General features: G+C 69.2%; 50 protein-coding genes and 8 pseudogenes (1 of these 58 cut by a window edge). 25 read left to right on the top strand and 33 right to left on the bottom strand.

Annotated elements, in window-relative coordinates; all coding sequences use genetic code 11:
• Positions 1-223: 223 nt before the first annotated feature.
• Positions 224-599, top strand: a pseudogene (locus ACRAS8_RS36210) (aldo/keto reductase); the annotation flags it as partial.
• A gap of 302 nt (positions 600-901) precedes the next feature.
• Here the strand turns inward: ACRAS8_RS36210 and xylA are convergent.
• From xylA to ACRAS8_RS36175, 7 genes are all read right to left on the bottom strand, one after another.
• Positions 902-2,056, bottom strand: a complete 1,155-nt coding sequence (gene xylA, locus ACRAS8_RS36205; protein ID WP_438490264.1) for a xylose isomerase — start codon at positions 2,054-2,056, stop codon at positions 902-904.
• 323 nt (positions 2,057-2,379) lie between these two features.
• Positions 2,380-3,261, bottom strand: coding sequence for a GH12 family glycosyl hydrolase domain-containing protein (locus ACRAS8_RS36200; RefSeq protein ID WP_438490263.1), 882 nt, complete (start codon positions 3,259-3,261; stop codon positions 2,380-2,382).
• Between the two features lie 48 nt (positions 3,262-3,309).
• Complete coding sequence (locus ACRAS8_RS36195; RefSeq protein WP_438490262.1) at positions 3,310-5,706, bottom strand: beta-glucosidase; 2,397 nt, start codon at positions 5,704-5,706, stop codon at positions 3,310-3,312.
• Positions 5,707-5,871: 165 nt separating this feature from the next.
• Positions 5,872-7,299, bottom strand: coding sequence for a glycoside hydrolase family 1 protein (locus ACRAS8_RS36190; RefSeq protein WP_438490261.1), 1,428 nt, complete (start codon positions 7,297-7,299; stop codon positions 5,872-5,874).
• A gap of 46 nt (positions 7,300-7,345) precedes the next feature.
• Positions 7,346-8,299, bottom strand: coding sequence for a carbohydrate ABC transporter permease (locus tag ACRAS8_RS36185; protein ID WP_438490260.1), 954 nt, complete (start codon positions 8,297-8,299; stop codon positions 7,346-7,348).
• A 4-nt stretch (positions 8,300-8,303) separates the two neighbouring features.
• The gene (locus tag ACRAS8_RS36180; RefSeq protein WP_438490259.1) at positions 8,304-9,272 is read right to left on the bottom strand and encodes a carbohydrate ABC transporter permease; all 969 of its coding nucleotides are present in this window, start codon (positions 9,270-9,272) and stop codon (positions 8,304-8,306) included.
• A gap of 10 nt (positions 9,273-9,282) precedes the next feature.
• Complete coding sequence (locus ACRAS8_RS36175; protein WP_438490258.1) at positions 9,283-10,590, bottom strand: ABC transporter substrate-binding protein; 1,308 nt, start codon at positions 10,588-10,590, stop codon at positions 9,283-9,285.
• A gap of 241 nt (positions 10,591-10,831) precedes the next feature.
• Here ACRAS8_RS36175 and ACRAS8_RS36170 point away from each other — a divergent pair, with 241 nt between their 5' ends.
• Entirely contained in the window at positions 10,832-11,908 is a 1,077-nt protein-coding gene (locus ACRAS8_RS36170; RefSeq protein ID WP_438490257.1) for a LacI family DNA-binding transcriptional regulator, read from the top strand.
• Between the two features lie 299 nt (positions 11,909-12,207).
• A pseudogene (locus ACRAS8_RS36165) lies at positions 12,208-13,442 on the top strand (endo-1,4-beta-xylanase).
• Positions 13,443-13,712: 270 nt separating this feature from the next.
• On the opposite strand, the gene ACRAS8_RS36160 reads toward ACRAS8_RS36165, so the two are convergent.
• The 5 genes from ACRAS8_RS36160 to ACRAS8_RS36140 all read right to left on the bottom strand — a co-directional run bounded on the left by ACRAS8_RS36160 (position 13,713) and on the right by ACRAS8_RS36140 (position 16,703).
• A complete protein-coding gene (locus ACRAS8_RS36160; protein WP_438490256.1) occupies positions 13,713-14,240 on the bottom strand; it encodes an NUDIX domain-containing protein in 528 nt (175 codons plus the stop codon).
• 77 nt (positions 14,241-14,317) lie between these two features.
• Entirely contained in the window at positions 14,318-14,575 is a 258-nt protein-coding gene (locus tag ACRAS8_RS36155; protein WP_438490702.1) for a hypothetical protein, read from the bottom strand.
• Positions 14,515-14,976: a WbqC family protein gene (locus ACRAS8_RS36150; RefSeq protein WP_438490255.1), complete on the bottom strand. Its 462-nt coding sequence runs from the start codon at positions 14,974-14,976 to the stop codon at positions 14,515-14,517. Before ACRAS8_RS36150 ends, ACRAS8_RS36155 begins: the two co-directional genes overlap by 61 nt.
• A complete protein-coding gene (locus ACRAS8_RS36145; RefSeq protein ID WP_438490254.1) occupies positions 14,918-15,586 on the bottom strand; it encodes a YdcF family protein in 669 nt (222 codons plus the stop codon). Before ACRAS8_RS36145 ends, ACRAS8_RS36150 begins: the two co-directional genes overlap by 59 nt.
• Positions 15,587-15,602: 16 nt before the next feature.
• Entirely contained in the window at positions 15,603-16,703 is a 1,101-nt protein-coding gene (locus ACRAS8_RS36140) for a helix-turn-helix domain-containing protein (RefSeq protein ID WP_438490253.1), read from the bottom strand.
• 188 nt (positions 16,704-16,891) lie between these two features.
• On the opposite strand from ACRAS8_RS36140, the gene ACRAS8_RS36135 reads away from it, so the two are divergent.
• From ACRAS8_RS36135 to ACRAS8_RS36125, 3 genes are read left to right on the top strand one after another with little or no spacing between them, the layout of a single operon-like run.
• A complete protein-coding gene (locus tag ACRAS8_RS36135) occupies positions 16,892-17,308 on the top strand; it encodes a hypothetical protein (RefSeq protein ID WP_438490252.1) in 417 nt (138 codons plus the stop codon).
• Positions 17,309-17,316: 8 nt separating this feature from the next.
• Positions 17,317-17,727: an ATP-binding protein gene (locus ACRAS8_RS36130; RefSeq protein ID WP_438490251.1), complete on the top strand. Its 411-nt coding sequence runs from the start codon at positions 17,317-17,319 to the stop codon at positions 17,725-17,727.
• Positions 17,721-18,413 (top strand): hypothetical protein, encoded by a 693-nt coding sequence (locus ACRAS8_RS36125; protein ID WP_438490250.1) that lies wholly within the window; start codon positions 17,721-17,723, stop codon positions 18,411-18,413. Before ACRAS8_RS36130 ends, ACRAS8_RS36125 begins: the two co-directional genes overlap by 7 nt.
• Positions 18,414-18,670: 257 nt before the next feature.
• Here the strand turns inward: ACRAS8_RS36125 and ACRAS8_RS36120 are convergent, their stop codons facing one another.
• From ACRAS8_RS36120 to ACRAS8_RS36110, 3 genes and pseudogenes are all read right to left on the bottom strand, one after another.
• Positions 18,671-19,081 carry a RidA family protein gene (locus ACRAS8_RS36120; protein WP_438490249.1) on the bottom strand — a complete coding sequence of 137 codons (411 nt, stop codon included), beginning with the start codon at positions 19,079-19,081 and terminating at the stop codon, positions 18,671-18,673.
• Between the two features lie 809 nt (positions 19,082-19,890).
• Positions 19,891-20,369, bottom strand: a pseudogene (locus ACRAS8_RS36115) (GNAT family N-acetyltransferase); the annotation flags it as partial.
• A gap of 125 nt (positions 20,370-20,494) precedes the next feature.
• Positions 20,495-20,770 (bottom strand): hypothetical protein, encoded by a 276-nt coding sequence (locus ACRAS8_RS36110; RefSeq protein ID WP_438490248.1) that lies wholly within the window; start codon positions 20,768-20,770, stop codon positions 20,495-20,497.
• A gap of 212 nt (positions 20,771-20,982) precedes the next feature.
• On the opposite strand from ACRAS8_RS36110, the gene ACRAS8_RS36105 reads away from it, so the two are divergent.
• The 3 genes from ACRAS8_RS36105 to ACRAS8_RS36095 are packed head-to-tail and all read left to right on the top strand — an operon-like array spanning position 20,983 to position 22,389.
• Positions 20,983-21,162: a CopG family transcriptional regulator gene (locus ACRAS8_RS36105; RefSeq protein WP_438490247.1), complete on the top strand. Its 180-nt coding sequence runs from the start codon at positions 20,983-20,985 to the stop codon at positions 21,160-21,162.
• 1 nt (position 21,163) lies between these two features.
• Complete coding sequence (locus ACRAS8_RS36100) at positions 21,164-21,508, top strand: VOC family protein (protein WP_438490246.1); 345 nt, start codon at positions 21,164-21,166, stop codon at positions 21,506-21,508.
• 23 nt (positions 21,509-21,531) lie between these two features.
• A complete protein-coding gene (locus ACRAS8_RS36095; RefSeq protein ID WP_438490245.1) occupies positions 21,532-22,389 on the top strand; it encodes a class I SAM-dependent methyltransferase in 858 nt (285 codons plus the stop codon).
• A gap of 268 nt (positions 22,390-22,657) precedes the next feature.
• Here ACRAS8_RS36095 and ACRAS8_RS36090 read toward each other — a convergent pair.
• Positions 22,658-23,451, bottom strand: a protein-coding gene (locus tag ACRAS8_RS36090; protein WP_438490691.1) for an IS5 family transposase whose coding sequence is annotated in 2 segments (ribosomal slippage) — positions 22,658-23,116 and positions 23,119-23,451 — 792 coding nt in all. Because the reading frame shifts where the segments join, the coding sequence is not laid out codon by codon here.
• A gap of 315 nt (positions 23,452-23,766) precedes the next feature.
• Between ACRAS8_RS36090 and ACRAS8_RS36085 the strand changes: the two genes are divergently transcribed.
• The gene (locus ACRAS8_RS36085) at positions 23,767-24,198 is read left to right on the top strand and encodes a hypothetical protein (protein WP_438490244.1); all 432 of its coding nucleotides are present in this window, start codon (positions 23,767-23,769) and stop codon (positions 24,196-24,198) included.
• 365 nt (positions 24,199-24,563) lie between these two features.
• Positions 24,564-25,082 (top strand): RICIN domain-containing protein, encoded by a 519-nt coding sequence (locus ACRAS8_RS36080; RefSeq protein WP_438490243.1) that lies wholly within the window; start codon positions 24,564-24,566, stop codon positions 25,080-25,082.
• Positions 25,083-25,114: 32 nt separating this feature from the next.
• Here ACRAS8_RS36080 and ACRAS8_RS36075 read toward each other — a convergent pair whose 3' ends face one another.
• Together ACRAS8_RS36075 and ACRAS8_RS36070 are read right to left on the bottom strand one after the other, a co-directional pair.
• Entirely contained in the window at positions 25,115-25,324 is a 210-nt protein-coding gene (locus tag ACRAS8_RS36075) for a hypothetical protein (RefSeq protein ID WP_438490701.1), read from the bottom strand.
• 37 nt (positions 25,325-25,361) lie between these two features.
• Positions 25,362-25,634, bottom strand: a pseudogene (locus ACRAS8_RS36070) (hypothetical protein); the annotation flags it as partial.
• Between the two features lie 182 nt (positions 25,635-25,816).
• Between ACRAS8_RS36070 and ACRAS8_RS36065 the strand changes: the two are divergent.
• The 4 genes from ACRAS8_RS36065 to ACRAS8_RS36050 are packed head-to-tail and all read left to right on the top strand — an operon-like array spanning position 25,817 to position 31,562.
• Positions 25,817-26,542, top strand: coding sequence for a WXG100 family type VII secretion target (locus ACRAS8_RS36065; RefSeq protein WP_438490242.1), 726 nt, complete (start codon positions 25,817-25,819; stop codon positions 26,540-26,542).
• Positions 26,539-30,447: a DUF6531 domain-containing protein gene (locus ACRAS8_RS36060; RefSeq protein WP_438490241.1), complete on the top strand. Its 3,909-nt coding sequence runs from the start codon at positions 26,539-26,541 to the stop codon at positions 30,445-30,447. Before ACRAS8_RS36065 ends, ACRAS8_RS36060 begins: the two co-directional genes overlap by 4 nt.
• Positions 30,448-30,480: 33 nt before the next feature.
• Positions 30,481-31,218 carry a hypothetical protein gene (locus ACRAS8_RS36055; protein WP_438490240.1) on the top strand — a complete coding sequence of 246 codons (738 nt, stop codon included), beginning with the start codon at positions 30,481-30,483 and terminating at the stop codon, positions 31,216-31,218.
• Positions 31,215-31,562: a hypothetical protein gene (locus tag ACRAS8_RS36050; RefSeq protein ID WP_438490239.1), complete on the top strand. Its 348-nt coding sequence runs from the start codon at positions 31,215-31,217 to the stop codon at positions 31,560-31,562. The genes ACRAS8_RS36055 and ACRAS8_RS36050 overlap by 4 nt, the downstream gene beginning before the upstream one ends.
• Positions 31,563-31,836: 274 nt before the next feature.
• On the opposite strand, the gene ACRAS8_RS36045 is transcribed toward ACRAS8_RS36050, so the two are convergent.
• A complete protein-coding gene (locus tag ACRAS8_RS36045; RefSeq protein WP_438490238.1) occupies positions 31,837-32,703 on the bottom strand; it encodes an alpha/beta fold hydrolase in 867 nt (288 codons plus the stop codon).
• A 65-nt stretch (positions 32,704-32,768) separates the two neighbouring features.
• Between ACRAS8_RS36045 and ACRAS8_RS36040 the strand changes: the two genes are divergently transcribed.
• From ACRAS8_RS36040 to ACRAS8_RS36030, 3 genes and pseudogenes are all read left to right on the top strand, one after another.
• Entirely contained in the window at positions 32,769-33,323 is a 555-nt protein-coding gene (locus tag ACRAS8_RS36040; RefSeq protein WP_438490237.1) for a helix-turn-helix domain-containing protein, read from the top strand.
• Between the two features lie 281 nt (positions 33,324-33,604).
• The gene (locus ACRAS8_RS36035; protein WP_438490236.1) at positions 33,605-34,804 is read left to right on the top strand and encodes a hypothetical protein; all 1,200 of its coding nucleotides are present in this window, start codon (positions 33,605-33,607) and stop codon (positions 34,802-34,804) included.
• A 228-nt stretch (positions 34,805-35,032) separates the two neighbouring features.
• Positions 35,033-35,532, top strand: a pseudogene (locus ACRAS8_RS36030) (transposase); the annotation flags it as partial.
• A 34-nt stretch (positions 35,533-35,566) separates the two neighbouring features.
• Here ACRAS8_RS36030 and ACRAS8_RS36025 read toward each other — a convergent pair.
• The 3 genes and pseudogenes from ACRAS8_RS36025 to ACRAS8_RS36015 form a co-directional block, all read right to left on the bottom strand.
• Positions 35,567-35,945 (bottom strand): annotated as a pseudogene (locus ACRAS8_RS36025) (helix-turn-helix domain-containing protein); the annotation flags it as partial.
• Positions 35,946-36,296: 351 nt separating this feature from the next.
• A complete protein-coding gene (locus ACRAS8_RS36020) occupies positions 36,297-36,689 on the bottom strand; it encodes a hypothetical protein (protein WP_438490235.1) in 393 nt (130 codons plus the stop codon).
• Positions 36,690-37,116: 427 nt separating this feature from the next.
• Entirely contained in the window at positions 37,117-37,743 is a 627-nt protein-coding gene (locus ACRAS8_RS36015) for a hypothetical protein (protein WP_438490234.1), read from the bottom strand.
• Positions 37,744-38,466: 723 nt separating this feature from the next.
• Between ACRAS8_RS36015 and ACRAS8_RS36010 the strand changes: the two genes are divergently transcribed.
• Entirely contained in the window at positions 38,467-39,723 is a 1,257-nt protein-coding gene (locus ACRAS8_RS36010; RefSeq protein WP_438490233.1) for an erythromycin esterase family protein, read from the top strand.
• A gap of 108 nt (positions 39,724-39,831) precedes the next feature.
• Here the strand turns inward: ACRAS8_RS36010 and ACRAS8_RS36005 are convergent, their stop codons facing one another.
• From ACRAS8_RS36005 to ACRAS8_RS35990, 4 genes and pseudogenes are all read right to left on the bottom strand, one after another.
• A complete protein-coding gene (locus tag ACRAS8_RS36005) occupies positions 39,832-40,188 on the bottom strand; it encodes a hypothetical protein (RefSeq protein ID WP_438490232.1) in 357 nt (118 codons plus the stop codon).
• Positions 40,189-40,212: 24 nt separating this feature from the next.
• A complete protein-coding gene (locus ACRAS8_RS36000) occupies positions 40,213-40,656 on the bottom strand; it encodes a transposase (protein WP_438490231.1) in 444 nt (147 codons plus the stop codon).
• A gap of 109 nt (positions 40,657-40,765) precedes the next feature.
• Positions 40,766-40,957, bottom strand: a pseudogene (locus ACRAS8_RS35995) (transposase); the annotation flags it as partial.
• Positions 40,958-41,345: 388 nt separating this feature from the next.
• Entirely contained in the window at positions 41,346-41,654 is a 309-nt protein-coding gene (locus ACRAS8_RS35990) for a hypothetical protein (protein ID WP_438490230.1), read from the bottom strand.
• 671 nt (positions 41,655-42,325) lie between these two features.
• On the opposite strand from ACRAS8_RS35990, the gene ACRAS8_RS35985 reads away from it, so the two are divergent.
• From ACRAS8_RS35985 to ACRAS8_RS35970, 4 genes are all read left to right on the top strand, one after another.
• Positions 42,326-42,997 carry a DedA family protein gene (locus ACRAS8_RS35985; RefSeq protein WP_438490229.1) on the top strand — a complete coding sequence of 224 codons (672 nt, stop codon included), beginning with the start codon at positions 42,326-42,328 and terminating at the stop codon, positions 42,995-42,997.
• Positions 42,994-44,079, top strand: a complete 1,086-nt coding sequence (locus tag ACRAS8_RS35980) for a sensor histidine kinase (RefSeq protein ID WP_438490228.1) — start codon at positions 42,994-42,996, stop codon at positions 44,077-44,079. Before ACRAS8_RS35985 ends, ACRAS8_RS35980 begins: the two co-directional genes overlap by 4 nt.
• Positions 44,079-44,714, top strand: coding sequence for a response regulator (locus ACRAS8_RS35975; RefSeq protein WP_438490227.1), 636 nt, complete (start codon positions 44,079-44,081; stop codon positions 44,712-44,714). The genes ACRAS8_RS35980 and ACRAS8_RS35975 overlap by 1 nt, the downstream gene beginning before the upstream one ends.
• A 303-nt stretch (positions 44,715-45,017) precedes the next feature.
• Complete coding sequence (locus ACRAS8_RS35970; protein ID WP_438490226.1) at positions 45,018-45,542, top strand: hypothetical protein; 525 nt, start codon at positions 45,018-45,020, stop codon at positions 45,540-45,542.
• Between the two features lie 365 nt (positions 45,543-45,907).
• Here the strand turns inward: ACRAS8_RS35970 and ACRAS8_RS35965 are convergent, their stop codons facing one another.
• On the bottom strand, positions 45,908-47,293 hold the full coding sequence (locus ACRAS8_RS35965; RefSeq protein ID WP_438490225.1) for an MFS transporter: 1,386 nt from the start codon (positions 47,291-47,293) through the stop codon (positions 45,908-45,910).
• Between the two features lie 119 nt (positions 47,294-47,412).
• On the opposite strand from ACRAS8_RS35965, the gene ACRAS8_RS35960 reads away from it, so the two are divergent.
• Together ACRAS8_RS35960 and ACRAS8_RS35955 are read left to right on the top strand one after the other, a co-directional pair.
• On the top strand, positions 47,413-48,048 hold the full coding sequence (locus ACRAS8_RS35960) for a TetR/AcrR family transcriptional regulator (protein WP_438490224.1): 636 nt from the start codon (positions 47,413-47,415) through the stop codon (positions 48,046-48,048).
• Between the two features lie 335 nt (positions 48,049-48,383).
• A pseudogene (locus ACRAS8_RS35955) lies at positions 48,384-48,574 on the top strand (alpha/beta hydrolase); the annotation flags it as partial.
• 394 nt (positions 48,575-48,968) lie between these two features.
• On the opposite strand, the gene ACRAS8_RS35950 reads toward ACRAS8_RS35955, so the two are convergent.
• From ACRAS8_RS35950 to ACRAS8_RS35925, 6 genes are all read right to left on the bottom strand, one after another.
• Positions 48,969-49,544 carry a hypothetical protein gene (locus tag ACRAS8_RS35950; protein ID WP_438490223.1) on the bottom strand — a complete coding sequence of 192 codons (576 nt, stop codon included), beginning with the start codon at positions 49,542-49,544 and terminating at the stop codon, positions 48,969-48,971.
• A 1,037-nt stretch (positions 49,545-50,581) separates the two neighbouring features.
• The gene (locus tag ACRAS8_RS35945; protein ID WP_438490222.1) at positions 50,582-51,250 is read right to left on the bottom strand and encodes a hypothetical protein; all 669 of its coding nucleotides are present in this window, start codon (positions 51,248-51,250) and stop codon (positions 50,582-50,584) included.
• 223 nt (positions 51,251-51,473) lie between these two features.
• Positions 51,474-51,617 (bottom strand): hypothetical protein, encoded by a 144-nt coding sequence (locus tag ACRAS8_RS35940; RefSeq protein WP_438490221.1) that lies wholly within the window; start codon positions 51,615-51,617, stop codon positions 51,474-51,476.
• A gap of 70 nt (positions 51,618-51,687) precedes the next feature.
• Positions 51,688-52,134, bottom strand: coding sequence for a hypothetical protein (locus ACRAS8_RS35935; protein WP_438490220.1), 447 nt, complete (start codon positions 52,132-52,134; stop codon positions 51,688-51,690).
• Positions 52,135-52,217: 83 nt separating this feature from the next.
• Positions 52,218-55,157: a hypothetical protein gene (locus ACRAS8_RS35930; RefSeq protein WP_438490219.1), complete on the bottom strand. Its 2,940-nt coding sequence runs from the start codon at positions 55,155-55,157 to the stop codon at positions 52,218-52,220.
• 2 nt (positions 55,158-55,159) lie between these two features.
• Positions 55,160-56,182: the 3' portion of an HSP90 family protein gene (locus ACRAS8_RS35925; RefSeq protein WP_438490218.1), read on the bottom strand. It continues 834 nt past the right edge of the window; 1,023 of the gene's 1,857 nt are visible here — the last part of the coding sequence; the start codon falls outside the window, past its right edge; it ends in the stop codon at positions 55,160-55,162.

Genomic DNA, 56,182 nt, shown 5'->3' with positions numbered 1-56,182 from the left:
CCGTTCGGCCGTAAACTCACTGGGCTATTCTGGTGAATTTGACTTTCCCTTATGCACTTTCGAAGCCTGACGTTCAGGTGGCGCAGACTCGCCTCGGTGGTCCTTTTGACGTAGGTGGGATCGTTGCGGATAGCTCGGTGGCTCGGGTCATCGACCTGTACTTCATGAACCGCCGCGACCCCGCGCCCCCGCGTTCCCGCTCGCCGAGCCCGTCGGCGCCCACAGCTCGGTGGGCTCGGCCGCCGCGCCCAAGGTCGCCTTCGTGCCGTACTCGCCGCTCGGACGGGGCTGTCTAGCCGGTGCCTTCACCGACGCGAGCGCAGCCCTCTCCAGCGGCTTCCGGCAGTCGCAGCCGCGTTTCACCGGCGACAACGTCAAGGCCAACGCCGCTCTTCTGGCGCCCTTGCGCAAGATCGCAGCGGGCCCAGGTGCACGGCTTGACCGTGGTGCCGATTCCCGGGACCCGCAAACGCAGCCGCCTCCTCGAAAACGCCGCGGCCAGCCGGGGCACGCTGACCGCCGAAGCGCTGGCGCTGCTGGAGCCGATCGCCGGCCAGGTAGCCGGCGACCCTTCCTCGGACAGGGACCTCATGCCGTAGCCAGGAAAGCGTCTCTGATCAGCTAAGCGATCCCCGGCCAGACGTAGGGCCTGGCTCGGGGAAGTGTTCCCACCGTGGAGCGGTGGTGTGAGCGTGGGTGGGCTGCGCGGGGCAGCTGCTGCCGGGTCGTGTGAGTGTGTCCCTCCGGACGCCGGCCCGCCGACCACTTCCAGCCCGTTGCGGCGGCCCTTGTACGGCGGCCAACTTTCCCTGTCAGGCGCACTCGGCCCGCCGCCGCACGTTCAGCCTGGAGGGCGTTGTCGCTGTAGGCGGGGCCTACGCGGACGTTCCCGTGACGCGGGTCACCGGTGCGCCCCGAGCAGATGCTCGAAGGCCAGCTGGGACAGTTCGATGAAGCGGTAGCCCTTACGTCCGGCGGCATCCATGTCGGATGTCTCGGCCATCAGGTCCTCGATGCTTTCCCCCGGGTGCATGGTCGGTGTCGCCAGGTCGGACTCGGCCAGCAGTTCCTTGACCCGGGGGTCGGCGCGGAAGGCCGCTGCTCGCTCCCGCAACAGCAGATAGCTGCGCATGTTCGCGGCGGCGGAGGCCCACACGCCGTCCATGTCCTCGGTACGCAGCGGTTTGTAGTCGAAGTGGCGTGGCCCGTCATAGCCCGCGGACTCCAGCAGGTCGACGAGGAAGAACGCGGCCAGTACATCCCCGTGGCCGAACACGAAGTCCTGGTCGTAGCGCGGGCCGCGCTGGGCGTTGAGGTCGATGTGGAACAGCTTGCCCTGCCACAGTGCCTGTGCGACCCCGTGCGTCGTATTGAGGCCGGCCATCTGCTCGTGGCCGACCTCGGGGTTGAGGCCCACCATCTCGTGGTGCTGAAGGGTGGAGATGAACGCCAGTGCGTGCCCGATCGTCGGGAGCAGGATGTCGCCGCGCGGCTCGTTGGGCTTGGGCTCCAGCGCGAACCGGATGGGGTAGCCCTGATCCTTGACGTACTGGGCGAGTGTGTCCAAAGCCTCGCGATAGCGGTCCAGCGCGGCCCGTACATCCTTGGCCGCATCGGTTTCGGACCCTTCCCTGCCGCCCCAGAACACGTAGACGCTCGCGCCGAGTTCCGCTGCCAGGTCGAGGTTGCGGATCACCTTGCGCATCGCATACCGGCGCACATCGCGGTCATTGCTGGTGAACGCGCCGTCCTTGAAGACCGGTTGGCTGAACAGGTTCGTGGTGACCATCGGCACGACGAGTCCGGTGTCGGCCAGAGCCTGCCGGAACCGGGCGATGTGTCGGCGGCGTTCGGCGTCCGGGCTGCCGAACGGGACCAGATCGTCATCATGGAAACTCACGCCGTATGCGCCGAGTTCGGCCAGCTGGTGTACCGCGACCACCGGATCGAGCGGCGGCCTGGTCGGCTCGCCGAAGGGGTCGCGGCCGGGCCAGCCGACGGTCCACAGACCGAAGCTGAACTTGTCCGCTGGAGCTGGAACAGGGTGATCAACCATGATTCCTCGCTTCCTTTTGGGTGGTGGAAAGTGGCTGGAGTGGGCGGTTGGTCAGGGTCAGCCGATCAGGGGTGGAGTGGCTGTCTGTGGTGCTGAAGACCGGTGCCCCGTGGCCCGCTGCGGCCGCGGGGCACCGGTCTTCACCGTAGGCTGGGGAACCGTGCGGCCGGAACGGGCAGCGCGCGGTCGGCCCCTGGCCGAGGTCGGCCTTCAAGGCTTCGTGAGGGCGTCCACGATTTTGAAGTGGGCTGGCTTGGGGGGCGGTTGGTCACGCGGGGGCGAGCTGGGCGGGCGCACTGCCCGGCGGGCTGCCCCACGTCGTACTAGTTCCGTGACCGGCCCTGGCTGGGCCCGGTTCCGCCGCCATGGATCGCACCGCCCGTCGAGGCGCTGCCGTCAGGGGTGTAGGAGAAGGAGTTCACCGCCAGGCCAGGGCCGCCGACCCACGGCTCGAAGCCGAACTGCACGCTGGTCAGGTACCAGGAGGGTTGCAGGTAGCGGCGCTTGGCCGAGTCGTCGGTGAAGTCCTTGATGTTCACCGTGAGGGCGTTGGTGGTCTGCTGGCGGACGTAGGAGACGGTGTTCCACGTCGTGGTGACGCCGTTGGAGGTGCTGCTCTGGGGGCCGTACCACACGTCCCAGTCGGCGCCGTCCAGCTGCACGGTGTCGACCTTCTTGCCGAATGGCACCGGGGGCCCGGAGTGGTTGGCCCAGATCATCATCTCCTCGCCGTTGTTCTGGCCGGAGGGATGGGGGTTGGTGTCGAACCAGATGTCGTAGGAGGCGTCCCACTGGCCGTCGGACGTGGTGGTGAAGTCCACATGGGACTGCGGGGTGGTGAACGAGGACACCTGTTGCGGCAGGCCGTTGCCACTGGAGCAGTTGCCCCAGTGGCAGCCCGCGTAGATCGACGGATAGGCCGCCGGTGAGGGGTTGCCGGGCAGGTTGTGGCTGCCCTTGGTGACCTTGAAGCCGCCGTCGAAGGCGTCGACGCACTGGGGGATGTCGTCGCCCCACTCGTTGTTCTGGACGATGTACTTCCCGCCCGACACGGGCGCGCTGCCAGTCTTGTCGCAGAGGGTGCTGTTCACCGACGCCGACGCCGACGGTGCCGGCACCAGGGACAGTGCGCCCAGCAACGCGGCGGCCAACAGGCCCGCTATCGCCATGGCCGAGCGCCGTGGCCGCTTGGGTGTGTCTTTCACGGTCTTTTCCTCTCTGTCACCCGGGTGCGTTCCACTGCACCCGGTTGGTCACTGTTGGTTGCTCTTCTCGGGGCCGGGCTCGATCCGTACGGGGCAGCGCAGCATCCGCACCCCGTCGAGTCGCCGCTCTTCCCCGACCACCCGCACCTGCCATCTGTGCCGCACCGCTTCGCTGGATGACGCCAGGCGCAGTTCCAGCTCTCCGGGTTCGACGATCCGGTGCCCCGCGATCCCGGAGAAGCCGGCCAGCGTGGCGTCGAAGCGGAACGCCACCCGGGCGGCTTCGCCTGCGGCCAGCGGAACGCGGGCGTACCCCACCAGCCGCATGTCCGGTCGCGTCACTTGGGCCACCGGGTCGTGCAGGTAAAGCTGCACCACCTCCGTCCCGGTGCGCGCGCCGGTGTTGCGGACCACGACGCGTACCTCCACCGCCCCGTGCGCCGTCATCTCCTCCGCACCGGGGGCGATCGGTTCCGGTTCCCAGTCGAAGGACGTGTACGACAGGCCGTGCCCGAACGGGTACAGGGGTGTCGGGTCCAGGCTGCTGGCCTCGCCCCCGAGGCCGAGCGGCGGCTGAAGGTACGTCCACGGCTGGCCGCCCGGCCCGTGCGGGACGCTGACGGGCAGCCGGCCGGAAGGGCACACCCGCCCCGACAGCACCCCGGCCACCGCCCGTCCGCCCTCCTCGCCGGGAAAGAACGCCAGGACCGCTGCGGCGAGGCGGTCGGCGTAGTCGCCGAGCGCGTACGGCCGTCCGGCGAGAAGCACGAGGACCACGGGCGTCCCGGTGTCCAGGAGGGCGTCGAGCAGCTCGCCCTGGCGCCCCGGCAGCCGCAGGTCGGCCGCGTCGCAGCCTTCTCCGGACGTACCGTGCCCGAACAGCCCGGCACGGTCGCCGAGCACCGCCACGCAGACGTCCGCGTCCTGTGCCGCGCGCCGGGCAGCCGCGAAGCCGTCGCCGCTCTCGGCCCCCTCTCGGCTCTCGTCCCGCTCCGCCACTGCGCACCCCGACGCGTGCGTCACCGTGCTGTCTGCGAACTCCGTGCGCAGCGCCTCCAGGAGCGTCGGCACCTTGATGCCCATCGGCACATCGGGATGCTGCGGCCCCACGTGCATCGGGAACGAGTAGCAGCCGAGCATGGCCGCCGGGTCGTCGGCGAGCGGGCCGACGACGGCGATCCGCCGCGGCACTTGTGCCAGGGGAAGCAGCCCGCGCGGATTGGTCAGCAGTACCACGGACTCCTCCGCGAGGAGCGCCGCCAGCTCCCTGTTGCCGACCGGATCGAGGTCCACCGGGCCAGGGGGTGGTTCCGGGTCCCAGTCCGCATCCAGCAGGCCGAGTGCGCACTTCTGCCGCAGCACCCGTCGCGCCGCCCGGTCCACCAGCTCCTCGTCGACCAGCCCGCGTTCGACCGCGGTGACCAGCTCGGCGCCGTAGGCATGCACGGTCGGCAGTTCGACGTCCACCCCGGCGGCCAGCGCGAGCGCGGCCGCCTCCGGGGTGTCCGCGGCGACGCGGTGCAGCGTCCGCAGGAAGGCAATGCCGAAGTAGTCGGCGACGACGGTTCCCGTGAACCCCCAGTCCCGTCGCAGCAGTCCGGTCAACAACTCCGGGTCGGCCGCCGCCGGTACACCGTCGATTTCGGCGTAGGAGTGCATGACGGAGCGGGCCCCGCCCTCCCGCAGCGCCAGTTCGAACGGCGGCAGCAGCACGTCCGCCATCTCGCGCCGCCCGATCCGGGCCGGTGCCAGGTTGCGGCCCCCGGTCGAGGCCGAATAGCCCGCGAAGTGCTTGAGCGTGGCCACCACCCCTGCGGTCTCCAGGCCGCGCACGTACGCGGCGCCGACGGTGCCGACCAGGCACGGGTCCTCGCCGATGGTCTCCTCCACGCGCCCCCAGCGCGGATCGCGCACCACGTCGAGGACGGGCGCGAGCCCTTGGTGGACACCGACCGCGCGCAGGTCACGCCCGATGGCGGCTGCCATCTCGGCCACCAGATCCGGGTCGAACGACGCGCCCCAGGCCAGTGGGACCGGGTAGCAGGTGGCTCCCCAGGCGGCGAACCCGGCCAGGCACTCCTCGTGGGCCATCGCCGGGATGCCGAACCGGTTCGCGGCGGTGATCTGCCGCTGCGCGCGGGCCAGTGCCTGCGCGCCGAGCGCCGGGGCGACGGGGGCGGTGCCGAAGGGGCGTGTCAACTGGCCGATCCCGAGCGGGATCAGGGCTTGCCAGTCGACCTCGGCCGGAAGGTTGTCGTGCATGTGCGGGGCGACCCCGCCGCCCTCCGGGTCCGCGCCGACCCAGACGCCGTACAGCTGAGCGGCCTTCTCCGGCAGTGTCATCCGCTCAAGGAGTGCGGCGACCCGCCGCTCGACGGGCAGTGAGATGTCGTTCCAGGGGGGCAACGCGGGAAGGGGGGCGTCGACCGGCAGGTGTGCCGACATGGTGGCGGCCATCCTCACGTTTGGGGACCTGGGCGAGCGGCCTGCCCGCAGGTCCGACGGGGGGTTCGAAAGTCTTCTGTCGTCAGCAGGTCTTCTGTCGTCCAGCAGATGCGTGTCGCAGGAGCCGGGGCGCGGCAGGATGTCGCGGTGCTGCGCGGCCGGGGGTCAGGCAGGCGTGAGTGGGGGCAGGGTCCCGGTGCGGGCGACCCGGGCGTACCAGCGGCCGCTGTCCTTGACGGTGCGGCGCTGGGTGTCGTGGTCGACCCGCACCAGGCCGAAGCGCTTCTCGTAGCCGTACGCCCACTCGAAGTTGTCCAGCAGCGACCAGACCATATAGCCGCGCACATCCGCGCCCTCGGCAACGGCCTGCTCCACGGCCCGGAGGTGGGAGTGCAGATAGGCGGTACGGCGCGGGTCGCGGACGCCGCCGTACGGCTCCAGGACGTCGTCGAAGGCCGCACCGTTCTCCGTCACCAGCAGCGGCAGCCCCGGATGGTGGCGGGCCGTGCGCAGCAGCAGGTCGCGCAGCCCGCTCGCATCGACCGTCCAGCCCATGGCGGTGCGCTCACCGGGCGGCTGGTGGAAGCGGACCAGACCGTCGGTGCCCGGCCAGGGGGAGGCTCTGCCTGCGCCGTGGCCGTCCGCGCCGGACACGTCGCCGTCGCCGGGCCGGGGACGGGAGACCAGGGTGGGGGTGTAGTAGTTGATGCCCAGCACGTCGACCGCGGGTTCGCCGGGGATGTCCTCGGGTTTGACGAAGGACCAGTCGGTCAGCTCCACGGTGTCGGCGAGCAGGTCCTCGGGATAGCCGCCATCCAGCAGCGGCCCGGTGAAGATGCGGTTGGCGAGGTTGTCGATGCGCCGCGCGGCGTCGCGGTCCGCACCCGAGCCGGTCAGCGGGCGGACCTCGTGGAGGTTCAGGGCGATCGCCACCCGCACTCCGGGGTGTGTGCGCAGTGCCTCGGCGGCCCGCAGATGGCCGAGGTTGAGGTGGTGGGCGGCGCGCAGCGCGGCGGCCGGTTCGGTGCGTCCGGGGGCGTGCACCCCGGAGGCGTAGCCCAGGAAGGCGCTGCACCAGGGTTCGTTGAGGGTGGTGAAGGTGGTGACGCGGTCTGCTAAGGCATCGCCGACCAGGGCGGCGTACTCGCCGAAGCGCTCGGCGGTGTCCCGTTCCGGCCAGCCCCCGCCCGCGGCGGAGCCGCTGAGGGATGGAGTCTCCAGCTCCTGGGGCAGGTCCCAGTGGTAGAGGGTGGGCAGCGGGGTGATGCCGCGCTCCAGGAGCTCGTCGACGAGCCTGCGGTAGAAGTCCATGCCCTTGTGGTGCAACGGGCCGCGCCCGCCTGGCTGCACCCGGGGCCAGGAGAGGGAGAACCGGTAGGCGTTCAGACCGAGTTCGGCCATCAGCGCGACGTCTTCGCGGTAGCGGTGGAGATGGTCGCAGGCCGTCTTGCCACTGCTGCCGTCGGCGATGGCCCCGGGGCGGGTGCAGAAGGTGTCCCAGATGGACGGGGTGCGGCCGTTCTCGGCGGCGGCACCCTCCACTTGGTAGGCGGCGGTGGCGCTCCCGAAGAGGAATCCGCGGGGAAAAGGCATGGGGGTATTCCTTGTCTGTTTCAACTCGAGCCTGTCGCGGGCGTGTTCAGCCCTTCAGGGCGCCCTGCATCAGGCCGCCGACGATGCGCCGGCCGAACACCAGGAACAGGAGCAGCAGGGGCAGGGTGCCCAGGAGCGCACCCGCCATGATCACCGACTGGTCGGGGACGTATCCCTGGGCCAGCTTGACCATCGCCACCTGCACCGTCGGGTTCTCGGAGGTGAGGACGACGAACGGCCAGAGGAAGTCGTTCCAGGACTGTACGAACGTGATCAGGAACAGCACCAGCATCGCGGGCCGGGCCACCGGCAGGACCACGTGCCAGAAGATCCGGTGGGAGCCCGCGCCGTCCACGCGCGCGGCCTCGATGAGTTCGTCGGGCAGCGCCTCGGCGAGGTACTGGCGCATGAAGAACACCCCGACCGCGCTGACCAGCGTCGGGACGATCACCGCCGGCATGTGGTCGTACCAGTCCAGCGAGGTCATGATCTGGAACAGCGGGATCACACTGAGCTGGGGCGGCACCGCGGTGGTGGCGATGACGACCAGTAACAGGGCGGTGCGGAACCTGAACCGCAGCTTGGCGAAGGCGAATCCGGCGAGGGTGGAGAACAGCACGGTGGACAGCGCCACCGATCCGGACACGACGAAGGAGTTGAGCACCGCCTTGCCCAGGTCGGCCTCCCGCCAGGCAGTGCCCAGGTGGCTGATCAGGTTGCCGCCCGGCAGCAGCGGCGGGTCCGCCTGGTTGACGGCCTGGCTGGAGGTCGAGGCTGCGACGATCGACCAGTACAGGGGGAACAGCGACAGCACGGCCATCAGACCGAGCAGCAGGTAGGCGACCGGACCGGCGTGCGCCTGCCGCCCGGCACCGGGCCTGAACAGCGGCTGCGAGCGGCGCTGGGGACGGGGGTGACGGTCATCGGGGCGGCGTGCCGTCAGGGACCCACTGGTGCCGATGGTCTCCACGGGGGCGGTCACGGCGTCAACCCTTGTCATGGCGTCATCCCTTCCGTGCGCGGCGCGAGACCACCGCCTGGATCAGTGCGATCACGACGATCAGCAGGAACATCAGCCAGGCCAGCGCCGAGGCCCGCCCGGCGTTCCCGTTCGCCCAACCCGTCTGATACAGCAGCAGGCCGAGCGTCTGGTACTGGCCGTTGGCGCCGCCCTGCACCGCCTGCGAGCCGCCCCCGAAGATCAGCGGCTCGCCGAACAGCTGGATGCTGCCGATGGTGGAGATCACGACCGTGAAGACGATGGTGGGGCGGATGCCGGGGATCGTCACGTTCAGGAACTGCTGCCGGCGGGAGGCGCCGTCCAGCGCCGCCGCCTCGTAGCGCTCCTGCGGGATGGCCTGCATGGCGGCCAGGTACAGCAGCGCGTTGTAGCCGGTCCAGCGCCAGATGACGATGGCCGAGACGGCCAGCTGGGCGGACCAGGTGCCGCTCTCCCAGTCCACCCGGCCCAGGCCCAGGCCGTGCAGCGCCCAGTTCACCAGGCCGAAGTCCCGGCTGAAGACGAACTGGAAGAACAGCGCGGCGGCGCCGATCGAGGTGGCGTACGGCACCAGCGACGCGACCCGCCACACCAGTGCGCCGCGCAGCCGGTAGTTCAGGAGGTGCGCCAGGCCGAGCGCCATCAGCAGCTGCGGAACCGCCGAGATGACGCCGAGGGAGAAGGTGTTGCGCAGCGCCTTCCAGAACTGCGGGCTGGTCAGCAGTTCGCCGTAGTGCGCGAACCCGGCCCAGGACAGCGCATTCAGGTCGTACAGCTGCACGTCGTGCAGCGACAGCCAGGCGGTGTAGACCAGGGGGTAGAGGCCGAACGCGCCGAACAGCACGAAGAACGGCGCCGCATACGCGTACGGGGTGGCCTTGAGGTCCCAGCGGTAGAGCCGGCTGCGCCAGGCCGAGCGCCGCGCATCGGATGCGGGTGAAGGCGAGGGGGTGGCCGTGTGGGCGGATACCATGCGGATCGCCTCAGCCCTTCTCGATGGCGGACTTGATCTCGCTCATGGTCTGCCGCCAGGACGTGTCCGGGTCCATGCCCTGCTGCTCGACCCGTGTCAGGCCCTCGGAGAGGGTGGTGGTGATGGTCATCTGGTCGGGGCCGATGTTCAGGGTCGGCATCTTCCGGGCCGCCGCCCCGAAGATCTTCCCGACGGGAGCGTTGTTGAAGTACGGGTTGCGTGTGTCGGAGACCGCGCTCTCCCCGGCGGCGGTCTTCGAGGAGGGGAAGTTGCCCGCGGTGGCGCTGGCGAAGACCTTGGCCTGCTGGGCCGGCGCGGTCAGCCAGGCGGCGAGCTTCTCGGCCTCGTCCCTGACCTTGCTGTTCTTGGGAACGGTCAGGAAAGAGCCGCCCCAGTTGGCGGGGACGGGGGCCTTGGCGATGTCCCACTTGCCTTTGCCCGAGGGGCCGGAGTTCTGGGAGATCTGGCCGAGCATCCAGGACGGGCAGACCACGGTGGCGAACTTGGCAGCCGAGAACGACTTGCGCCAATTGGCCTGGAACTGCTGCAACTTGGCGGTCTGGCCCGAGGTGTTGGCCCGGGCGGCCAGGTCATAGGCCCGCCTGACGCCGGGGTTGCGGTCGTAGACCAACCTGCCGGAGGCGTCGTAGTAGGACGTGACCTGCCCGAAGATCATGGCGTTGTAGAGGCCGTTGCCGGTGTCCATGAAGCGCAGGCCCTTGTCCTTGGTCTGCTTCTGGAACCGCTCGCCGACATCCACGTACTTCGCCCAGTCACCCGCCCACAGCTTGCCGACGGCGGTGCGGTCGGTGGGCAGCCCGGCCTGCTGGAACAGGTCCTTGCGGTAACACACGGCCATCGGGCCGATGTCGGTCCCCAGGCCGAGCACCTGGCCGTCCGTGGTCTTGGCCTGGGCCCACTTCCACGGGTAGAAGGAGTCGGGCCGCACGCCGGGGGCGTGCGAGAGGTCGGCGAACATGCCGGCCTTCCTCCCGGCGATGGTGCGGATGCGGCCCACCTCGACACCGACGATGTCGCCCAGGCCCTGACCGCTGCTCAGCTTGGGCTGAAGGGCCTGCCAGTAGGTGGCCTCGTCGGCGGCGTTGTCCTCCTTGATGGTGATGTCGGGGTGGAGCTTCTCGTACTCCTGGAACAGCCCCGACCTGTTGAAGCCCATGTTGGAGAAGGTGGAGATCCGGATGGTGACCTTTCCGGACACCGAGCCGCCGGAGCCGCCGCAGCCCGTGGCGGCGAGGGCCAGCACCAGCGCCGAGGCCGCGGCCGCCGTTGTGGCTCTCAGGACCCTGCCAGATTTCATCGGCTGCCTTCCGTCGCTCTACGAAAGTTTCGGAATGTTTCTGTTTGGTTCCGGGAAACGTAGGGCACTCGCACAGCAGCGTCAACGGACATTTCGGACGGGCTGTAGAAGGACGAGCCCCAGAAGGAATTCGGCACTCGCATGACGGGCCGTTGCCGAAAATTTACCGAAACGATCGGAGTCGGTTCCGCGTATGCTGGCCACAACAAGCCGACATAGAGACATAGAGATGAGGTCGCCCATGCCCGGCCGACGGAGCAGCGGCGGAACGACGGGCACGTCCGGCGCTACTGTTCCCCCCGCCCGGATCACCATCGCCGAGATCGCCCGTGAGGCCGGGGTGTCGGCACCGACGGTCTCCAAGGTCCTCAACGGCCGGGACGAAGTGGCGCCGGAGACCCGGGCGCGCGTCGAGGAGTTGCTGAAGCGGCACAACTACCTGCGCCGCCGCGCCCGTCCGAAGAAGACGGTCGGCCTGGTCGACCTGGTCATCCGTGAGGTGGACGGCCTGTGGGCGGGCGAGGTGATGCAGGGGGTGCAGGGCGAAGTGGCCGGCCTCGATGCCGAGGTGGTCGTGACCGTGACGCACGCAACCACCGCCGGCCCCCTGCGCTGGCTGGACAATCTGGCCAAGCGTGGCTCGGATGGCATCATCCTGGCGGTCACCGACCTCACCCCGGCGCAGCGCAAGCGCGTCGACTCCCTGGGCATCCCGCTGGCCGTGGTCGACCCGGTCGGCAGCCCCGACGCCGCAGTGCCGTCGGTCGGCGCGACCAACTGGCAAGGCGGCATGGCCGCGACCCAGCACCTGATCGACCTGGGGCACCGCAGGATCGGCATCCTCCAGGGCCATGAGGACGTCCTGTGCGCGCGGGCACGCCTGGACGGGTACCGCGCGGCGCTTGAGGGAGCCGGCATCGAGGTCGACCCTGCGCTCCAACAGCCCGGCGACTTCTACTACACGACCGGATTCTCCGGAATGCGCGACCTGCTCGCGCTCGCCGACCCGCCCACCGCGGTCTTCGCGAGCAGCGACCTGATGGCCCTGGGCGCATACGAGGCGATTCGACAGGCCGGACTGCGGGTCGCGACCGACGTGAGCATCGTCGGCTTCGACGACGTTCCGAACGCCGCCTGGGCATCCCCGCCGCTGACCACGGTGCGCCAGCCGTTGCGCGAGATGGCAGCCCTCGCAGCCCGCATCGTGCTGCAGGGCGCGGACACGGTGCTCCCCGGCGGCATGCTGCGGATGGAGCTGGCCACGCACCTGATCGTCCGGGAGAGCACCGGGCCCGCGCCCGGCATGTCCACCACCTGAGCCGGGCGCCCGACCTTGTCGCGTTGCCGGTGCGGCCGGCGAGTCAGGGTGCGCAGGGGGCGCAGAACGGCCACAGGGCAGATGCCGAGCGCTTCGAAACTTTCGAGCCGACGGGTAGTCGAGAGGTCTTCTCGAGCCGACTGAGGTTGTGGGTGCGCAGGTCTGTTGACGCCAGGGGGAGCGGGCTTCTAGGGTCCCTCACACAAATTCGGAAATTCTTCCGAAAGTTTCGGACAGCGGAGTGCCCGCCTGACCGCGTACGCCGGCAGACCCTGTCCACCACCGAAGAAGGGGACAAGATGGCCGCCCGCACAACCATCGACCCGCCTCCTGAGCGCAGGCCCCGACGCTCGCGCACCCGCACCGCACTCGCCCTCGGCACGGCGGGGCTGCTCGCCGCCGCCGGCGTCACCGTCCTCGCGGGCACCGCCCTCGGGGGCACCGCCCAGGGCGCCAGTACCCTCGGCGCCGCGGCCACCGAGAAGGGCCGCTACTTCGGCACCGCCGTCGCCGCGAACCACCTGGGCGAAGCCCCGTACGTCTCGACGCTCGACACCGAGTTCAGCTCCGTGACGCCGGAGAACGAGATGAAGTGGGACGCCACCGAGCCCACCCGTGGCACCTTCACCTTCGGCTCCGCCGACCAGATCGTGGACCACGCCCAGAGCAAGGGCATGAAGGTCCGCGGGCACACCCTGGTGTGGTACTCCCAGCTGCCCGGCTGGGTCGGCGGCCTCAGCACTGCCGACGACGTCAGGTCGGCGATGAACAACCACATCACTCAGGTCATGCAGCACTACAAGGGCAAGATCCACTCCTGGGACGTCGTCAACGAGGCTTTCCAGGACGGCGACAGCGGCGCCCGGCGCAGCTCGCCCTTCCAGGACAAGCTCGGCGACGGCTACATCGAGGAGGCGTTCCGCACCGCCCGTGCCGCCGACCCGGCCGCCAAACTCTGCTACAACGACTACAACATCGAGGGCATCAACGCGAAGAGCAATGCCGTCTACAACATGGTCAAGGACTTCAAGGCACGCGGCGTACCGATCGACTGCGTCGGCTTCCAGTCCCACTTCAACAGCGCTTCCCCGGTCCCGTCCGACTACAAGGAGAACTTGCAGCGCTTCGCCGACCTCGGCGTCGACGTGCAGATCACCGAGCTCGACATCGAGGGCTCGGGCACGGCACAGGCCGACAGCTACGGCAACGTCGTGCGCCCCTGCCTGGCGGTCTCGCGCTGCACCGGCATCACTGTCTGGGGCGTCACCGACAAGTACTCGTGGCGGGCGGGCGGAACGCCGCTGCTCCTCGACGACAACTACAACAAGAAGCCCGCGTACAACACGGTGCTGACCACGCTCGGTGGCACCCCCGGCTGAACAGCTGCCTACAGCAAGGCTGCGGCAACGTCATGACGATGAGGCCGAACAGCAACGGCAGCCTGGCCGCCGGAACATCGACGATCTTCGGCTTCACCGGTCATGAAGAACGGCACCGGCACGGCACAGTGATCGGCTCCTCCACCGCATGCTGACCGACCCCCGGTACGTGTCCGGTGCGGCATCCACGCCGCCCTTGCCCCATGGGCCCTCGTTCTCATGCCCAGAAACACCAAAACGGACGACATCGGCATCACGATGCCGCCCGTTCGGTCGGTGCAGTCGGACACCTTCCGTCGGTGTCCCCGATCGGACACCGTGGTGAGAAGTCCCCGGTCAGCCTCTCCGCTCCGGCCGACTCACCCCGGAGCCAGCCGAAAACTGGACGCAGCCGTGAGAAATCCGCCTTCGACAGGCAGTCACGGTCACACCCAGGTGTAGTTCTCGTCTGTAACCGCGTCGAGGGCGGCGTCGGCGACGGCGGCTCGGGGGTTGGGCAGGACCGCCAGTGCAGGCCCGATGGGTGGGAAGATCGACAGTTCGGCGGTCTTCCGGTAGTCGACCCACTCGATGACACCGACCTCGTGGCTGCCATCGGGCAGTTCGTCCAGCTCCTGCTCTGCGAGGGTTGCGCGGAGTTCGGAGGTGATGTGGAGGCGGTAGAGCAGGTGGAGCTTGCGCGGCGGCAGGGTGGGGCCGGGACGGCTGACGCGCTGGTCTACGACCCACATCAGGTCGCCGCCGTCGGCCTGGTCGATGTCCAGGTCGAGTTCTTCAGCGAGCTCCCGGCGCAGGGCCTGGTGGAGATCCTCGCCGTCCTCGACGTTGCCGCCGGGCGGGGTGTAGTGGGTGGAGTCGGCGCGGTCGCGGCGGATGAGGGCGACGTCGTCGCCGCAGAAAACGAGGGCCCCGGTGCGGATCTTGATTCGGGAGAACGGTGTCGTGCTTGTCATGGCGGCCAGTATCACGGCCGCGCACGCGGCCCTTGCCCTCAGCCATGCTTGTGTGCTGATCCAGGCGTCCGGCAGCGCTAGCACGTGGCGCCGTAGGCGGCAGCCGGTTGTGCGCATGGGCTGCGGCTGGAGGTATTCATGCCGCCGGTCCCGCACAGATACGCGCGGGCGCCGGTCGCGGCGGCCAGATCGGTGAGCCGCTGAGAGCGGCCGGGCCGGGCGGGCAGTCGGCTGCCGGACAGGATCTGCCCCGGCCAGCCGAACAGGTCCAGCATTACGCGGGTAGAGGTCTCGGCGACGGCGGCGGTCCGGCCGGTGTCGAACGCGGCCAGCATCTGCTGAAGGGCCTCCTCGAAAGCGGGCCGGTGGGGCTGGAGCGATAGGTCTGCCGCAGTACCCCCGCGGTCCTTCGCCGGGCCAGGTCGGCATCGACGATCAGAGCATCACAGATGGCCGTCTGGCGGCCGTGGGGCAGACGGGTGGGGATGGTCAGCCACCGGCGCCCCTCCGGCTCGCCAGGGGCCGTCAGGAGGGCCCGGTGCTGGTAGTCGCGGCGGGCGAACTGCACGTCGTCCAGGACGATCCAGTAGTCCGCCGCGAACAGCTTCGCCAGCGTGGTCAGCCAGGGCAGGAAGTTGGGCTGGTGGATGGCACACAGCCCGCCCGGGGCCAGCAGATCAGGAGTCGAGGAGTCGGCTGGTGAAACCGTCGCGGATGAGGGATTCGTACGCGCCATGCACGTCCTCCGGGACGTCCTGCTCGATGGCGAATCCGAGCTTCGGATACTCGATCACCCGCTGGAGGTCGCCCACGAGCTGGTCGACGACGTGCTTGTCGTCGCCGATCGTCTTGAGGTAGTCGTCGAATTCCAGTGGCGCCGAGGCACAGACCACCTCCACCTCCGGCCAGACCTTGCGGGCGGCGGCGAAGGCGCGTCGCTCCATATAGGGCATGGAGGCCAGCAGCACGGTCTTGGGGACAATCCCGGCGGCGGCCAGGACGTCGCGGGAGAGGGTGAGGTTCTGGCCTGTGTTGCGGGCCTTGGGCTCCAGCAGGATCGCTTCGGCGGGGACGCCGAGCTCGATGACGTGCTCGCGGAAGTGCACCGCCTCGCCGCGGGGGAACCGTTCCGGGGCGGTGGGGTTGGGGCCGCCGGTGAAGACCAGCGTTGGGAACAGCCCGGCCCGATAGAGCTCGGCGCAGAAGGCGGGGACGCCCAGGTCGTGGCTGCCCAGGCCGATCGCGGCGTCTACCGGCCGCACCTCATGCTGCATCTGGTGGTAGTCCCAGATCAGCTTGGCCTGCTGACGCTGGTCGTCGGTGATGGCCCGCTGGTTGTCCGTCACTCGCGTCTCTCCCTGGTCACCGTCGCCGGGGACGCGGTGTCCCCTGGATCGCGGTCCGGATGCCCTCGATGTTGCGGAGTTGGTGGCTCATGCCGTATTGCGCGGCCATCTTCGCGGCTTGGTCGAGGACGTGCAGTCCATCATCCCGGGTGGCCGGGTCGGAGAGCAGGATGTGACCGTGGGCGGTGTCCAGACGCACGCGTTGCATCGGCGAGTCGGTCGTGCCGGTGCTGCGGGCGATGTCGATGAAGTGCAGGGCTTGGGTGAGGTCGCCGGCGCCGCGGTGGGCGAGGGCGAGTTTCTGGTGGGCGACGGACCAGTCTTCGGGCTCGGCCAGGTCCTCGAAGTCGCAGGTCGCGGCGAGCATGACGCGGGCGGCATAGTCGTGGTTGCCGTCCTTGCTCAGCGCGGTTCCCACCCACAGCCGGGCCCTGGCCCGGTCGCGGCGGGAGAGCCAGTCATCCACCGCCAGGGTTTCGTAGTGGCGGCCGGCGATCTCCAGCTTGCCGGACATCTCTGCGACCACCGCTGGCGACAGGTCGAGCTGGGCGATGCGGCGGGGGATGTCGAGCTGGGTGAACGCCGAGCGGGCGCCCACATACGCGTGCTGGGCTGACAGCGGCCCCAGCACGGCCCCCTGATCGCGCTGCAGATCGCCGAGCAGGGCTGTTGAGCGGGCGAACAGATACAGGCCCTTGTCGTCCAGCTCGGCCGGCTTGAACCTGCCGGGCCAGCGGCCGAGCAGGTTGTCGGCGAACGCGAAGCTCTGGCGGGACAGCGCGACCACGACCCGGTCCAGGTCATCGGTCCAGGACTCGTACTCCCAAGCCCTCGGGCCGGACGCCGTTACCCGCCGTCCCGGCCCGGCCGCCGGGCGGCCGGCCTCGGACAGCAGTGTCTCGCACCGCAGATGCACCGCGGTGTCCGCGCGTGCCAGTGCGGTGTCCAAGATCGCTTGAGTGTCGGGCCTGGGCTCGGTGGACTCACGGAGCCGGTCCCACTTGGCGACAGTGCGGTGAGCGACGCCGAGGTGCTGGGCGAAGGCCCTGACGCTCATCCGCAGCGCGAGCCGCAGGGCATGGGCCTCCGGGCCGCTCCAGTGGTGCACGGTCGCCACGTGTTGCTCCTTTCCGCTCAGCATCGAAGCACGACGCAGGCAGGTGGGGGCACGCAAGTGCAACGGAAGTACAACAGCGGGTCATTTCACGGGGGTTGGAGCAGGGCCACTCTCGAAACAGCTTGTCCGGATCCTGTCGGACCGGCTGCCTCTTCCACCCCTTTTTGATCCTTTGGACGGACACATATATGGAACCCCTCACGGAGCATCGCCCGATCAACGGCCCGGTCGTTTACGGCTTCCTTCGGCTCCTCAAAAGCTCCGCTGCCCGGCAGACGGCCCTGACCGGGACCCTGGCGGAGTACTGCCGCAGCCATGAACTGGTGCTGGGAGCGATCTTCATCGACCGCGGCGGCAACAGCGCTCACGGCGCGGCGTTCACCGGGCTGCTGGACGTGCTCGATCTGCCGGACGTCTACGGAGTGGTCCTGCCTGCCGCCTCCCACCTGGGGCCCAAGTCGATAGCCGCCGAGCGGCAGCGGGAGATCCCCCGATCCGGAGTCCGGCTGATGGTCGTCCGCGACAGCAAGCCGTCGCGCCGGACGCCGCCCCGCTCTCGCCGCCGCACCCCCAGCTCAGCCCCAGCCCTGGACGCCGAGACATGAGGCTCGCCATGCCCGATGCCATCAAACGCTTCTTCGCCCCTGTCCCCGAATCCGTGGGTCAGGCCCGGGACTTCGTCGTTCGCACCCTTGCCACCTGGAACCTGGAGGGGCGGGCCGATGATGTCCGCCTCTGCGTCTCCGAGCCGGCCACCAACGCCCTCGCGCACGGCACACGCCGCGGCCGTGGCTTCCACGTCGCTCTGAGCGCCGAGGACGGCATCGTCCGCGTCGAGGTCCACGACTCCAGCCCCCGCCGGCCCCGGCTGAGTCGCCCCACCAGCGACGACGTCTCCGGCCGCGGCCTGCACATCCTCGCCATACTCTCCGACGATTGGGGCGTCGAGGATCGCGGACTGGCGGGCAAGGCCGTCTGGTCACGCTTCAAGACCGCCCCGGCTCCCCAGGGGGCACCATGCTGACCACCCACCCCCTGCCGGCCGCCGCGGGCTCGGGGCCTGGCCTGCTGGCCGCCCTGGGCGCCTGGACCTGGCTCGGCGTCGACCCGGCCGACACCGACCTCGCGCATCTCCCCCTGGCCCACCCGCCCGGCCGCACCGAACACGACACCGCCGCTGCCATAGAGGCCCGCATGCGGCACCTCTCCGCATCCCTGGGCGGCCTTGCCGAACCGCAAGATCAGGTCCCTGACCTTGGGGAATGTCTGCTGATCGTGGACACCACCACGGTGCTGCTGCGGTTTAACGGCTCCCGCTTCGGCACCCGGCTGCCGGTCCGGCCCGGCTGGACCCGGCACGTCCGCGACCACGGTCAGGCCGTCATGAGCGGATCGCCTTTCCCCGCCGCCACCTCCCCGAGGGAAGCATGGACATGCTCTGCCCCAGGACAAAGAGCAGATCGATCCGGCTACACCGCTACAGGAGACATGCCCCCCAGACATCACCGCCGCCGAATCCACGCCCTGCCCGCGCTCTACAAGGCTGCCGCCGAGAGCCTGCCGACCCTCGCGGACAAGGGCTACATCGGCGCGGGCATCGGTATTCGCGTCCCGGTCCGTCGCCCGAAGGGCCAGTCCGAGCAAGCCCTCCATGTCGACACCCGAACGGCAAATGGCCTGATCAGGTGCGTCCGATCGCTCGGCGAGTGAGCCGCCGCCGAGCTCAAGGAACGCTGGCGCGCGCTCATGCATGTCACGCTCAGCCCGTGCCGCATCGGCGACATCGCCCGCGCGGCCCTCGTCCTCAACGGGCAATGGAAGTGATCCTCGTGTCTTGAAGACCGTCGCGGCGGCGATGTCTCCGTGGGTTCGAATCGCGCAGGCTCGACGCGAGAACGGTCTCAGAGCAGCAACACCGTTCGGGCGCCGCGTGGTTGTCGGGTGGCCGTGTCGGTCGTCCGTCGAACTCAGGAATCGAGGATGGCAGCGACGGCCTCGATCTCGACGAGCTGGTTCTCGTAGCCGAGTACAGTGACGCCCAGCAACGTGCTGGGGACATCGTGGTCACCGAACGCGTCCCGGACCACCTCCCAAGCGGTCACCAGGTCCTTGCGCCGGTCCGAGGCGACGAGGACGCGCGTGCTGATGACGTCCTGGAGTGTTGCACCGGCGGCGGCCAGAGCCGTCTCCATGTTCTTGACTGCTTTGGCAGCCTGGCCCGTGTAGTCCCCGATCGCTGCCGTGGAGCCGTCGTTGTTCAGCGGGCAGGCACCGGCGAGGAAGATCAGGCGGGAGTTGGCGGGTGCCGTGGCCGCGTAGGCATACTCGGCGACGTCGGAGAGGGCGGCGGAGCGGATCAGAGTGATGTTACGAGGCATGTCGGCCAGTCCTTTCGCGTTGAAGGTTGAGCGTGGGCATTTTGCCAACGCTCTGGCGGGTCCCGCCTCTCCATTCCTCTCCGCCCCCACGCGATGAGCGGCTGCGTCACGGGTTCCAGCCGCAGCTGCCGACGCTGCCAGGGGACCGGTTCGGACGGGCCGATCCACCCGACTCACACCACTCCTTCGCGAAGATCATTTCCCTGAGAAAACGTCACTTGGCAACGGAAAGCGGTGAAGCGGAATCAGAAGAGGACGAAGAGGGCCCAGAAGGGAGCGAGGATTAAGTACATCTGGCAGTCCGAATAATGCTGAGCCCTGGGGTGTTCAGAGACAGGTCCGTGGTTTTCCTCTAATGGGTCGAGCAGAGCGTTAAAGGGAAGGCGGCCACTTCACTGTCCCAGGCGACCCGGGCGCGGAGACTGAGCCTCCAGAGGTCACCGCCGCGAGACCCTCCGATCTCAACACGCAGAACTTGACAGGGGACAGGTCCGCAGGCCGAGGCCCACCTCGCCCTCGGTGACATGGACGCCGCCCTCGACATCGGCCACCAGGTCATCGACACATGGGCGGCGTCGACTCCGCCCGCACCACCAGCGCCCTCACTGAGCTCCGCGGACAGCTCACCGGCCACCAGCACGTCCCCGCCGTGGCCAACTTCCTGGATTTCGCGGCCTGAAGGCACCGCTCGCTCCGGAGCCGGCGAGCACGGTAAGCCCGTGCCAGGGGGCTGCATGCGATCGCCATGCGGACGGTGCCGTGTCGCAGTTCCGCGCGCCTGCGGCGACCATCACGCTGGCGCGCGCCGGTCAGGCAGCGATGTGCAGGTCCCGGAGCATAACTGTGAAGTTCGGGGAGTCCGGGAATGGCTGACGATTCCCGGCCTTGCGGTACCCCCACGCCTCGTAGAGCGCTTGCACCTTGAGGTGGTCGGGGTCGACAAGGAGCACGGCCAGGGCCTCTGGCCGGCTGGCGAGCAGGGCTGCATGGAGCCGCCGCTCCGCGGTTCCTGTCTTCCGCCACGCCGGCCGGACCATCAGCTCAGAGACCGACAATGTCGAGGCGTCTGCCGGTGGTTCGCTCACGTGCTCGCGCCACCATTCGCGCCCCTCCGTCGCCGGGGCCCCATAGACGAAACCAACCGGCTCGGCGTTCTGGTAGCCGATCACGCAGGAGAAGCCAGGGTTGCCTCCCAGTGGTCGACGAACCAGGGAAACCGCTGGGTGAACTCGTCGTCCTCCAACTCGTCGGCGTACGCGTCAGCATGTACGGCGAGGAGTGTTTGACGGCCAGCGAGTTTCGTGCCGCCTCGTACGGCTACCCGTGCGGGCGATCGCGGGCCGGTTTCCCTGGAGTTGGCGGTTGTCTCAGGACGAACGCCGTTTCCCCGAGCGCGCCTCAGCGCGATGTGGGTCAGCCAGGCCATCCCGAAGGTGAAGGGCACGGCAGTGTTGTCGGCAGGGACGGGAACGGTGGAGCGATCGCCATGACGGCCAGCGGTGTCCAGACCCGCAGCAACGTGTGGTGAACGGCCGTCGAACCCGGAGCGAGCCTGCCCAGGAAGGGTACGGGAAAGCCGATCACGCCGAACGGGATGGTGAGGCCCGTATGCTTCACCGCCTCGAACACCGTCCAGGCGAGCAGGAAGAGCCCGAGCACACCCCAGGCCAAACGTGCCGCCCAGAACACCGGACTCGTCGTGGCACTGGCGGTCTCACGCGTCGTCCTGTCTCTCTTCCCGTGTCACGTGCTCAAGTGTCGGGACAGCACCTGCTCTTCGGGGACTGGCGCGGTGGTGAGCACCGGGTTGACGAGGAGCACCAGCCACAGCATCTCGGGATCGCACTCGGTCTTGGTCGGGCTATCTTGCTAGCATGCTAGCAACGAGTTAGCCTGGACTCGTGGGCGATGAGGAAGTCAAGCAGTTCAACGTGTACCTGCCGATCGGGCTGATCAAGCAGGTGAAGTACCGCGCCATCGAGACGGGCATGTCGCTGTCGGCACTGGTCGCCGAGGCGCTGCGTGCCTACCTCGACGACACCCATGGGCAAGAGCGCCAATCGACCGAGAAGGAGGCATGACATGGCAACCGAGGGAATCGAAGCCCTGTTCCTGGAGACCCACAACTGGGGCAAGGCGGCACGTTTCTTCCAAGCGCTGGGCTACGAGCTGGAGTTCGAGACGGGCCACAGCTCCGGCCAACTCCGCAATGGCGACGGTCCCTACGTCTTCATCGCGGAGGTGCCCGAGGACCGGGAGCCTCAGATGCAGGTCGTGCTGAAGGTGCCGGACGCGGACGCGTTCCGTGCCGATACGGCCGTCGAGGTGGTGACGCCGTTCGAGGACACCCACTTCGGGACCAGGTTGATGACGGTCCGCGACCCCGACGGGCGGCTGTGGAGCCTCCAGGCTCCGGTCAAGAACTGACTGCGACGGAGAAAGGGAACACCATGGCAGACGAACCGACCGCGGCGCCGGACGGCACCGCGGTGCGGACCGCCCTCTGGCGGGCGATGCACGTCCAGGTCGACCGGCCGCCCCACGTTTTCGAGGACGAGATCGGCCTGAAGCTGGCGGCCCCCGACGACGACTGGCGCCGCCGCCCCGACATGGACCCGCACCTCACCAGCGGGTTCCGGGCGGCCATGGCGGCCCGCGCCCGGTTCATCGAGGACCTGATCACCGAGCAGGCCGACCGCGGCGTCACCCAGTACGTCATCCTGGGAGCCGGGCTGGACACCTTCGCCCAACGCAGGCCGGAGACCGCCTCCCGCCTGCGGATCTTCGAGGTCGACCAGCCCGGCCCGCAGGCGTGGAAGCGCCGTCGGTTGGTCGAACTGGGCTACGGCATCCCCGACTGGCTGCAGCTGGTGCCGGTCGACTTCGAGACGAGCGAGGACTGGCTGAAGAAACTGATTGCCGTCGGCTTCGACCCCGGCCAGCCGGCGTTCATCGCGTCCACCGGCGTCACGATGTACCTCACCGAGGACGCCACTGCGGCCACCCTGCGCCAGGTCGCCGGGCTCGCCCCCGGTTCCACACTCGTGATGACCTTCCTCCTGCCGCCCGAACTGCTCGACGAGGCCGATCGCCCCGGCCTTCGGGCGAGCAGGGAAGGTGCGCGCGCGTCCGGAACGCCGTTCATCAGCTTCTACACCCCGGAGGAGATGCTGGCCCTCGCCCGCGAATCCGGTTTCGCGGACGCCCGACACGTGTCGGGGGCTTCGTACGCCGGGCGCTACTTCGCCGATCGCACCGACGGCCTTCGCCCGTCGACCGGAGAGGACGTGCTGCTCGCCGCCACCTGACCCTCGTCGACCCGGCGAATCGGGCAAGGATGCTCCAGCCGGTCACCGCTGCGTCGTAGCCGCGACCGAGACGTTGGTCAGGGCGCCCCTGCTTTCCATCGGCAGAGTCCGCCTCCGTCAATGACGGACCAGCCCACCCATGATCGGACGCGCATAGGTCCCGCCAGTGGACACAGAACGTCACAGCTCCGTGATTCGTCCAGTAGCTACGCCTGTTCTGCTGGCATGGGCCTATGGCGCCTACCTGCGCAAGCTCTAAGACGTCGTCTCAGTTGGTGAGTCTGCGATAGCAGATCAGGCTGCAGGCGATTGCGGTGAAGGCCAGGAAGTGCTCGGCTTTGCGTTCGTAGCGGCGGTGGAGGCGGCAGCAGCCGGCGAGCCATGACATGGTGCGCTCGATGGTCCAGCGGTGCCGGCCCAGTCGAGTGGAGGACTCGATGCCCTTGCGGGCGATTCGGTGCCGGATGCCGCGTTTGCGGAGCCATCGACGCAGGTCGTCGTAGTCATAGCCCTTGTCCGCGTGCAGCTTGGCGGGGCGTCGTCTGCGCGGGCCGCGGCGGGAGCGGATGGGTGGGATCCCGCGTACGAGGGGCTTGAGGGCCTGACTGTCGTGGAGGTTGGCGCCGGAGATGCCGATGGACAGGGGCAAACCGGTCCGCTCGATGATCAAATGGATCTTTGAGCCTTTCTTGCCCCGGTCGACCGGATTCGGACCTGTCAGTTCCCCCCTTTGAGGGCTCGCATGTTCACCGAGTCGATCGCGCAGCGCGACCAGTCGAGATCGCCGCGCGAGCCCAGTTCATCAAGGATCAGCCGGTGCAGCTTCGCCCAGACGCGGGCGGTGGACCACTCGGTGAAGCGTCGGTGCGCGGTCGGCCCCGACGGCCCGAAGGCGGGTGGCAACTGTCGCCAAGTGCAGCCCGTTGTGGCCACAAAGATGATCGCCGCGAGCACCTCGCGGTCACCGTATCGACGCCGTCCCCCACCCTGCGGCCGTGACGGAGCGGGCGGCACCACCCGCTGGAACAGGTCGTACAACTCGTCCGGCACCAAACGCTCCACGATCAGCACGAGTCAAGGCTACCGACAAGGCCAAATGAGACGATGTCTTAGTGGTCGGCTCTGGAAGTCCCACAGGTGTTGACTCCAGAGTCGGTGTCGTGTGTGGCGTTCGGCCAGATGCCCGGGGCAAGGTAGAGGCCGCAGGCGCAGTCGGCCGACGGCGTATCCTCGTGCCGGCTTGTGAACCTACTTGTGAACTTAACGGGCCTGGATGCCGTCCTAATAATTCCTAGGAGAGTAGGGGGAGTTGAGATGACGGGTGTTGAGGTAGCTGTCGGGGTCTTATTCGCCTGGGCGGTGCAGAAGGCCAGGCGCGTGGCCGGGCGGGCCGATGCAGAGGTCGACCGGGCGCTGGACGCGGCGATGAACGAACTCCATGACCTGGTGAGTACGAAGCTGGGCGAGCAGCCCGCGCTGCTGGAGCTGACCGCCGAGGCCGCAGAGCAGGCCGAAGCAGCCGGGACGGAGGAGGCCGCCGTGCCCACCGGCCCCGTCCGGCAGCGGATGCAGCGCGCACTGGCGGACGCGGCCGAGCACGACGCGGACTTCGCCGCTGCTCTGGAGCGCGCCGTCCAACAGGTGCAGGATGCCCGGAACCGCACGGCCGGTCAGGCGACGGCGGAAGGTGCCGGAGGCGTAGCCGTCAACGGCACCGTCAACGTCACCGCCCAGAGCGGGGGCGCAGCCGCCATGACCATGGGGAACGTGACGCTGAACCCTCCGCAGCCGGGCCCGCAGCACGGCTGAGCGCGCCCGGCGTCCACCAAGCCACCCGGGCCGCGCAAGCTCCTGAGGCCACACAAGCCGCGCTCCCACACGTCCCCGGCGGGAGCGTCACCCACGCCACGAACGGCGGAGTAGCGGTCGGGCACATCGAACACGTCTCCTACGTCCGGAAGCTACGCCGCGCGCGGGTCCTGCTAGCCGTGGTGCCCGTCATCACGGCGGGCGGGACATTCTTGGCCATGATGCTCGCGCCGCACCAGTCCACCCCCGGAGACCGGCCGCGGGCGCAGGGAACACCGTCTGCCTCGGCGTCGTCCCCTCCGTCCCCGTCGGCCTCCACCGCGTCCCGGTCCCCCGAAACGTCATCCCCCTCGCCCTCCACGCCCGTGCCAGGCCCGCACGGCAACGACGGCCCGGCACCGACACTGCCGCAGCCGCCCGCGCCGACGACGCCGAGCCCCACCACCGGCGGCTCGAACGGGCACTCCAATCCGACGACACTCTCCCCGGGCTCCAGCTCCCATCTGCAGAACGTCGAGGCCCGCAAGTGCGTCGCCGGTGACGGCACCTTCATGTCCATCGGCTCGTGCAGTGCCAGCTATGCGTATACCTGGAAGCTGCTCCCCACCGCAGGCAACACCTTCGAGCTGGTCAACCGGGCCAGTGGCTCCTGCCTGACGGCACCCCCGGGCAACGACTACCAAGTCAGCCTCACCAACTGCAGTGCCGGCAACATCCACTGGCGCATCGACACCACGTCCGCGGCAGGCCAGACCGTGAAGAGCGCCGAGACCGACCACTGCCTGGAGATCGACTCACAGCCTTTCAGCGGCACCTTGGTGATGGTGACCACCTGCAACAGCGACGATCCGAAGCAGCTGTGGAGAGGCGGCGGGGCGGGCTGAGTGGTCTGCGCCGTAAATCCGTCGGGGGTTGATCACGTCGTCGGGGCAGCGGAGGATTCTTCGTGGTGATCGGCGGCGTGCCGGTCCAGCCGGGCCAGCACATCGTCCAGGTCGACGGTGGTGAACCTCCACTGGAACGGCTGTGCCGCGGTGTTGTGGCGGTCTTCGAAGGCTCGGAGCCGGTTCCTGACCTGGGCAAGGTCGGTGAAGTCGTTGCGGTGAGACGGCCTTGCGCCGGACAACGGAGAAGTAGATTTCGACTTGGTTCAGCCAGGAGGCGTGGACGGGAGTGTGCACCATCACGGCGTTCGGGAACGCCGCCGTCAGCCGGTCGGCGGCCTTCTGCCCGCGGTGGGAGGAGTCGTTGTCGACGATCCAGTACACCCGTTTCGCGCTGGCGTAGGGCTCCTGGTCCATGACCTGGATGACCAGGTTCATGAACGGGATTCCGGTGCGCTCTTCGGTCCGGCCGAACACGCGGGCGTGGCGGATGTCGTAGGCAGCGAGGTAGGCCACCGCTCCACCGCGGCGGTGGGTGTCGTTGACGCGCATCGCGCGGGCCCTTCCCGGCGGCAGGCCGGGGTGGCAGCGGCAGCGGGCCTGAATGGGACACACGGCACAGCACGTCACGACAGTGCTCGAAGTAAACGTTGACCGTCGGATTGCCCTCGCTTTAATCGGCGACGATACGTTGCCACCACAGGGCTGACGATGTCTCATGTGGGGGGATTGCGGTGGCACTGGAATTGCCCGATGCGGTGGTGACGTTCCTCGACTTCGTTGGCGTCCACTGGCCGAATGTCAACGAGGACAAGGTCAGCGAATTCGCCGGCCACGTGCGGGACTTCGCGAACAATCTGCAGCAGAGTCACCAGGACGCCACCTCCTCGGTGGAGCAGTTGTCCCAGATCTATCAGGGCGCGTCCTATGACGCCCTGATGGCCAAGTGGGGCCAGATGTCGTCGAGTCACATGAACGAGCTGGTGACGGCCTGTCACACGGTGGCGACCGCGCTGGACGCCGCGTCCGGTGTCATCGTGGGCATGAAGGCGGCGGCCATCGCCGAACTCGTCGTGCTGGCCGTGACGTTCGTCGCGGACCAGGCGGCCGCGGCCGTCACGTTCGGGATCGCCGAGGCGGCGGAGGCCGGGATCATCGCGGCGGCTCGCAAGGCGACTAGCTATCTGGAACAGCAGTTGGAGCAGTACGTCATCGGCCAGGTGATCGAGGCCGCCATCACCCCGCTCGTCGACGTGGTCGGCAAGGCGGTGAGCGGGCTCGTCTACGAGGGCACCGCCAAGGCCCTCGGTGTCTCCGCCGGCGGGGGTGCCGGGGAGAGTTTCTCGGTCCATCCCGAGGAACTGCACGCCCGTTCGCAGAAGCTGTCCGCACACGCCGAGACGGTGGCGGCACACGCCGAGGACTTCAAGAGCAAGCTGAGCGGGGTGGATTTCGCGTGACGAACCGCATCGTCAAGGCGCTGGAGGACGGCGCGAAGCGACTCGGCCAGAAGCTCGGCGACGACGCCGGGAAGGCCGTCAAGAACCTCTACCACGACACCGGTGAACGCCTGCGGCAGGTGGCGAAGAACCACGCGGAGACTGACGCCAAGCACGCGGCGGACATGAACGACATCCTCAAGGGCCACCACGGTGACATGCCCAAGGCCCCGCACACGGGCCCGTCCTCGGCGCCGCATTCGTCGTCACCGCACCCGTCGCCGGGGTCGGAAGGTCCCAAGGGTCCCTCGAAGGGCCCCGGTTCCGGTCGGCCGGACTCCTCCGGCCCCTCGCTGCGGGACGGGGCGAACCGGGATGGCGTGGGATCGTCCAAGCCCGCGGGCGGCCGCTGCAAGGGCGGTGACCCCGTCGACCTGGTGTCCGGCGAGATGGTCCTCACCGAGACCGATGTGCGCCTGCCCGGCCTGCTCGATCTCGTCGTCGAGCGCACCCATCTGTCGTCCTACCGGTGCGGCCAGTGGTTCGGCGGCTCGTGGGCCTCGACCCTGGACCAGCGCCTGGAGGCCGATGAGCGCGGGCTCGTCCTCGCGACCGCTGACGGCATGCTGCTCTCGTACGACGTGCCGAGCCCGGATGCCGCGGTCCTCCCCCATCACGGCCCGCGCCGCGAGCTGTACTGGGACGGGACGCCGGCCGGCGAGATCCTCGTCACCGACCGCGGCACCGGGCACACCCTGCACTTCCTGCCGGCCACCGTGACCCCGGCGGAGGCCGCGGCCGGCCGGGTGTCCCTCCCTCTCCAGGCGATATCCGACCGCAACGGCCACCGGGTCGACATCTGGCGCGACGACGACGGCACCCCCTTCGAGATCCGGCACAGCGGCGGCTACCGCCTCGCCGTCGACACCGACGGCGGCCGCGTCGTGGCGCTCCGCCTTCTCGGTACCGAAGACGGCGGTACCGGCACGGTGCTGCGGCGCTACAGCTACGACCAGGGCCAACTCGTCGGGGTCACCGACTCGCTGGGCCACACCACGCGCTTTGAGTACGACGACGCGGGCCGCATCGTCGAGCGCGTCGACCGCAACGGCGGCTGGTACCGCTGGGAGTACGACACGGCCGACCGCTGCGTCCGCGGCACCGGCTCCGACGGCTACCTCTCCTGCACGCTCGCCTACGACCCCGTCAACCGCGCCAACCGCTACACCGACTCCCTCGGCCGCACCACCGTCTACCACTACGACGCCCTGCGGCGCCTGACCGGCTGGACCAACGCCGAGGGGCACCGCACGCACCGCACCTGGACCGGCCCGGACCTGCTCGCCTCGGTCACCGACGAGCTGGGCCACACCAGCAGCTACACCTACGACGAGCACGGCAACCTCACCTCGGTCACCCGCCCCGACGGCCGCACGACGCGCGCCTCCTACGACGCGCTGGGCCTGCCCGTCGAGATCGTCGAGGTCGACGGCGCGACCTGGCGGCACGAGTACGACACCCACGGCAACCAGCTCCGCACCACGGACCCGACCGGCGCGGTCACCGGCTTCGCCTACGACCGCGGCAGGCTGACCGCCGTAACCGACCCTCTGGGCAACACCCGTACGGTGGCGAGCAATCCGGCCGGCCTGCCGCTGGCGGTCACCGATCCGCTGGGCCACACCACGGTCGTCGAGCGCGACGCCTTCGGCCGGGTCAGCTCGTTCACCGACGCCGGCGGGCGCACCGAGCGGTTCGGCTGGACCGGCGAAGGCAAGCCGGCGTGGCGGCAGTTCGCCGATGGCGCGACCGAGACCTGGGAGTGGGACGGCGAGGGCAACCTGGTGGCCCACACCGACCGCCTGGGCCAGGTGTCGCGGTTCACCTACACCCACTTCGGCATACCCGTCACCCGCACCGCGCCCGACGGCACCACCCACACCTTCGCGCACGACACCGAACTGCGGCTGACCACTGTCACCGACCCGCGCGGCCACACCTGGGACTACGCGTACAACGCGGTGGGCCACCTCGTCAGGGAGAGCGACTTCCAGGGCCGGACCGTGGAGTACCGGCCGGATCCCACCGGTGAACTCGCCGCCCGCACCAGCGCAGCGGGCCACACCACGGTGTTCATCCGCGACGAGCTGGGCCGCACCGTCGAGGAGCACTCGGCCGACGGCATCGCCACCTTCGCCTACGACCCGGCCGGCTGCCTGCTGCGGTCCGCCAACGCCACCACCACCGTCACCCAGACCTACGACGTCCTCGGCCGCAAGCTCTCCGAGGACGTCAACGGCCGCACCACGACCTGGACCTACGACGCACTGGGCCGGCGCACCAGCCGGCGCACCCCGAGCGGGGTGGTCTCCACGTGGTCGTACGACGCCGCGGGGCGACCGGCCACCCTCGACGTCGGCGGCGACCGGGTGGGCTTCGCGTTCGACGACGCCGACCGGGAGGTGCGGCGGCTCATCGGACCCGACCTGGTCCTGTCCCAGGAGTGGGACGCCGTGGGCCGGCTCAGCGCCCAGGCCGTCGTCCGCGGCGCCGACACCCTCCAGCACCGCGCCTACGCCTACCGCGCCGACGGCCGGCTGAACGGGGTCACGGACTCGGCGGGCGGCACCCGGCGCTTCGAGCTCGACCGGGACGGCAGGGTCACCGCCGTGCGCGCCCAGGACTGGACCGAGACCTACGCCTACGACAGCGCCGGCAACCTCACGCACGCCGCGACCCCCGGTGACGACGCGGCCGGTACGGAGCGCACCTTCACCGGCAACCGCATCGAGCGGTGCGGGCGCCACACCTACGCGTACGACGAGGACGGCCGGATGGTGCGCCGCACCACACGGCTCCTCAACGGCCAGACCCGCACCGCGCACTTCACGTGGAACACGGCGGACCAGCTCACCGACGCCGTGCTGGCCGACGGCTCCCACTGGACGTACGAGTACGACACGGCAGGCCGGCGCACCGCCAAGCGCCGTCTCGACGGGGACGGCGGCACGGCCGAGGAGATCCGTTTCGTCTGGGACGGCACCCGGCTCGCGGAGCAGGTGACGTCAAACGGCACCGCCACGGCCTGGGAGTACCACTCCGGCACCCACCGGCCGCTCACCCAGACCGTCGTGCACGCCGGGGGCCGCCGCGACTTCCACACCGTGGTCACCGATGTCTCGGGCGCCCCGACGGAACTGGTCACTCCCGACGGGCGGATCACCTGGCAGCTGCGCACCACGGCCTGGGGCAGACCCGTCGGCGACGGGAGCGGCGACCCCGGCTGCCCGCTGCGGTTCCCCGGCCAGTACGCGGATCCCGAGACCGGGTGGAACTACAACTACTTCCGCCACTACGACCCGGAGACGGCCCGCTATCTGACCCCCGACCCGCTGGGTCTGGTGGCGGCGCCCAACCACTACGCCTACGTCGACAACCCGCTCACCACCGCCGACCCCCTGGGTCTGATGCCGCAGCGGGGCCCGAACGGCCGCTTCATCCCGAACCCGAACGGCCCGGCGACCCACAACCGCGACAGCGAATACCCCGGCAGCTACCGGCAGTCGACCCATGACGCGATGGCGGCGAAGTGGACGGTGGAAGGGCAGGCCCAGGGCGGCGTGCCACGCTTCCCCGCCGGTCACCCGGAGGCCGGCCAGCGCATCCCGCGGGACCAGCTCAACTGGTTCAACTCCAAGGGGGAACCGGTGCCCGCCGGCAAGGACCAGCTCACCTACGAGCACCTGCACCCGGTGGTCGACCACTGGAACAAGACGGGCTACAACGCGGACCGGGCCACCCGTAATGACTTCTACAACGACTTCAATAACATGGAGCCCATGTCCCGCAAGGACAACTCCAGCGGCGGAGGCAAGATGACCTCCACCTACCGCCAGGACACCGGCCCGAACTACTCCTGCTCCTGAAGCAGGTTCCCCACCGCAGAGGAGCCACCCACCATGGACCTGACGTCGAAGCTGGCCGACCAGCCCGGCGCGGAGCCCGTCCCCGGCGTGCCGGACGCCTGGCACTGGTCACGCATGATCTTCTCGTTCGACGCCGCGGTCGCGCGGGGCCGCGTACTGGAGATGCGCGTCATGGGCGAGTACGACCCGGCACTGGCCCGCGCCGTGCTGAACCTCGCCCGCGACCGCGCGGAGGAGGTCCTCGGCAGCGAGCGTCCGCTCGTGGCGCTGGACGGGCTCGCCTGCCCCGGGTGGGGCTTCGACACGGTCGCCGCCGTCGGACCGGAGGTACACGAGTACCACGGGCAGGAGGACGCCGAACTGCACAAGGCGACGGTGGCGCTCTTCCCCGCCTGGCGGCAGGAGTTCTCCGGCACCGAAACCCTCGCTGAGGCCCGTCACCAATTCGACCGGGGCCTCCAGCCGACGCGCCTGCGCCGTGACCCGGTCCCCTTCCTCCGTATGCACTACCGCAACGAGCGCACCGGAAGCCACAGCGAGGGCCCGGAGCGCGGCCTGGCGACCTTGGACGTCCTGCAACACGAACTGTCCCTGCTGCCCGGCTCTCCCGGCAGCCATGTCGAGTGGGAGAACCGCCTCGGCGCTGCCTTCCGGGCCGAGTGCGGGGACGAGCTGACGGTGCGGGGAGCGGACGGGTCGCGCCCGACGACCGGGGACGCCCTGGTCGCGCTGGCCGAGCAGTCGGTGCTGCACCCTGAGGAGTCCGCGTGACCGCCACCCGTGCCCTCACCGCTGCCGGGGCCGTGTACGACAGCCCGGACGGGGAGACCCTCTACGACCTGCTCAGCGAACTGAACCTGGCACTGCCGTTCCTCGTCGTGGAACGCGCGGACGGACGCGATCCGGAACAGCACTACATCCAGGTCCACCTCGCCGAGGACGGGAGCTGCCTGGTGGAGTACCGCGACGGCGGCCCCGACCAGCACTTCCGCACCATCGTGGCGCCGCCCTACGCCATGAAGGGCCACGACGAAGTCGCGGCACTCGTCACGAGCTGGGCGCAGGACGACGGTGAGTGGCGCCTGCGCGGCCCATGGCAGCAGGTTCGGGTGTAGCGGCCTTGGGGCGATAGCACAACCATCGGCACCAAAACCGTTGCAGTACTTACTCCAGTTGCAGTTCGCTGTTCCTGCTGGTGAGGAGTCGGTTTCTGGGCGTGCCCGGTCACCGAGCCGCGGCACACCGAAAGCACCCGCGCGAAATCGAAACGCCTGGTGGGCCGCGGCATCCATCGCCGAGGAACCCTGCCTGGTCACCCACGCCAAGCCGACACCAGCCGTCCCAGCGGCCAACTCACACTGGCGTCCGGCGAAGCCCGCACCACACCCCTCAGACCGACCGGACGCGCCGGCCCGGAGCCCGGTCGAGGAGGTGTCCGATCCTGTCTGCGACGATCCCCGGCTGCTCAGCCTGAATGAAGTGCCCCGAGTCGACCTCTTCGAACCGGCCATCCGGCAGCGTCTGGACCCAACGTCGCTGATGTTCAGCGATGACGGCGTGCTGCTGTCCCCGTCCCTTCACGGGGCGGGATGCCGAAAGCAGGAGGGTCGGACATGCCGGAAGACCGGGCGGCTGGGCGCGGAGCTGGGGGATGGCTGCGGACACGGCCTTGAGCTCTTTCCTCGTTTGCGCGATGCCGGCTGGGACGAGGTCCTCGGCGAGCATGGTCGCGTAGGTGTCCGCCGGGAAGACGCGGCGGATGTTCCCGCTGGCCATGCGGGCCAGCGAGCGTGACCGGACCAGCGCCTGCGTCACGCCCATGGCACGGTCGACCTTGGCCACGGTCTGGTCGAACGTGTCGTAGACGGGCGCGCTCTCCGGCGTGGGATCGAGCAGCAACAGCCCCCGCAGCCGTGGCCCCAGACGTTCCACGGCGCGGCGAGCGACCAGCCCGCCCATGCTGTGTGCGACGAGCACGAAGGGGCCGGGGACCACTGCCTCGACCATGGCGATCAGGTCCGCGGCCATGTCGTCGATGCCCAGTTGCACCGCTGTCCGGCCACTGCGGCCGAAGCCGGCACGGTCGTAGGCCACCAGTCGCCCTCGATCCGTCAGCAGCGGCAGCACCGGGTCCCAGCAGGTACGCCCCAGGCCCTGGCCGGCTTCAAAGACCACCCACTCCGGCCCCGTACCGGACTCCTCGACATAGACGGACCGACCGTTCACCTGCACCGCCCGCCCCACTGCCTGCCTCATGGTCCCCTCCCACGGCACTACGTTTTCAATTTCGATAACGGTATCGCATGTGAAACAGTAGGGTCATGGACACGGTCGACCTGCTTCTCCACCCGGTGCGTCTGCGCGTGGTGCACGCGCTTGCCGGCGGCCGGGTGCTGACCACCTCGCAGCTGTGCGCGCGCATGCCCGAGGTGCCGAAGGTGACCATGTACCGGCACGTCGCCCTGCTGACCGAGGCGGGCTTCCTGGAGGTCGCCGCGGAGCAGCGGGTGCGCGGCGCCGTCGAGCGGCACTATCGGCTGCGCCAGGACCGCCCCGTGGTCGACACCGACGCGGCTGCCGCGATGTCGCTGGACGACCACCGCCGAGGCTTCGCCGCCGCCATGGCCGTGCTGATCGCGGAGTTCAACGCCTACCTCGACCGCGACGGCGCCGACCCCGTCGTCGACTCGGTCTCCTATCGCCAGGGCACCCTCTGGCTCAGCCCGGACGAACTCGCCGAGATGAACCACAAGTTGCTCGCGATTCTGGGCCCCCTACTCGCCAACCAGCCAAAGCCGGGCCGCGCACCGTACCTCCTCAGCCGGATCTTCTTCCCATCTGAGCAGGCACCCTCCGACGAGGACCGACCGGGCTGACAAAGGCTCACACAACTGCCTCTGAGGGGACATCCGGTCCGACAGGGGAGGTGCTGTGGGCAGAGACCGTCCGGGTACACAGACTGCCGACCAAGAAGGGCAGCAGTTGCGGCGCATCGTGGTCGGGACAGCTCCAGTACGGTGTGCCGCGCACCGGACAAAATCCGCTGGCGCGTACAACCTTCTCGCTTCCACTCTGGTCTCCTATACCGGTACCAACCGCACCGAGCAGGAGCAGAACCATCTCCATCAACCGCAAGGGCCTGGCCGCCATCGGCTGTGTGGCCCTGATATCCACCGCATCCGCCGCATGCGGCCCGTTCGAGAAGGTCAGTGCAGGCACCAAGGTCCAGCAGGGATTCCAGAAACTGGGTGAGCGAAAGGCGCTCACCGCGGAGTTCCGGATCTCGGCGAACGAGCAGCAGATCTGGTCCGCACTGAAGAACACCAAGGGCTTCCAGCGTGACTACGCCAAGATCATGGCCGGCCTCAGGCTCTCCGTGTGGTCGGCCCCCGACAAGCCGGTCAAGGACGTCTTCAAGGACCCGCAGGCAGGCGTCCACATCCCGAGCGGATATGTGTTCGCGGTGGATGGCGGACAGCCCGTCGTGGACATCCGTTCCGACGGCAAGAAGATGTACCAGCGCATGGACTTCCAGCGCCTCGCCAAGCTGACGCCGCAGGGCAGCGCGAACCTCGCGCGCCAGAAGGGCGAGCTGGACAAGCTGCCGTCGCCCCTCAAGGAGATGATGAGCGGGCAGTGGGTGGCCTACGACGTCAAGGACTTCGAGGAGTTCGCGAAGAAGAAGCAGCCCGGCCTCGGCGGCCCCGGCGCCGGCCCCGCCACCCAGCTCAAGGTCGAGGACCAGAAGAAGGTGATGGACGCCTTCGAGAAGGCGTTCATCGACAACGCCGACCTCCAGGACGCGGGCAGCAAGGGCGGCGCGGACCACGTGACGGCCACCGTGCCCGCGAGGAAGGCCATGACGACCCTGGCCAAGGGGCTGGAGCCGATCGCGGAGAAGAACCCGTCCCTCGGCTCCCTGAAGGACAGTGTCAAGGACGTCCCCGAGAAGGACATCACGCTCGACATTGCCATCAAGGACGGCACCGTCTCCGAACTGACCCTGAACCTGGCCCAGTTCGCGGACGACAACAAGAAGGTCGACGGAGAGCTTCCGCTGTCCATCGAGCTCAAGGGCGAGGCCCCCGCGTTCGAGGCTCCGTCCGGCGCCAAGACGGTCAAGCCCAAGGACCTGGAGCGGGCCGTCAGCGAGCTGCAGTCGGCAAAGCAGCGCGAGGCCGGTGAGGATGAGGACTCGGCCCCGGCCGGCGGCAGCTCCGCCGAGATCGAGCAGCAGCTGGAGAAGATGCGCAAGCTGGAACGGGAGCACCCCTCCCCGGAAATGACGAAGCTCCGCCGGCAGATGGAGGACCTGCTCGAAATGGCGCGCAGCGCGGAAGCGCGGCAGCACGCCTGACAGGAGTGACCGCGGACGCACAGCCGATGGGCGGGGCGTCCGCGCTGTCGTACCCGGGCGACCCGCAGCCGTCAGACGCCCCGAGGACGGCGGTCTCCACCTGGATCAGGTCGCCGCGTTCTGCAGCCTGCCCGGAACGCGTCGCCGAGCACACGGAGCTGCTCGTGCGTTGATCGAATAGGTTCGCCAGGTTAGGGCGCCTCTGATGGATCTCCGTGGAGGAAGGAGCGGCGCCTGGTGCGTGCTCTCGCAAGGCGCCGGGAGATCTTCCGGGCGGACTGCCTCCACCAACTACCCCAGGTCGAACGGGCCATGGGACACCAGGCGGCAGCTCTCCTCCAACAGCTGGATGCGGCTTGCACCAGCGTCGCCCAGCTTGCATCAGTAACCGAGGAGGCAATCCTCGCCCACCCGGACGCGGACATCATCACCAGCTTCCCGGGGCTATCCGTCCCGTCCGGGGCACGGGTCCTCGCCGAGCTCGGCGATGATCGCGAACGCTTCGCGGACGCACGGGCGATGAAGGCGTACGCCGGCGCGGCTCCCGTCACGCGGGCCTCAGGGCGAAGCCACGTCGTCGTGGCCCGAACCGTGGCGGAGAGCGTCACACAGCAGCACTGAGAAACCTGTTCAACAAGTTGCTGGGCTGTCTCTACCACTGCCTCCAGAAGCAGACCCACTACGACCCCGATCGCGCCTTCACGGGGCCCGTGGCTCTCGCCGCGTGAGCCCTCAGCTTGACCAACCAGCGACATGAGATGTCTTCGACTTCCCGGCCACCTCGTGGTCGCGGGTGGGCACCAGGGTGTCGTCCACAATGAGCACGGTGCATTGGCGGAATCGCTTGCTTGCGGGGCCGGAGCGCGAGCCGAGGTCAGAGGCGCTTAATGATGCGGCCGGCCGCGGCCTTCGAGATGCCGAACAGCGGGGCGAGCTGGCGCAGCGGCAGTTTGGTGCGCCACTATGCGGCGACCAACAGGACCCGGTCCCCCAGCGGCAGGCTCCAGGACCAACCCTTGCGGACCGGGTCGGCACTGTCGCGCCGCAGCGCGGTGAGCGGCTTGGCGAACTGCAGCGGGCTCAGCCCGGCGAACGGGGCTATCCAGGACGGCTCGGACGCCGCGATCACACCAACGAGCACATGGTGTCGAAGGCCAGCGCCTCCTCACCGTGAGAGAGCACTGGCGCACATCCCTGATGATCGCCTCCGACGTGAGCGGCGAGTCCTCAAGCAGCGCCGACACCTGCGCTCGATACGACAGTTCACGGCCCGCCCCGATGTCACGGACGAATGGATGCCTGCCCCCGCATCCTCGCCGTGCGGCGGAGAGCTGTCGACTCACGTGATCAGTTGCGGGACAGCCTTTCGCCACCCCAGGCCGCGGAGAACCGTGATGTCGAATCCCTGGCATCTGGGCCGGCTGGTCGGCTTCGGTCTGGAGCCGACCAGCCAGTGTGCTCCGCAAGGGCCCGCTGGGCGGCGCGGTTTGGATCAGCCGCAGTCGGGCGTCATCGAGGCGACGGGCGCGCCGCTCAGTTCCTTGTCGCCGAAGCCGTCGATCTCCTGCTCGGAACCGGCGAAGTGCGCCTTGTCGTTGAGGCGCACGATGCAGCCGAAGGTGTCGGGAATCGGGTTGCGTGCCGACAGGGGCTTGATCACCGGGTCGAACGAGTCGACCTCGGGAAAGGTGAAGCCGGCTTTGGTGACCTTGACGTTGAGGCGGTAGAGGACTTGCCCGGTCTGGTGCGGTCCGCTGAAGAGGCAGAACTCGCCCTTGCGGCACGCGTTTGACGCGTCGGAGGCCGTGGCGGCGGGGGCGGCGGAAGTCGAGAGGCCGACGGCCGTCAGAGCGGCCAGAGCGAGGCGTATAGCGCCATACGACACGAGAACTCCTTGAATAGGAAACGAAGGGGCAAACCTGCCGCGCGTCAACCTATCGAAGATCAATTCACGGTCAACGGGCCTTCGCGGGATCAAGCCACTTCCAGCCAGGACCAGCGGCAACGGTTGATCGAGCATTACCGAGCAGGAGTCCGCACGTCTGGACCTGCGGGCGTTCCGCACGCTCAATCTGCAGCTGGCAGTCGACGACCCAAGTTCCCCGCCAGATGCCGCGCCGCGAAAGCCGCGTCGTCGGACTCCGCGGCCATCAGCTGCAGGAGTTGGACCGTGGCGCGTGACGTGTGCCTCGCGCAGGGTCAGGAGTGGTAGACGCTGCTCCTCCTCGTCGATGATGCCTTCGATGAGGTCCAGGAGATGGTCATCCAATTCGTCGTGATCCGAGAACCGGAAGAGCCAACCTCAAGCCCGTTCATTCAAGGCGCACCGGAGCTACGCGAAGCTGCTCGCTGTGCAACCAGGTGAAGGTGCGATCCGGCTCAAGCCGCGCGTCTCCCCAATGGACGACATGGATGCCGCTCTCCGGCGCGGCCGTGAAGAATAGCGATACGAGCTTCGTCGAAGCCCCCAACGCCTCGAAGGTCTCGTGCAGTTCCTCGTACTCCTCGGTCGTGAAATCCTCTTCGAGGGGAAACAGGCCCTCCTGCGGCTCGGGCCCATGACTCAGCAACAACCGGCGCCGGGTAGGCGAAGCATTGGAAGCCAACCGTGCGCGATGCAGCGGCCGAGGTCGGTCAGCGTATTTGTACGGGAACAGCGCATGCTCATTGATGACGGCGTACTCGAACCCACGCACATCACGCACAGCCTGACCCAACTCACGAGCGAAGTCCGCCAAGTGCTCCCGCACCGCCTCCGACAAGGTCGCCCCATAAGGCCCGCGCTTCTTCAGCCCCGCGGTCAGATGAGCCGCGTGAGCCCGCGCATGAGCCCTGGCCAACTGCTCCGGGATCGCCTCGACGAGTCTGCCGGCATGCCGCCCGAACCGCTCCACAGCCCAATCCGACGGCTCACCATGGCCATCATCCAGCACGGACACGCAGAGTCCCCCTCTCCCATCGCCCCGCCCCACTCTGTGTGACATAGGCGCGGAGACACCGGCAAGGGAGCGATCCGGCCACCCGGCCTGACAGGGCGCCCCGCCCCCGGGAAGCGCATCCACGTTCGATACTCAGAGTCAAATCCGACAAGGCGAGCGACGACTTCCCAGACAACCTGGTGCAGCCGCAACACGGCATCCAACAGGCCGCCGCTAACCTCAGAGGGCGATATATAGGTTGATGGGTGCTATTCGTCGTTTCGTAGCGGTAACCCGGCTGGTCGGTGGGTGGAACTCATCGAGACCGAGCCGGGCTTGTTCACCCAGCCGCGCCCGCAGCCCGGCACCGAACCCCAGAGCCAGCGGGCCCGACCCAACACCAACCCCCGTAACGGGCATCAACTCACATAAGCCTGCGAGGGAGCCCCCGGCCACGCGATCAAGCACCGGAAAATTCGCGTGCCCGTGTGCGACGCCCAGTGTTAGTTTTTCGACCATGGCAGTCTTCAGCAACTTTCTCTGACGGGGTTCGTCGACAGACGCAGCGCGCCGTTGGCCAATGGCCCGGTGCCGGTTGCGTCTGCGCATCGTCGCGTCGCCGCGTCCGCCCGCATGCGGACAGGCGGCTGTGTCCTGAACCTCCGAGCCGAGAAATGAGCTCCAGCTGTGCCTGTTCAGCCTTCTTCTTGTTCTCCCCGTGCCGTGCTTGCCGATTGGTTCCGCATGCACTCCACCACCCTGACCACTCTTGATCCGCAGCAGCCCCTCGACGACCTCGAAGTGCTCCGGGAGATCGTCGGCGACGCTCGGGTCATCGCGATCGGTGAGGGCGCCCACTTCGTCGAAGAGTTCTCCCGCGCACGCCAGCGGGTGCTCCGCTTTCTCGCCGAACGCTGTGGATTCACCGTCTTCGCCATGGAGTTCGGCTTCAGTGAAGCCTTCCCCCTCGACCGCTGGCTGCAGGGCGAGGGCGATGACGGCGACCTGGCGAACGTCAGCCGTGCCGCCGCCGAATGGGGCGCCGCAGACCTCATGAACTGGCTGCGCCACCACAACCGCACCAGCGCCCACCCCTTGCGCTTCGCCGGCATCGACGTCCCCGAAGCCGGCGGCGCACTACGCCCCGCCCTGGAGCCCGTGGCCGACTACCTGCGCGAGGTCGACCCCGACGCACTGCCCCTCGTCGATACGGTCCTTGAGGTCAGCGACCGGTTCCTCAAGGACTGCGGCTCCGGCGCCGCGGCCGGACCCGCGTGGGCGGCCCTGCCTGCCGACGAGCAGAACGAACTAACCGCCACACTGGCGCGCCTGCTGCTGCGGCTGCGCGCCGCCGAGCCGCTCCACGTCTCCCGCAGCAGCCAGAGCCACTTCGACATCGCCAGGCGCCGGGTGGAAGCAGCCTGCCACACCGACTACATGTACCAGGCGATGAACGCCCTGCTGTCCGGCCGGGGTTTGACGGCGGACCTGTCGGTGCGAGAGATCTACATGGCCGAATCCGTGCGCTGGCATCTTGATCACACAGAACCGGGGTCCCGGATCGTCCTTGCGGCACACAACAACCACATCCACAAGACGGCGTTTTCTTTGGAGTTTGCCGGCGGCCTCACCACACTTCCCATGGGCCAGCACCTCCACCGGATGCTCGGCCAGGACTACCGCGCAGTGGCCCTCGTCCACACAGCAGACCATGTGCCGGAGATGTATCCCGACCCAAGCGCCGCGGTCGGCTTCACCCTCGCCGAAGCCCACCTTGAGCCTGCCGCACCCGGCAGCGTCGAGGCCGCCCTCGCCGACTCCGGACTCGCCGACCAGATCACCTTGACCGACCTGCGCCACGCACCGCGTGATGCCCAGGGGGCACCACTGCTCAACGGGATCCGGTTCCAGAGCTCTCACCTGAGCACCCCAGTCCCTGAGGCATTCGATGCCGTGATCGCCGTCCCGACAGTCACCCGAGACCGCACAGTGCGCTTCTGACCCACCCGAACCCGATCAGGCGGGACCTCCTGACGGAGGCCCCGCCTGCCTACGGCCCAAAGCGGCGGGCTCGGTGCTGCCCATACCGAACGCGGGCCTTCGCCTCATTCAGCTTGAGTTGGTTTCTGTGTCGTTCAGTGTCGGCTTGATGAGGGTGAACAGGCCGGGCTCGGGTTCGGTGAGCACGCCGCGGTTCACCAGGCGCTTCAGCTTGGCACGGGTGCCTTCGGTGTGCCGCGGCTCGGTGCCCGGACCGAGTGCCTGGCAGACGTCCCTGGCACGGAGTCCTTCCTCGGCGTTCTCGATGGCGGCCAGGACCTTGCTATATCCGGCGGGCAGCGGCTCGGGCGGTGGGTGCCGTCCTCGGTGGCCAGTTCCAGGAGTGTCTGTCGGGTGATCTCCAGGCGTTTCAAGGTGCCTGGCGGCGGTGAGTTGCTCGGTGAGTGAGCGGGCGGAGCATGACATCGGTCATGGACCAGTGGATCACCGCTACCGAGCTGGCTGGCTTGGTCTCGTAGTCACGTGCGACTCGCCGGTGTTGCATAAGGGTGCCGTAGGTCTGTTCGACCACCACCGCTTGGGCTCCGGGGTGAACCCTCTTGCGCCGGGCTCGCGTTGCGCGATCTCGACGTCGATGCCGAGGCGGGTGGCATGCTCGACGGCGGCGTTCTTGAAACCGGCGTCCACCCACGCCTTGGTCACCGTGGGAGCACTCGCGGCTACCTTGTCCAGCAACGTGATGCCGATGGCGTTGTCGTGGACGCTCGCGGCAGCCACGACAACTTCAATGACCAGGCCGAGGACGTCGGTGGCGATGCCTCTTTTGCTGCCTGGGCTCTTTTTGCCCGGATCCAGTCCGGTGGTGTCCCTGGGTACGTTGGTCGAGGCCCGCACGGTCTGGGCGTCCAGGACGACGGCGGTGGGTCCTCGCACCGCTTACGCATCTCTCGGACCTGCCAGCGCAGCAGTTCGTGGATGTTCTCGGCCGTGCCGTCGTAGCGTCAGAGAGCGAAGTAGTAGTACACCGCGCTCTTGGGCGGAAGGTCATGCGGGAGCAGCGCCACTGGCAACCGGTGCGCGCCTGATAGAGGATGGCGTTGACGATCTCGCGTATCTCGTACCGGCCCTGGCGCCCGCTGACCGAGGGACGCTTCACCTTCCAGGCGGTGATGACCGGCCGGATCAGCTCCCAGGCTTCATCCGACAGATCACTCGGGTACGGGGGGACGCCCACCCATGTCCACCAGCGCACCGCAACGGCGGCGAACCGCAAGCCCCGGAACCGGACAACCTTCCTCCAAGCACTACGAGAACCGCCCAGGACTCGCAGAACACCCTCTCAAGGCGTTCCGTCGACCTCCGCACCAGGCTTCTCGATGCCATCGAGCAAGTCCACGCACACCCCCACTGGGACACGGCGCCTGGGCGCCACCGGACCCGACGTCGTCCAGGCTCGCACGCGGCTCAAGCACGTCGACGACAAGACAACAAGCAGGACGACTGACCGGAGCCAGAGACGAAGAAGCCCCGTCCAGGCAACTTCAGGACTGAGCGCCTTGCAGTCTGCACGCCAGGACACCGGGCAGGGCCGTCGGGCGTCATCCTGCTACACGTCGAGATGCCTACTCCACCGCATACAGCAGCCTGTACTCGGCACCATCCGCCCTGAAGTGCAGACTGCGCTCACCAGGCGTATCCGTGATCCACTGCTCACCGAGCTGACCGTCCCCACCTGAGGCGCCGGCCTCCCCGAGAGAGACGGCAATCGTCCCCGTGAAGTCGCAATCGTACCTGACGGTGAACATCCGATCTCCCCGCACTGTTCCATTCCACACAGTGCCGCGATCCCGGACAACAAGCCTCGGCTCATCGAAGCCGCTCCAGCCCTCAGTTGTGACGCACTTGAGCTTCTCCAGATACAGCTTGGCCATACCGTCCCCTGCGAAGGATCCATCTCGACACTTCACATCCTGCCGAGCCCCAATAAACGATCACTAAACGATCTGGCGCGGCATTCCTCTCACAAGGCAGCAGGAGCGCAAGGTCACCGTCCTCGCGACGAACTCCCCGTTCACCAGCCCCAGATGAGTGGGACAAAGCCTTCGGTGACCGCCGGCGCCGGCTCTGCGCAGCCTTCTCCGAAAGGCCCACCTTCCGCGCCATGGCCGGCCACGACGTACATCGCCGGGCCGTCTCTGCGGGACGGGACCTGGTGATCGAGCACGGACCCGCTTCCGACCGGTGAGGTGATGCTGCTGCCTGGGGCATCGCCCACGCCCTCACCGACATCCACGCGGCGAAAGTGATCCACCGGACCTCAGGCCCGCCAACGTGCCGCAGTCCGCGATCAGTCCGGGCCGCTGCCGGCCGCTCAATGACCAGTCACAACCGGGGACTGCAGGCTGGCTGCGCCATGCCGGCCGTCCGCCGCCGGGAGCTGCCGTGGTCGTCTGTCGGTCCGTCACCGCCGCACGACTGCTGCGTGGTCGATGTCAATGGCCTACCGGCCCTGTCAGGGCCGGTAGGCCATTGCGGAAAACCGCAGTGAGGCCGGCGGTGAACCACATGGTGTGGCGCTGGCCCACTGCCTAGCGTGAGCGGCATGATCGCCATGTCGGCTTCCACGCCCCTTCTCGCATCCTCAGCCGAACCCGCCGGTGGTATCGCCGGGTGGGCCGTCGACGTCATGGGCGTCCTTGGTGCCGCCGGCACGGGAGTGACCAACCTCGTTGACACCGTTGTGCCGTTCATCCCCAGTGAGGTCGTCCTTCCCGTCGCCGGATTCGCGGCGGGTCAGGGCAGACTGAGCCTGTGGGCCGTCATCGTCTGGACCACCGTTGGCTCCCTCGTCGGCTCATGGATCGTGTACGGGGCGGGTGCTCTTCTGGGCCGTGACCGCACCCGAGCGCTCGCCGCCCGTATCCCCCTGGTCCGTCCGCACGAGATCGACCGGGCCGAGGCGTGGTTCGAACGGCGGGGCCGCGCCGCCGTGTTGCTGGCGCGCATGGTGCCGGTGGTGCGCAGCCTGATCTCCCTCCCGGCCGGGATCCAACACATGCCGCTGCCGGCCTTCACCGCCCTGACCGCCGCCGGCAGCCTGGTGTGGAACACCGCGTTCGTGTTGTTGGGATACTGGCTGGGCGGCAACTGGCGGCTGGTGGAGGAGTACGGGGGAATGGTGTCCAAGGCAGTGGTGGCGCTGGCGGTCCTGGCCGTCGCCCGTTGGTTCCTGGTGCGGCTGCGTCGCCGCCCGAGCGCCAGGCACCGCGCATGAGGTCCGTGCGTACGGTCGCCGGTCTCGTGCTGGGCACCATCTCGGTGTGCGCCGCCCTCGCCGTCCTGGCCGCCTGGGGCGTGGCACGGCGCAGCGGTCCGGTGGTCGGTGTGACCGCGTGGGAACAGCGGCGAGTAGCCATCTTGCTCGACGGGGAGCCCGTCCGTCCGGAGGGCATCGAACCGCGCCGCGCTGCCGCGTATCTGTGGTGCCGCATCCCGGTCGGGCTACTCGGCGGTGGCACGCTGTTGTTGCTGGCCACAGGCGGCTGGACCGCCATGTCTGGGCTTTCGCGCTGGCTGACCGGTCATGACGTCGACGGCATGAGCCCCACCTGGCCGATCGTCGGTTACCTCCTGACTGCCGGCCTGCTCCTGCTCTTCCTCGATCTGGCCGGACTGGCCGCAGTCGTCGAGTTGGAGCGACGGTTGGTGCGCCGCTTCCTCGGTCCCGACGAACTGTCCCGGATGCGCCGTAGGATCGACGAACTGACCGCCACACGTTCGGGAATCGTGGAAGCCGTGGACGCCGAACGGCGCCGCATCGAGCGTGACCTGCACGACGGCCTGCAACAGCGCCTGGTCGTGGTGGCGATGCTGCTCGGACGAGCGCGTCGCAAAGACAACGCGGAACTGTACCGGCAGGCACAGACCGAAGCCGAACGGGCGGTGGAGGAACTGCGCCAGGTGGCATGGCGGGTGTACCCCTCCACCCTGGACGAGTGGGGGCTGCGCGACGCCCTGGCCCAGGACGCCGAACGCTCGCCCGTCCCGGTCCACATCAGCGGCGAACTGGTACGGCGTCCTGCCGCGGCCGTGGAGACGGCCGCCTATTTCGCGGTACGCGAGGCCCTCACCAACGCGGCCAAGCACGCCGGTGCCAGTCGGATCGACGTGGAGATCGGCCAGGAGGCCCACCTGGTGCGCGTATCGGTACGCGACGACGGATGTGGCGGCGCCGACCCCGGCGGCCCGGGGCTGGCCGGGTTGGCACGCCGAATCCGTGCCCTGGACGGACACTTGAGCGTGGACAGCCCGCCGGGCGGTCCCACACGAGTGGTTGCGGAGTTGCCGTGCGGTTGATGCTTGCCGAAGACTCGGCGTTGCTGCGCGAGGGTCTGGTCCATCTGCTGGCCGATGAGGGACATGAAGTGTCCGCCGCGGTCGGCGATGCGGACGCGTTGCTGGCCGCAGTCGCCGCCGGGCCGCCGGACGTCGCCGTGCTGGACGTACGCATGCCGCCCAGTCACACCGACGAGGGACTGCGGGCCGCACTGCGGCTGAGAGCCGAACACCCCCAGGTGGGGGTGCTGGTGCTGTCGCAGTACGTCGAGCACAGATATGCCGCGGAGTTGCTGTCAGCAGACACCCGGGGCATGGGATACCTCCTCAAGGACAGAGTCGCGAGAGTGGAGGAATTCCTGTCCGCACTGCAGCGGGTGAACGAGGGGGAGACGGTATTCGACCCGGAGGTGGTGCGCCGCCTACTGGCCCGCTCACGCCACGCCGACGAGCTCGGTCTGTTGACCGACCGTGAACGGGCCGTCCTGGCACTCATGGCTCAAGGCCACACCAACACCGCCATCGCACAACAACTGTTCGTGTCCAAAAGCGCGGTGGAAAAGTACACCAATGCGGTATTCGACAAACTGCAGCTGCCACGGGACAGCGGCACGAACCGCCGGGTCTTGGCGGTACTCCGCTTCCTCGGAAGCTAGGCGGCGTTCGAGATGGGATCACAGGGATCGCCGTATGAAGGCAAGGCAGGGCAAGGCAAGGCAAGTTGGACAGTAACCTCGTAGCGGATGACGAGTTCGTCGTAACGCGCCGCGGACAGGTGCGTCGACGCCGCGCCGCGCTTCGGGAGACGACCAACGCCTGGTCCCCCTACGCTTCTTCGCTCTCGGTGGTCGTCCTGCGAAGACGACAACCTCCATGCCATCGAGACCGCGAAGTGCAGGCGCAGCCGCATCCCCTTCGCCCAGACCCTGCACGCACTACCTGACGGAGCCCTCTTCCACATGGCCGCTACCCCACCCCGGAACGGTCCCGACCTGCTCTCCCACCATGAACTCGAGGTCTTCGCCGATTACTGCACCCTGCTGATCCAGGACGACGACGCATGCCTGGGCGAACCCGAACCCGCCTGGTTCGAAACACTGGCTGAGAACTGGATCAACACTGCCCCCGGCATCGTCGGGATCGGAGCCGCCCGCCCCTTCGACGTTCCCGTCACCGTAGACGTACGCCACACGCCCCCGGCCGACGACGTGGAACTCCAGCAGGCCGATCACGTCACCCAGGCCAGCCTTACGACCCCCTCCGGACGCCTGCTGATCTCCATGCAGGACTTCAACGACGAGCTACCGCGCATCCCCCTCACCCCCGGCACCTACACCGTGCGCATCCACTCCCACGGCCTGCACACCATCTCCGAAGACGGACTGGAAGGCGAGGACCACTACCACGTAGTGCTCTGGCCCACCGACGAAGACCACCCCGCCCAGGTCCTCAAGCACTACCCCGAGCCCCTCCCCGGCGGCTGAAGCCCGCCCACCGCTGGCCCGTCGTCGAGGGCACAGGAGTACGACCACAACCCCACTGTCGGCGGCGGTGCCCAGAAGCCCGAAATACTGGAAATTCCGGCACCCGGGAGCGGTGTCCCGCAGGCTCATTACCGCCCTCGGGCAGCACACCCACGACCCGGCCTCGTGGGGCGCGGTCCGGTTCCGGCGGCGATGTCGGCAACTCGAGCAGCTATGAAGCCCCACTGCCCCTCCCCCCCCCCTTGACCTCAGTCAAGCCCTGACTGGCCCATCTGGGTGCCTGTTCAGCTGCCGCACCGCACTCCAGACCCCAGCCGCTTCCCTCTTGTGCTGGTGCTGGGGAGCGGCTGGGAGGGGTGGCGCCTTCAGCGGTGGATGTAGCGTCGGCTCAGGAGCGCAACGGTGAGAAAGCACGCTGCGCCGATGGCCAGGTCGATGCGGAGGTCCGCGACGCGGTTTCCGCCGGCCAGGATCGCGCCGAGGACGGCGACGCCGACGGCGAGCCCCACCTGGCGGAAAGTGTTGAGGACGCCGGAGGCGATTCCGGAGTACTGACTGTCCGCTTCGGCGAGGGCGGCGCCGTTGATGCTCGGTGCCAGGATTCCTCCGCCGAGGCCGGTGATACCGAAGCCGATCGCCAGGATGGGCCATGTCCCCTCGCCGTCGACGGCCAGGCAGAGCACGGTGCCGACCGTGGCGACGCTCGAACCGACCAGCAGCAGCCAGCGCATGCCCCGGGTCTTCCACCTTCGGTTGAGGAAGGAGGTGCCGATGGTCAGGAGCACGGCGAAGGGCAGCAGGAAGATGCCGGCCATCGATGCGGAGTACCCCCACTGGGCCTCGATGAAGATCGCGATGGTGAACTGCAGTCCGAAGGCACCGAATTGATAGGCGAACCCTGCAGTGATGGCGGCGGAGAAGGCCCGACGACGGAACATCGCCAGGGGCAGCATCGGTGCCTCCACGCGCTTCTCCACGAGGGCGAAGGCCACCAGGGCGAGCACTCCGGCGCCGGCCAGTACCAGGGTGTAGGGGTCGGTCCAGCCGCGGGCGCCGCCTTCGATGAGGGCTGCCACGATGAGTCCGAGGCTGGCTATCACGGTGAGTTGGCCGAGGAGATCATAGGAGCGCTCCATGCGGCGTTCGGTTTCCTTCGCGTAGCGCCAGGAGAGCCACAGCGCGAAGGCGCCGACAGGCACGTTGACCAGGAAGATGGACCGCCAGCCGAAGGTCTGGGTCAGCAGGCCGCCGCCGATCGGGCCGACGACGAGGGCGATGCCGCCGGTGGCGCCCCATACCGTGATTGCCTTGGCGCGTTCGGCCAGGACGGGGTAGTTGCGGGCGGTGATCGCCAGGGTCGTCGGCAGGACTCCTGCGGCCGCCACGCCTTGGAGGGCGCGGCAGGCGATCAGGACGCCGAGGTTCGGGCTGAGGGCGCACAGCAGCGAGGTCAGCGCGAAGGCGGACAGGGCCCACATGAACACCTTGCGTGAGCCCACGCGGTCCGCGAGTGCGCCGGAGGACAGCAGCAGGCTCGCCAGCGGGATCGTGTAGAGGTTGACCAGCCACTGGAGGGTGGACATGGTCCCGTGGACGTCCTGCTGGATGGAGGGCAGTGCGATGTTCAGGGCGCTGCCGTCGAGCAGCACCATGAAGTAGCCCAGACACACCGCCAGCAGCGCCAGTCCGGCTGCGCGCCCGCGGGTCTGCGCAGGGGTGTTCGTTCCTGGTAACTCGGTCGTCACAGTCATGTCGAGTGTGCCTTTCCCTGGCCCGATGCGGCCGGAACCGGCCCGCGAAGGAGCTGTACTCCAAAGTACAATGTACTTCGAAGTACAGACTGTACGCATAGGGCGTTAGACTGGCAACCATGGCCAGGATCAACGGAGTTAGCGACGACAGGACCAGCGAGCGGCTGATCAGCAGCATGAAGCAGCTGCTGTGGGAACGTGGTTACTCGGCCACCAGTCCCGCGGCCGTGCAGCGCCTTGCCAAGGCCGGGCAGGGCAGCATGTACCACCACTTCCACAGCAAGGCGCGGCTGGCGCTGGCCGCGGAACAGCGCATGGCAGAGGAGCTGAAGCGTGAGGTCGCCGAACGCTTCACCGCAGCCTCGACCACCTACGAAAAGATCGAGGCGTACCTCGCACCGGACGAGCACGTGATACGCGGCTGCCGCCTCGGCCGGCTCATCCAGGACGAGGAAGTCGCCTCCAACGACGAGTTGCGCGAACCGATCGCGGAGACCTATGCCTGGATCCAGGCGGAAATCGTCCGGGTGCTCAGCGAGGGCGTCGCCCGCGGCGAACTCTCCCCGGACGTCGACGTCGACAGCCTGGCCGTCTCCATCCTTGCCATCCGTCAGGGTGCACACGTACTCGCCCGCCTGAGCGGCTCGGAGGAGCCGTTCCGGCAGGCCGGACGCGGCATAGCGCAGCTGCTCGCGCTGGCCTCGCCGCGCAACGACTGCACGCAGGCAGCAGCACCAGTGCCCCCGGCCGACTGAGCCTGGGTCTGCGGTCGGGGACGGTCGGGGACGGTCGGGGTCCGTAGCGGTGCCCCAATGCCGGCCGGAGACAACGGTGTTGGCGGACGCGGTCAAGACACCGTCCGGGGGGTGCACCTCTATGCCCCGCACCAGGACACGAAGACTGGGCTGCAGGTCCTCGGCGAGGGGGCGATGGCGGCGGTCGCCAGACCGTCGCCCAAGCTCGCGGCCATCTGCCCTACTGCATCGGCGAGATACCCGCACGGCCCGCTGTCCGCCTGGGGCCCACTCCTGCGTACGCACGCGCGCCGCCGCAACACCTGTGGCGCGGCAGAAGCTGTGGAAGGTGCACTCGGCTCACCATCCCGCTGCTGTTCCTGCTGTAGTGGGATGACGATGGGACCCCCGGCAGCGGGCCCTGGAACTGTTCGACGCCTTCGGCAGCAAGGAGAAGACGCTGCAGGCCAATCTGGGCGGGCATGCCGGTACCCCGTGGTTCGAGGTGGGCGAAGGGGACCGGTTCTTCGGCCGGCATCTGAAGTGAGGTCGGGCCGTCAGGCCGGCAGCAGACGGTAGGCGGTGTCGGTAGGCGGTGTCGGCCAGGATGCCGCCATCGAGGACGGGGCCCGGCCCTCCTTGATGGCGGTGGTCTGGTCGGCAGATACGCGACCGCCCCGATCGCGGCGGTACCGGCCATCGGCGGTAAACCGGCCAGTCGGGGCCACGCCAGGCCACCAGCGGTACGGCGCAACATCGGCGCGCTCGTGACCAGGGCTTATACCGGTCGAAATGCGGTGACACAGCCTCAAGGTTCGATGGAGCCATCCGTCCTGTCCGGATCCGGGACCTCCAGCGCATAGCACGTCACAACGAACGGCGCCCCACGATCCATCCGTGAGGCCCCCTTCCGCTCTCTTCGCCGCGGTTAGATCAGAGGACTAGGGAACTGGTGCCACGTCGATGACGACGGCCCCGTCGCCGCCGACGCTCCCGGTAGTGCCGTTGTTCCCGTCGCTACCGGCGGAGCCGTTCGTAGCGGAAGCGCCGCCGCTGGTGGCGCCGGTACCGCCGTTGCCGCCCGCGCCGCCGTTGCCGCCGGCGCCACCACTGCCGCCGGCGCCGAAGGTGAACCCGTCGGCGCTGATGGCGGTGCCACCGGCCCCGCCGCTGCCGCCGTTGCCGCCCGCGCCGCCGCCTCCGCCGGCGCCGCCCGTGCCGCCCGACCGGCTCGCACCACTCGCGCCGGCCCCACCGGCGTTGCCCACCGTGCCGGCGGTGCCGTCGTTGCCGTTCATCATGCTCTCCGGGACACCGGGAGCAGGCAGGCAACGTGATGTGCCGCCACCCGTCCCACCGGGACCGGTGATGGCGCCGCCGCCCCCACCGACGCCGCCGGACCCGCCGCTCCCGCCGAGCACCCCGGGAGCGCCGCCGCCTCCGCCCGTGCCGCCCGTCGCGGCCCTGGTGCCGGCGGTGCCGCCAGGGGCGAAGGCCAGGTCAACCCCCGTGGTCACGGACACCCTGCTGGCCGAACCAGCTCCACCGAGGGCGCCGGAAGTGCCCGTGCTGCCGGGACTGCCGCCGAGGGGACCGCCACTGCTGCCGCCGGTGCCGCCGCCTCCGCCGCTTCCCGCGCCCCCACCGGCGCCTCCCGCTCCCACCACGACGGTCAGGGTTTCGCCGGCGACAGCCACCTCGGTGCACTTCGCGAAGCTTCCGGAGCCTCCGCCACCGCCTGCGGCTCCGCCTCCGCCACCACCGCCTCCGCCACCGCCTCCGCCGCCTGCTGCGAGAAGGGCGTTGCCGCCACCTCCACCTCCGCCCGCGCCGCCGGCACCGGCTCCGCCGCCCCCGCCTGCCCCGGAAGCCCAGACCCTGATGGTCAGAAGTTGCAGTTCGCCGGAAGTGGGGCTGCCGGGAACCGTGAAGGTGACCTGGCCCGGAGTCGTGAAGGTGAATCGCGGGTCCGGCTGAGCCGCCGCACTGTCAGCGCCGGCCATCGGCGGGAGCAGCCCGCCCACCAGCGCCGCCACGCCTACGCTGACCCATCTCCCCTGACTCGCCCGTTTCTGCCTCCTCATCACATTCCACGCCATGACGCCCCTCCTCCGACTCATACGCGCACGATGTGCATCCCCATGGGATTGTCGGCGCGGCCGAAAAGCGTCGCCAATGCCCCGAGAACGGCGTGAAAGAGCAAACAAACAGCGCCCAATGACCATCGGGCGCCCTTCAACCGTCATAGATGAGACATAGATGAGATGAGTACGTCGTAAACGAGGCGACTACAGCTTCTCGATCCCATGGTCGACGCACTTCGTCAGCGCCTCGATGTCCACCGGGTCGATCGCCGGGCTCCGGCCCCCTCCGGCTGGCCTGACCGGCGCTGGACGCTGACGAGGATCGACGAGGTCGTGTGGCGCCCCGCCCCACGTCCCATCGAAGGTCTCATCGCCGGGGCTAAGGCTTGGGCGTTCCCCCACCAACATGCAGGTCAGAGCAGGATTCCTCAGCAGCCGGCCGCGGTCGGGCAAGCGCCCCCGCTACCGGTTCACAGCGGCGACGGCAGGTGCACCGCGGGCAGCAGCCCCAGCTCGATCTCCCGACGCGGCAGCGACAGCCCGAGATGCTCGCCCACCGCACCGAACAGCCGCCTCGCCAACTCCTCGTCCTCGTCTTCGTCTTCGGGGTCACCGCAGCCGGGGAAGGTGTCCCGCACCGCGCCGGCCTGCCGCATGGCCGCATCCAGTGCGGCGAACGCCCCGAGCCGGTCCGCAGGCGGGAACGCGGTCTCCAGCAGGCTTTCCCCAGGCTCGATGGACCTCATTTCGCCGGCTGCGTCGACATAGCACACCCACGGGGACTCGTACAGGAAGCGATCCAGACAGACGAGTTCGTCGCCCGGCCCCACCAGGGAGTCCTGGCCCAGCCGGTCGAGGAAGACGAGGTGCCAGGTGGACCACTCGATTTCCAGGACGTACGCCCACTCGCCGCTGCGGCCGAACATCGCCACACTGTCGCCCGGGTCCACGCTCAGCCTGTCGAAGTCCTTGAACAATGCGGGCCGTTCGGCCATGTGGCGGTCGGCACCGAGGCGGACCACGAAGTCCACCGGGTCCATGCCCCGCACCGCCGTGAGGCAGATGTCCGACAGCATCCCATCTTTGGCGATCGCACCGCTGTACCAGTGCTCGCCGATCCACGCCAAGCCGCCCGTCATCGTGCCGACCCCTCCCCTTGATCGTCGCGCACACGTTACCGAGCCTCGGGACGACTCGTGCGGGTCGAGTAGCAGCGGTACAGCCACGTACGGGGCAACACACCGAGTTCACCGAGCTCGTACGCCTGGCGGTCACCGAGGACCAGGTTGCTTCCTGCGAGTGCCGACCGCCCCGCCCAAGCCCAGGCGAAGATCCGCCATCTTGAAGTTGCCGGCCAGGGGCTTACTTCAACAGCAGTTCACGTTCGAGGACGCCGTGGAACCAGCACTCCATGATGGCCTGCTGGACGAGTACGGCGCGAGCGGGACCACCATGTGCCACGAGCCCGGCTGGGCAGTCGTCCGGCGGGCCGGGCCGCGTCGGCATGCGAGGTGGGGTCCGCGGCAGGGGCGGGCGACCACGCCAGTGGAGCCGGGGCTGACTGTGGGAGCGGGCTTCAGCCGCGGTAGTGCCGAATGCAGCCGCCGTCGGCACGCGCGGTCAGGGCGCCGGTGGTCCCGTCCGGTCCAAACGACAGGTCGATTCCGTCGTCGGTGGCGCTGGTGCCCGGCAAGCCTCCACCAGGCCTGCCCTTCTCGGGGCCGGGGAGGTCCTTCACGGCGAGCCCGCGTTTTACCCATTCCGCGCGGAGACGTCTGATCGCCGCCAGGTAGTCGCTACGGCTGTCGAATCCTAGCTTCCAGCTGTAGGTGAGCTGGTCCCGGGTGACGCCATCCTTGTCGGCTCCGAAGTCGTCGACACACGATGAGCTGGACTCGTCCGCTCTGGCCGTACTCTCCAGTGTCGTCCCGGGCAGTGCGCCGACCAGGTACGGTGCGGGCTTGGGTTGGCTGATGGTGCGCCCCCAAGGGCGTTCATCGACCCCAAGGGCGTGGTCGTTCATCCGATGGAGCCGGGGTTGGCGCGCCCGGTGACGGGTGGGCTGTTGTCCGTCACCGGGCGCGCCGTATCACTCCTCGTGCCGTATCACTCCTCGTCGCGCAGCCGGGTGGCCAGGGACGTCAGGGGCTCGGTCTCCTCGGTGTGGCCGAGGGCCGTGAGGCGGGAGACCGCCGCGTCGAGGCGGGCGAGGGCGAGAGCAGGGCGTTCCAGGTAGACGCCCTCCATGACACCCGCGAGACGGACGCATTCGGCCCATTCGCCGGCGCGGTCCTGATCCGGTCCCGGCTCGCCGAGCAGGGCGAGGGCCTTCTCCAGGGCGGCCAGGGCGTCCCCGTACTCACCGGCGTAGGCGTTGACGCGTCCGTGTTCGTAGGCGAGGGCGGTGTCCAGGGAGCGGCCCTGGGCCTCGTACTCGGCGGCGTGGGCCTCGTCGGCGATCCGGCCGGCGTCGGCGAGGAAGGCGAGGGCGTCGGCCAGGCCGTCGGCGCCCTGCTGCTGGGCCTGGAGGCGGGCGAGTTCGCGCAGGCAGTTGCTGAGCTGCTCGTAGCGCGGGGCTCGGGCGTGGGCGGCGAGTGCCTGGTCCGCGGCCTCGCGGGCCCGGGCGAACGCGCCGGACTCACCCAGGAGTACGGCGGTCTCGGCGGCGATCATGGCGTGGCTGCCCGGGTCGTCGTCCCAGTCGGCCGATTCGGCCGCGAGGGCGACGAACTCGGCCGTGGCGGCCTTGAGGTCATCTCCCGCGCGCAGCGCGCGGGCGCGGGTCAGGCGCAGCTGGGCGACGAGCCGGTCGTTCAGTTCGCCGGCGGCGATGTCGGGCTCGGCCAGCAGGGAGTCCAGCAGAGCGATGCAGTCCTCGACGCGGCCGAGGTCGAGGCTGAGCTGGGCCGCGTTGCCGTAGGCACAGAACGCATCGGTCCGGCTGCCGTGGCGAAGTTCCAGCTCCGCGGAGCGTGTCAGGTGTCGCAGTGCCTCGTCGGGGCGGCCCAGGTGCAGGCATGCCTCGGCCAGATCGCCGTGGAGGCGGGCGGTGTCGACCGCGTCGGCCGGCCAGTCGGCGGCCAGTCGCAGTCCTTCGGTCAGGTCCGCGTGTGCGGCCTGCGCGTCCTGGAGGCCGAGCCGGAGCCGACCGCGCAGTCCGAGGGTGCGCGGAAGGTGCCAGGCAGGGCCGTGGGCCTTCAACTGGTCGAGGAGGGCGTTGGTTTCGGTGACCGCGGCGGGCAGGTCGCCGGAGAGGGCGTACGCGCCGGCCCGCAGCAGTTGGGCGCCGGAGATCTGCCCGACGATGTCGTGCCGGGTGGCGAACGCGTGCAGCAGGTCGACCTCGGCGAGGACCGCTGCGACGTGCTCCTCGCTTCCCGACGTCTGCAGACGCAGGCCCAGCGCGGTCGCCCGCAGCCGCAGCAGACGGGCTTCCTGGTACGGGGGGAGGCCGGGCGCCGTCTCGTGCAGGCGGACCATGGACGCGTGGGCGGCGGTGAGTGCGGCGGCCTTCGCCTGCGTTCCGTCGGCGCCCTGCGCGGGGATCTCGGCGGTGGCCAGCAGGGCGCAGGCGCGGGCGAGCGTCGCGTGGTCCGGCGCTCCGGCGGCCTCGTACAGGGCCGCGGCCTCCTCGTGGAGGGCCGCGGCGACGGCGAACTCGTCCTTCTCCCCGGCTCGGCTCGCTTCGTCGGCCAGCAGGTCGGCGAGGAGCCGTTCGAGCGGGCCCACGGCCGGGTCGTCGGGGTGGATGAAGTCGTCGGCGGCGACGAGGGTACGCAGTCGTGCCCAGCATGCCGAGGCGTCAGGGTGTCCCTGCTCGTCCAACTCCCGTGCCCGGAGGATGAGTTCGGGCAGCGCGTCGGGGACGGAGGGTGCCGTACGGGCGGCGGGGGCGGCGACCGCGGTGTCCACGGTCCCGGTCACGTCGTCGAGGCTGCGGCTGCGCAGAGTCAGTTCCAGCGCCTCCAGGAGCGGGGCACGCTCCAGACGGGCCCTGCGGCGGTCGGCGCGGGCCGTGGTTCCGTTGCGGGCGTCGAAACGCGCGGCGAGGTCGTCGGCGCGGCGGCGGACCTCGGCGCGCAGGCCGGCCACCGTCCAGGTGCGGCCCGCGAATCCGGCGGCGGGCAGTTCGCCGTGGCCGAGGAGCTCGACGCGTTGGAGCAGGACCTCGACGCCGGTGAGGAAGCTGAGCAGGTCCAGCGGGGAGTCGACCTCGTCGAACAGGTTCCGGTTCTCGGCGAGCAGTTCCAGGCCGCGCGCCTCGTTGCCGGTCAGTGCGCAGAACTCCAGGTGTCTGCCGACCTCCCCGGCCATCGAGGGGTTGCGGCGGCAGCCGCGGTAGCCGGCGAGGTGCAGTTCGCGGGCCCGGTCGGTGCGACCGGTGCGCAGCAGCGGCAACAGGGCGTAGGAGACGGAGCGGGCCGGCTCCTCCTGGCAGGACTCCTGTCCGGACAGGACGGGCTCCCAGGTGCGCAGCGCCCGTTCGTCGTCGCCCGCCGCGAGGTGGTACCGGGCACGCTCGCAGATCTCGCATGCCTCGCAGTCGCTGAGTGCGGTGCGGGTGCGGCCCGCCCACAGTTCGTAGGCGAGGGTGGTGTCCTCGCCGACGTGGGCGGCGAGCTGGTATGCCTGTCCGTAGTAGGGCTGGAGGCCGAGGCCGGCCCTGTCGTACCGGTCGCGCATCTCCGTCAGCCACTCGCGGAGACTGGCCAGCGGTATCTCGGGCAGTGCGAGCAGGGCGTTGGCCACCCACTTGAAGCGCCAGAACAGCATGTGGCGCAGGCGCTCGTCGAACACCTCGGGCTGCTCGTCGAAGAGGCTGAGCAGGCGGGCGAAGACGACGGGCGACTTCCGGGGTTCGGAGCCGTAGGTGTACGCCTCCTGGAGTTCGAGGAGCGCGTGGACGAGCGGGACGGTCTGCGCGAACTGCTCGGCGGCGTCGACGAGTTCCTCGGCGGTGACGGTGCGGGTCCGGCCGTAGGGCAGCCGGTCGTTCTCCTCCAGCGCCTGGTAGAGCTCGTCGATGGTCTGGGGTGCGGTCGGCATTGTCAGCTGTCCTTGCGCAGGGCGTGGGCGAGAAGGTCGAGGAAGGAGCGGTTGATCAGGCTCGATTCGGCGGGCCTGAGCGGGCGCCGGGACAGCAGTGCGGCCTGCCCGTAGAGGGCTTCGGCGCTGGTGCGGGCGAGCTCGGGCTCGTCGATGGCTACGGCGGTGCGCACCAGGGGGTTGAGCTGATTGAGGATCAGCTGGGCCCGCGGTGCCTCCTGGCGCAGGGCGCCGAGGATGTCGCCCCACAGACCGCCCTGCTGCTCACGGGCGAGCTGGGAGCGGGTGCGCTCGTGCCGGGCCTCGCGGCTGTCGACGAGGAGGGCGGGGGCGGAGGCGGGCTGGAAGGTGCGCAGCGCGACGTCGCAGTCGAAGAGGGCGAGGGCGTCGCGGGCCAGCGCGAGGTAGGCAGCGGCGGCCAGTTCCGTCTCCCGGTCGACGGGGTCGAGGTGGGCGGTGAGGGTCGCCGGGTCGAGGTCGGCGACGCTGATCTCGGGCCTGATCTCGGGCAGCCGCCGGACCAGTTCACGGTCGTAGGTGTAGCCGCCGTTGACGACGCCGAGCCCGGCGGCCGAGGCGATCGCCGCGACCTGCCGGAACTCCTCCACACTCGACGTGACGAGCACGGTGCGGTGGGTGCGGGCGAACTCGTCGAGGGTGGTGTGCCCGTCGGTGGTCTCGAACGGCAGCCAGGGCAGCAGCATCCGCAGGATCTCGTCGTCGTGCACGGCGAGCGACTTCACGGCCAGGTGGTGGACCTGGAGGAAGCGGGCGAGCAGGTCCGGGGCGCTGGCGGCGGTCCGCGCGATCCAGGCGCGCAGCCGCTCGGCGAGGGCGTCGCGGACGGCCGCGAGGGTGTCGTCCTCGTACAGGGACTCGCGGGACGCCGTCGGGCGCAGGCTCTCGGCGTCGACGACGCAGCGGACGAAGAACGCCCATTCGGGCAGGATCTCCTCGGCCTGCTCGGAGAGCAGCATGCCCTTGACGTGTACGCGGTGGCCGTGGCGGCGGCCGACCGGCACCGC

The organism is Streptomyces sp. S186, assembly GCF_051603415.1.
In the GTDB taxonomy this organism is placed as follows: domain Bacteria; phylum Actinomycetota; class Actinomycetes; order Streptomycetales; family Streptomycetaceae; genus Streptomyces.
The sequence above is the reverse complement of the archived record's forward strand: the minus strand, read 5'-3'. Positions and strand labels throughout refer to the sequence as shown.

Excerpts from the sequence above, each read along its gene's own strand:
- ACRAS8_RS36195 (WP_438490262.1), bottom strand. The coding sequence starts at position 5,706 with ATGTCGGCACACCTGCCGGTCGACGCCCCCCTTCCCGCGTTGCCCCCC.
- ACRAS8_RS36185 (WP_438490260.1), bottom strand. The coding sequence starts at position 8,299 with ATGACAAGGGTTGACGCCGTGACCGCCCCCGTGGAGACCATCGGCACC.
- ACRAS8_RS36120 (WP_438490249.1), bottom strand. The coding sequence starts at position 19,081 with ATGCCTCGTAACATCACTCTGATCCGCTCCGCCGCCCTCTCCGACGTC.
- ACRAS8_RS36040 (WP_438490237.1), top strand. The coding sequence starts at position 32,769 with ATGGACACGGTCGACCTGCTTCTCCACCCGGTGCGTCTGCGCGTGGTG.
- ACRAS8_RS35940 (WP_438490221.1), bottom strand. The coding sequence starts at position 51,617 with ATGCCGACGCGGCCCGGCCCGCCGGACGACTGCCCAGCCGGGCTCGTG.
- ACRAS8_RS35945 (WP_438490222.1), bottom strand. The coding sequence starts at position 51,250 with ATGACGGGCGGCTTGGCGTGGATCGGCGAGCACTGGTACAGCGGTGCG.
- ACRAS8_RS35960 (WP_438490224.1), top strand. The coding sequence starts at position 47,413 with ATGGCCAGGATCAACGGAGTTAGCGACGACAGGACCAGCGAGCGGCTG.
- ACRAS8_RS36180 (WP_438490259.1), bottom strand. The coding sequence starts at position 9,272 with ATGGTATCCGCCCACACGGCCACCCCCTCGCCTTCACCCGCATCCGAT.
- ACRAS8_RS35975 (WP_438490227.1), top strand. The coding sequence starts at position 44,079 with ATGCTTGCCGAAGACTCGGCGTTGCTGCGCGAGGGTCTGGTCCATCTG.
- ACRAS8_RS36055 (WP_438490240.1), top strand. The coding sequence starts at position 30,481 with ATGGACCTGACGTCGAAGCTGGCCGACCAGCCCGGCGCGGAGCCCGTC.
- ACRAS8_RS35930 (WP_438490219.1), bottom strand. The coding sequence starts at position 55,157 with ATGCCGACCGCACCCCAGACCATCGACGAGCTCTACCAGGCGCTGGAG.
- ACRAS8_RS36170 (WP_438490257.1), top strand. The coding sequence starts at position 10,832 with ATGCCCGGCCGACGGAGCAGCGGCGGAACGACGGGCACGTCCGGCGCT.
- ACRAS8_RS36175 (WP_438490258.1), bottom strand. The coding sequence starts at position 10,590 with ATGAAATCTGGCAGGGTCCTGAGAGCCACAACGGCGGCCGCGGCCTCG.
- ACRAS8_RS35985 (WP_438490229.1), top strand. The coding sequence starts at position 42,326 with ATGATCGCCATGTCGGCTTCCACGCCCCTTCTCGCATCCTCAGCCGAA.
- ACRAS8_RS36160 (WP_438490256.1), bottom strand. The coding sequence starts at position 14,240 with ATGACAAGCACGACACCGTTCTCCCGAATCAAGATCCGCACCGGGGCC.
- ACRAS8_RS36130 (WP_438490251.1), top strand. The coding sequence starts at position 17,317 with ATGCCCGATGCCATCAAACGCTTCTTCGCCCCTGTCCCCGAATCCGTG.
- ACRAS8_RS36010 (WP_438490233.1), top strand. The coding sequence starts at position 38,467 with ATGCACTCCACCACCCTGACCACTCTTGATCCGCAGCAGCCCCTCGAC.
- ACRAS8_RS35990 (WP_438490230.1), bottom strand. The coding sequence starts at position 41,654 with ATGGCCAAGCTGTATCTGGAGAAGCTCAAGTGCGTCACAACTGAGGGC.
- ACRAS8_RS35935 (WP_438490220.1), bottom strand. The coding sequence starts at position 52,134 with ATGAACGACCACGCCCTTGGGGTCGATGAACGCCCTTGGGGGCGCACC.
- ACRAS8_RS36150 (WP_438490255.1), bottom strand. The coding sequence starts at position 14,976 with ATGGCGCGTACGAATCCCTCATCCGCGACGGTTTCACCAGCCGACTCC.
- ACRAS8_RS36190 (WP_438490261.1), bottom strand. The coding sequence starts at position 7,299 with ATGCCTTTTCCCCGCGGATTCCTCTTCGGGAGCGCCACCGCCGCCTAC.
- ACRAS8_RS35965 (WP_438490225.1), bottom strand. The coding sequence starts at position 47,293 with ATGACTGTGACGACCGAGTTACCAGGAACGAACACCCCTGCGCAGACC.
- ACRAS8_RS36100 (WP_438490246.1), top strand. The coding sequence starts at position 21,164 with ATGGCAACCGAGGGAATCGAAGCCCTGTTCCTGGAGACCCACAACTGG.
- ACRAS8_RS35970 (WP_438490226.1), top strand. The coding sequence starts at position 45,018 with ATGGCCGCTACCCCACCCCGGAACGGTCCCGACCTGCTCTCCCACCAT.
- ACRAS8_RS36045 (WP_438490238.1), bottom strand. The coding sequence starts at position 32,703 with ATGAGGCAGGCAGTGGGGCGGGCGGTGCAGGTGAACGGTCGGTCCGTC.
- ACRAS8_RS36125 (WP_438490250.1), top strand. The coding sequence starts at position 17,721 with ATGCTGACCACCCACCCCCTGCCGGCCGCCGCGGGCTCGGGGCCTGGC.
- ACRAS8_RS36135 (WP_438490252.1), top strand. The coding sequence starts at position 16,892 with ATGGAACCCCTCACGGAGCATCGCCCGATCAACGGCCCGGTCGTTTAC.
- ACRAS8_RS35980 (WP_438490228.1), top strand. The coding sequence starts at position 42,994 with ATGAGGTCCGTGCGTACGGTCGCCGGTCTCGTGCTGGGCACCATCTCG.
- xylA (WP_438490264.1), bottom strand. The coding sequence starts at position 2,056 with ATGGTTGATCACCCTGTTCCAGCTCCAGCGGACAAGTTCAGCTTCGGT.
- ACRAS8_RS36095 (WP_438490245.1), top strand. The coding sequence starts at position 21,532 with ATGGCAGACGAACCGACCGCGGCGCCGGACGGCACCGCGGTGCGGACC.
- ACRAS8_RS36005 (WP_438490232.1), bottom strand. The coding sequence starts at position 40,188 with ATGTCATGCTCCGCCCGCTCACTCACCGAGCAACTCACCGCCGCCAGG.
- ACRAS8_RS36155 (WP_438490702.1), bottom strand. The coding sequence starts at position 14,575 with ATGCTGGCCGCGTTCGACACCGGCCGGACCGCCGCCGTCGCCGAGACC.